The organism is Caulobacter sp. GW821-FHT11E11 (assembly GCF_058808315.1).
In genome coordinates this window covers 390,440-444,029 of record NZ_JBXARO010000002.1, presented here as the reverse complement: position 1 = coordinate 444,029, position 53,590 = coordinate 390,440, and the positions used below count along the sequence as shown (strand labels likewise).

55 protein-coding genes and 1 tRNA gene (2 of these 56 cut by a window edge) are annotated in these 53,590 nt (G+C 68.9%); 30 read left to right on the top strand and 26 right to left on the bottom strand.

The window, feature by feature from the left end; genetic code table 11:
- Positions 1–577, bottom strand: the 5' portion of a protein-coding gene (gene folD / locus AC1RR5_RS06140; RefSeq protein WP_492920245.1) for a bifunctional methylenetetrahydrofolate dehydrogenase/methenyltetrahydrofolate cyclohydrolase FolD. 317 nt of this gene lie to the left of the window's left edge; only the first 577 of its 894 coding nucleotides appear in the window; it begins with the start codon at positions 575–577; the stop codon falls past the left edge of the window.
- A gap of 96 nt (positions 578–673) precedes the next feature.
- Between folD and amaB the strand changes: the two genes are divergently transcribed.
- The 6 genes from amaB to AC1RR5_RS06110 all read left to right on the top strand — a co-directional run bounded on the left by amaB (position 674) and on the right by AC1RR5_RS06110 (position 4,203).
- Positions 674–2,191, top strand: a complete 1,518-nt coding sequence (gene amaB, locus AC1RR5_RS06135; protein ID WP_492920244.1) for an L-piperidine-6-carboxylate dehydrogenase — start codon at positions 674–676, stop codon at positions 2,189–2,191.
- 63 nt (positions 2,192–2,254) lie between these two features.
- Positions 2,255–2,329, top strand: a tRNA-Thr gene (locus AC1RR5_RS06130).
- 41 nt (positions 2,330–2,370) lie between these two features.
- A complete protein-coding gene (locus AC1RR5_RS06125; protein WP_492920243.1) occupies positions 2,371–2,835 on the top strand; it encodes a YaiI/YqxD family protein in 465 nt (154 codons plus the stop codon).
- Complete coding sequence (gene arfB / locus AC1RR5_RS06120; protein WP_454716787.1) at positions 2,832–3,254, top strand: alternative ribosome rescue aminoacyl-tRNA hydrolase ArfB; 423 nt, start codon at positions 2,832–2,834, stop codon at positions 3,252–3,254. The genes AC1RR5_RS06125 and arfB overlap by 4 nt, the downstream gene beginning before the upstream one ends.
- Positions 3,255–3,316: 62 nt before the next feature.
- Positions 3,317–3,622 (top strand): PadR family transcriptional regulator, encoded by a 306-nt coding sequence (locus tag AC1RR5_RS06115; protein ID WP_492920242.1) that lies wholly within the window; start codon positions 3,317–3,319, stop codon positions 3,620–3,622.
- Positions 3,622–4,203 carry a hypothetical protein gene (locus AC1RR5_RS06110; protein ID WP_492920241.1) on the top strand — a complete coding sequence of 194 codons (582 nt, stop codon included), beginning with the start codon at positions 3,622–3,624 and terminating at the stop codon, positions 4,201–4,203. Before AC1RR5_RS06115 ends, AC1RR5_RS06110 begins: the two co-directional genes overlap by 1 nt.
- Here the strand turns inward: AC1RR5_RS06110 and AC1RR5_RS06105 are convergent.
- The 3 genes from AC1RR5_RS06105 to AC1RR5_RS06095 form a co-directional block, all read right to left on the bottom strand.
- Positions 4,175–4,702 carry a MarR family winged helix-turn-helix transcriptional regulator gene (locus AC1RR5_RS06105; protein WP_492920240.1) on the bottom strand — a complete coding sequence of 176 codons (528 nt, stop codon included), beginning with the start codon at positions 4,700–4,702 and terminating at the stop codon, positions 4,175–4,177. The two genes, AC1RR5_RS06110 and AC1RR5_RS06105, sit on opposite strands and share 29 nt — an antisense overlap.
- Positions 4,703–4,874: 172 nt before the next feature.
- Positions 4,875–5,090, bottom strand: coding sequence for a hypothetical protein (locus tag AC1RR5_RS06100; protein WP_492920239.1), 216 nt, complete (start codon positions 5,088–5,090; stop codon positions 4,875–4,877).
- A gap of 66 nt (positions 5,091–5,156) precedes the next feature.
- Positions 5,157–5,657: a GcrA family cell cycle regulator gene (locus tag AC1RR5_RS06095; protein ID WP_492920238.1), complete on the bottom strand. Its 501-nt coding sequence runs from the start codon at positions 5,655–5,657 to the stop codon at positions 5,157–5,159.
- 279 nt (positions 5,658–5,936) lie between these two features.
- Here AC1RR5_RS06095 and AC1RR5_RS06090 point away from each other — a divergent pair, with 279 nt between their 5' ends.
- Genes AC1RR5_RS06090 through AC1RR5_RS06080 form a run of 3 tightly spaced genes read left to right on the top strand, consistent with a single transcriptional unit; the run spans position 5,937 to position 7,165 of the window.
- Positions 5,937–6,422, top strand: a complete 486-nt coding sequence (locus AC1RR5_RS06090; protein ID WP_492920237.1) for a c-type cytochrome — start codon at positions 5,937–5,939, stop codon at positions 6,420–6,422.
- Between the two features lie 3 nt (positions 6,423–6,425).
- The gene (locus tag AC1RR5_RS06085; RefSeq protein WP_492920236.1) at positions 6,426–6,812 is read left to right on the top strand and encodes a nuclear transport factor 2 family protein; all 387 of its coding nucleotides are present in this window, start codon (positions 6,426–6,428) and stop codon (positions 6,810–6,812) included.
- On the top strand, positions 6,809–7,165 hold the full coding sequence (locus tag AC1RR5_RS06080) for a YybH family protein (RefSeq protein WP_492920234.1): 357 nt from the start codon (positions 6,809–6,811) through the stop codon (positions 7,163–7,165). Before AC1RR5_RS06085 ends, AC1RR5_RS06080 begins: the two co-directional genes overlap by 4 nt.
- On the opposite strand, the gene AC1RR5_RS06075 is transcribed toward AC1RR5_RS06080, so the two are convergent.
- The 5 genes from AC1RR5_RS06075 to AC1RR5_RS06055 form a co-directional block, all read right to left on the bottom strand.
- Positions 7,162–9,525, bottom strand: a complete 2,364-nt coding sequence (locus tag AC1RR5_RS06075; RefSeq protein ID WP_492920232.1) for a thiamine pyrophosphate-binding protein — start codon at positions 9,523–9,525, stop codon at positions 7,162–7,164. The genes AC1RR5_RS06080 and AC1RR5_RS06075 overlap by 4 nt on opposite strands.
- 14 nt (positions 9,526–9,539) lie before the next feature.
- The gene (locus tag AC1RR5_RS06070) at positions 9,540–12,683 is read right to left on the bottom strand and encodes an efflux RND transporter permease subunit (RefSeq protein ID WP_492920231.1); all 3,144 of its coding nucleotides are present in this window, start codon (positions 12,681–12,683) and stop codon (positions 9,540–9,542) included.
- Positions 12,683–13,807, bottom strand: a complete 1,125-nt coding sequence (locus AC1RR5_RS06065) for an efflux RND transporter periplasmic adaptor subunit (RefSeq protein ID WP_492920230.1) — start codon at positions 13,805–13,807, stop codon at positions 12,683–12,685. Before AC1RR5_RS06065 ends, AC1RR5_RS06070 begins: the two co-directional genes overlap by 1 nt.
- A 118-nt stretch (positions 13,808–13,925) precedes the next feature.
- A complete protein-coding gene (locus AC1RR5_RS06060; protein WP_492920228.1) occupies positions 13,926–14,615 on the bottom strand; it encodes a hypothetical protein in 690 nt (229 codons plus the stop codon).
- A 95-nt stretch (positions 14,616–14,710) separates the two neighbouring features.
- Positions 14,711–15,484, bottom strand: a complete 774-nt coding sequence (locus AC1RR5_RS06055; protein WP_492920227.1) for a class II aldolase/adducin family protein — start codon at positions 15,482–15,484, stop codon at positions 14,711–14,713.
- Between the two features lie 148 nt (positions 15,485–15,632).
- On the opposite strand from AC1RR5_RS06055, the gene AC1RR5_RS06050 reads away from it, so the two are divergent.
- The 4 genes from AC1RR5_RS06050 to AC1RR5_RS06035 all read left to right on the top strand — a co-directional run bounded on the left by AC1RR5_RS06050 (position 15,633) and on the right by AC1RR5_RS06035 (position 18,551).
- Positions 15,633–16,277, top strand: coding sequence for a DUF969 domain-containing protein (locus tag AC1RR5_RS06050; RefSeq protein ID WP_492920225.1), 645 nt, complete (start codon positions 15,633–15,635; stop codon positions 16,275–16,277).
- Positions 16,274–17,215, top strand: a complete 942-nt coding sequence (locus tag AC1RR5_RS06045) for a DUF979 domain-containing protein (RefSeq protein WP_492920224.1) — start codon at positions 16,274–16,276, stop codon at positions 17,213–17,215. Before AC1RR5_RS06050 ends, AC1RR5_RS06045 begins: the two co-directional genes overlap by 4 nt.
- Positions 17,212–18,207 carry a DUF2891 domain-containing protein gene (locus tag AC1RR5_RS06040; protein WP_492920222.1) on the top strand — a complete coding sequence of 332 codons (996 nt, stop codon included), beginning with the start codon at positions 17,212–17,214 and terminating at the stop codon, positions 18,205–18,207. Before AC1RR5_RS06045 ends, AC1RR5_RS06040 begins: the two co-directional genes overlap by 4 nt.
- Positions 18,208–18,356: 149 nt before the next feature.
- Positions 18,357–18,551 carry a hypothetical protein gene (locus tag AC1RR5_RS06035; protein WP_492920221.1) on the top strand — a complete coding sequence of 65 codons (195 nt, stop codon included), beginning with the start codon at positions 18,357–18,359 and terminating at the stop codon, positions 18,549–18,551.
- Between the two features lie 22 nt (positions 18,552–18,573).
- Here AC1RR5_RS06035 and AC1RR5_RS06030 read toward each other — a convergent pair whose 3' ends face one another.
- Positions 18,574–19,062 (bottom strand): cupin domain-containing protein, encoded by a 489-nt coding sequence (locus AC1RR5_RS06030; RefSeq protein ID WP_492920219.1) that lies wholly within the window; start codon positions 19,060–19,062, stop codon positions 18,574–18,576.
- A 197-nt stretch (positions 19,063–19,259) separates the two neighbouring features.
- Between AC1RR5_RS06030 and AC1RR5_RS06025 the strand changes: the two genes are divergently transcribed.
- Positions 19,260–19,379: a hypothetical protein gene (locus AC1RR5_RS06025; RefSeq protein WP_492920217.1), complete on the top strand. Its 120-nt coding sequence runs from the start codon at positions 19,260–19,262 to the stop codon at positions 19,377–19,379.
- A 13-nt stretch (positions 19,380–19,392) separates the two neighbouring features.
- Here AC1RR5_RS06025 and smpB read toward each other — a convergent pair whose 3' ends face one another.
- Both smpB and dapA read right to left on the bottom strand, forming a co-directional pair.
- The gene (gene smpB, locus AC1RR5_RS06020; protein WP_454716805.1) at positions 19,393–19,854 is read right to left on the bottom strand and encodes an SsrA-binding protein SmpB; all 462 of its coding nucleotides are present in this window, start codon (positions 19,852–19,854) and stop codon (positions 19,393–19,395) included.
- The gene (dapA, locus tag AC1RR5_RS06015; protein ID WP_492920216.1) at positions 19,854–20,738 is read right to left on the bottom strand and encodes a 4-hydroxy-tetrahydrodipicolinate synthase; all 885 of its coding nucleotides are present in this window, start codon (positions 20,736–20,738) and stop codon (positions 19,854–19,856) included. The genes smpB and dapA overlap by 1 nt, the downstream gene beginning before the upstream one ends.
- A gap of 245 nt (positions 20,739–20,983) precedes the next feature.
- Here dapA and AC1RR5_RS06010 point away from each other — a divergent pair, with 245 nt between their 5' ends.
- Positions 20,984–23,089 carry a lytic transglycosylase domain-containing protein gene (locus AC1RR5_RS06010; protein ID WP_492920215.1) on the top strand — a complete coding sequence of 702 codons (2,106 nt, stop codon included), beginning with the start codon at positions 20,984–20,986 and terminating at the stop codon, positions 23,087–23,089.
- On the opposite strand, the gene AC1RR5_RS06005 is transcribed toward AC1RR5_RS06010, so the two are convergent.
- The 4 genes from AC1RR5_RS06005 to AC1RR5_RS05990 are packed head-to-tail and all read right to left on the bottom strand — an operon-like array spanning position 23,086 to position 26,264.
- Positions 23,086–23,838, bottom strand: coding sequence for an ABC transporter ATP-binding protein (locus AC1RR5_RS06005; protein ID WP_492920214.1), 753 nt, complete (start codon positions 23,836–23,838; stop codon positions 23,086–23,088). The genes AC1RR5_RS06010 and AC1RR5_RS06005 overlap by 4 nt on opposite strands.
- Positions 23,835–24,821, bottom strand: coding sequence for a FecCD family ABC transporter permease (locus AC1RR5_RS06000; RefSeq protein WP_492920212.1), 987 nt, complete (start codon positions 24,819–24,821; stop codon positions 23,835–23,837). Before AC1RR5_RS06000 ends, AC1RR5_RS06005 begins: the two co-directional genes overlap by 4 nt.
- Positions 24,818–25,624, bottom strand: a complete 807-nt coding sequence (locus tag AC1RR5_RS05995) for an ABC transporter substrate-binding protein (RefSeq protein WP_492920210.1) — start codon at positions 25,622–25,624, stop codon at positions 24,818–24,820. The genes AC1RR5_RS06000 and AC1RR5_RS05995 overlap by 4 nt, the downstream gene beginning before the upstream one ends.
- A 4-nt stretch (positions 25,625–25,628) precedes the next feature.
- Positions 25,629–26,264, bottom strand: a complete 636-nt coding sequence (locus tag AC1RR5_RS05990) for a TetR/AcrR family transcriptional regulator (protein WP_492920208.1) — start codon at positions 26,262–26,264, stop codon at positions 25,629–25,631.
- Positions 26,265–26,472: 208 nt separating this feature from the next.
- Here AC1RR5_RS05990 and AC1RR5_RS05985 point away from each other — a divergent pair, with 208 nt between their 5' ends.
- The 4 genes from AC1RR5_RS05985 to AC1RR5_RS05970 are packed head-to-tail and all read left to right on the top strand — an operon-like array spanning position 26,473 to position 30,584.
- A complete protein-coding gene (locus AC1RR5_RS05985) occupies positions 26,473–27,891 on the top strand; it encodes a glycosyltransferase (RefSeq protein ID WP_492920207.1) in 1,419 nt (472 codons plus the stop codon).
- A 17-nt stretch (positions 27,892–27,908) separates the two neighbouring features.
- Positions 27,909–28,820 (top strand): RsmD family RNA methyltransferase, encoded by a 912-nt coding sequence (locus AC1RR5_RS05980; RefSeq protein WP_492920205.1) that lies wholly within the window; start codon positions 27,909–27,911, stop codon positions 28,818–28,820.
- Positions 28,821–28,822: 2 nt separating this feature from the next.
- The gene (locus tag AC1RR5_RS05975; protein WP_492920203.1) at positions 28,823–29,626 is read left to right on the top strand and encodes a TrmH family RNA methyltransferase; all 804 of its coding nucleotides are present in this window, start codon (positions 28,823–28,825) and stop codon (positions 29,624–29,626) included.
- A gap of 4 nt (positions 29,627–29,630) precedes the next feature.
- On the top strand, positions 29,631–30,584 hold the full coding sequence (locus tag AC1RR5_RS05970; RefSeq protein ID WP_492920201.1) for a DUF4424 domain-containing protein: 954 nt from the start codon (positions 29,631–29,633) through the stop codon (positions 30,582–30,584).
- Here AC1RR5_RS05970 and hrpB read toward each other — a convergent pair.
- The gene (gene hrpB, locus AC1RR5_RS05965) at positions 30,581–33,022 is read right to left on the bottom strand and encodes an ATP-dependent helicase HrpB (RefSeq protein WP_492920200.1); all 2,442 of its coding nucleotides are present in this window, start codon (positions 33,020–33,022) and stop codon (positions 30,581–30,583) included. The two genes, AC1RR5_RS05970 and hrpB, sit on opposite strands and share 4 nt — an antisense overlap.
- Positions 33,023–33,200: 178 nt before the next feature.
- Between hrpB and AC1RR5_RS05960 the strand changes: the two genes are divergently transcribed.
- The 5 genes from AC1RR5_RS05960 (at position 33,201) to AC1RR5_RS05940 (ending at position 38,864) form a co-directional block, all read left to right on the top strand.
- Positions 33,201–34,784 (top strand): amino acid permease, encoded by a 1,584-nt coding sequence (locus AC1RR5_RS05960; protein ID WP_492920199.1) that lies wholly within the window; start codon positions 33,201–33,203, stop codon positions 34,782–34,784.
- Between the two features lie 95 nt (positions 34,785–34,879).
- Positions 34,880–35,590, top strand: a complete 711-nt coding sequence (locus tag AC1RR5_RS05955) for an MBL fold metallo-hydrolase (RefSeq protein WP_492920198.1) — start codon at positions 34,880–34,882, stop codon at positions 35,588–35,590.
- 179 nt (positions 35,591–35,769) lie between these two features.
- A complete protein-coding gene (locus AC1RR5_RS05950; protein ID WP_492920197.1) occupies positions 35,770–36,549 on the top strand; it encodes a response regulator in 780 nt (259 codons plus the stop codon).
- Positions 36,546–37,934 (top strand): ATP-binding protein, encoded by a 1,389-nt coding sequence (locus tag AC1RR5_RS05945; protein ID WP_492920196.1) that lies wholly within the window; start codon positions 36,546–36,548, stop codon positions 37,932–37,934. Before AC1RR5_RS05950 ends, AC1RR5_RS05945 begins: the two co-directional genes overlap by 4 nt.
- Before the next feature lie 138 nt (positions 37,935–38,072).
- On the top strand, positions 38,073–38,864 hold the full coding sequence (locus AC1RR5_RS05940; protein ID WP_492920195.1) for an EF-hand domain-containing protein: 792 nt from the start codon (positions 38,073–38,075) through the stop codon (positions 38,862–38,864).
- Here the strand turns inward: AC1RR5_RS05940 and AC1RR5_RS05935 are convergent.
- Positions 38,861–39,529: a DUF1345 domain-containing protein gene (locus tag AC1RR5_RS05935; protein ID WP_492920194.1), complete on the bottom strand. Its 669-nt coding sequence runs from the start codon at positions 39,527–39,529 to the stop codon at positions 38,861–38,863. The genes AC1RR5_RS05940 and AC1RR5_RS05935 overlap by 4 nt on opposite strands.
- Before the next feature lie 118 nt (positions 39,530–39,647).
- On the opposite strand from AC1RR5_RS05935, the gene AC1RR5_RS05930 reads away from it, so the two are divergent.
- Together AC1RR5_RS05930 and AC1RR5_RS05925 are read left to right on the top strand one after the other, a co-directional pair.
- Complete coding sequence (locus tag AC1RR5_RS05930) at positions 39,648–39,785, top strand: hypothetical protein (protein WP_492920193.1); 138 nt, start codon at positions 39,648–39,650, stop codon at positions 39,783–39,785.
- A gap of 38 nt (positions 39,786–39,823) precedes the next feature.
- A complete protein-coding gene (locus tag AC1RR5_RS05925; protein ID WP_295105480.1) occupies positions 39,824–40,030 on the top strand; it encodes a con-10 family general stress protein in 207 nt (68 codons plus the stop codon).
- Between the two features lie 81 nt (positions 40,031–40,111).
- Here the strand turns inward: AC1RR5_RS05925 and egtB are convergent, their stop codons facing one another.
- The 3 genes from egtB to AC1RR5_RS05910 all read right to left on the bottom strand — a co-directional run bounded on the left by egtB (position 40,112) and on the right by AC1RR5_RS05910 (position 44,354).
- On the bottom strand, positions 40,112–42,274 hold the full coding sequence (gene egtB / locus AC1RR5_RS05920; RefSeq protein WP_492920192.1) for an ergothioneine biosynthesis protein EgtB: 2,163 nt from the start codon (positions 42,272–42,274) through the stop codon (positions 40,112–40,114).
- A gap of 298 nt (positions 42,275–42,572) precedes the next feature.
- Positions 42,573–43,199 carry a TetR/AcrR family transcriptional regulator gene (locus tag AC1RR5_RS05915; protein ID WP_492920191.1) on the bottom strand — a complete coding sequence of 209 codons (627 nt, stop codon included), beginning with the start codon at positions 43,197–43,199 and terminating at the stop codon, positions 42,573–42,575.
- A gap of 57 nt (positions 43,200–43,256) precedes the next feature.
- Positions 43,257–44,354 carry an MBL fold metallo-hydrolase gene (locus tag AC1RR5_RS05910; RefSeq protein ID WP_492920190.1) on the bottom strand — a complete coding sequence of 366 codons (1,098 nt, stop codon included), beginning with the start codon at positions 44,352–44,354 and terminating at the stop codon, positions 43,257–43,259.
- An 85-nt stretch (positions 44,355–44,439) separates the two neighbouring features.
- Between AC1RR5_RS05910 and AC1RR5_RS05905 the strand changes: the two genes are divergently transcribed.
- Together AC1RR5_RS05905 and AC1RR5_RS05900 are read left to right on the top strand one after the other, a co-directional pair.
- Complete coding sequence (locus AC1RR5_RS05905) at positions 44,440–45,372, top strand: haloalkane dehalogenase (protein WP_492920189.1); 933 nt, start codon at positions 44,440–44,442, stop codon at positions 45,370–45,372.
- Positions 45,373–45,443: 71 nt separating this feature from the next.
- Positions 45,444–45,923, top strand: coding sequence for a DUF1330 domain-containing protein (locus AC1RR5_RS05900; protein ID WP_492920188.1), 480 nt, complete (start codon positions 45,444–45,446; stop codon positions 45,921–45,923).
- Here AC1RR5_RS05900 and AC1RR5_RS05895 read toward each other — a convergent pair.
- Positions 45,920–46,933, bottom strand: a complete 1,014-nt coding sequence (locus tag AC1RR5_RS05895; RefSeq protein WP_492920187.1) for a formylglycine-generating enzyme family protein — start codon at positions 46,931–46,933, stop codon at positions 45,920–45,922. The genes AC1RR5_RS05900 and AC1RR5_RS05895 overlap by 4 nt on opposite strands.
- On the bottom strand, positions 46,921–48,576 hold the full coding sequence (locus AC1RR5_RS05890) for a sulfatase-like hydrolase/transferase (protein ID WP_492920186.1): 1,656 nt from the start codon (positions 48,574–48,576) through the stop codon (positions 46,921–46,923). The genes AC1RR5_RS05895 and AC1RR5_RS05890 overlap by 13 nt, the downstream gene beginning before the upstream one ends.
- Positions 48,577–48,686: 110 nt before the next feature.
- Between AC1RR5_RS05890 and AC1RR5_RS05885 the strand changes: the two genes are divergently transcribed.
- Positions 48,687–50,006, top strand: a complete 1,320-nt coding sequence (locus AC1RR5_RS05885; RefSeq protein WP_492920570.1) for a DsbA family protein — start codon at positions 48,687–48,689, stop codon at positions 50,004–50,006.
- Here AC1RR5_RS05885 and AC1RR5_RS05880 read toward each other — a convergent pair.
- From AC1RR5_RS05880 to AC1RR5_RS05870, 3 genes are read right to left on the bottom strand one after another with little or no spacing between them, the layout of a single operon-like run.
- Positions 49,979–51,313, bottom strand: a complete 1,335-nt coding sequence (locus AC1RR5_RS05880) for a zinc-binding metallopeptidase family protein (RefSeq protein WP_492920185.1) — start codon at positions 51,311–51,313, stop codon at positions 49,979–49,981. The two genes, AC1RR5_RS05885 and AC1RR5_RS05880, sit on opposite strands and share 28 nt — an antisense overlap.
- Positions 51,313–51,936 carry a cysteine hydrolase family protein gene (locus AC1RR5_RS05875; RefSeq protein ID WP_492920184.1) on the bottom strand — a complete coding sequence of 208 codons (624 nt, stop codon included), beginning with the start codon at positions 51,934–51,936 and terminating at the stop codon, positions 51,313–51,315. The genes AC1RR5_RS05880 and AC1RR5_RS05875 overlap by 1 nt, the downstream gene beginning before the upstream one ends.
- Entirely contained in the window at positions 51,933–52,997 is a 1,065-nt protein-coding gene (locus AC1RR5_RS05870; protein WP_492920569.1) for an LLM class flavin-dependent oxidoreductase, read from the bottom strand. The genes AC1RR5_RS05875 and AC1RR5_RS05870 overlap by 4 nt, the downstream gene beginning before the upstream one ends.
- A 165-nt stretch (positions 52,998–53,162) precedes the next feature.
- Between AC1RR5_RS05870 and lptC the strand changes: the two genes are divergently transcribed.
- Positions 53,163–53,590 carry the 5' portion of an LPS export ABC transporter periplasmic protein LptC gene (gene lptC, locus AC1RR5_RS05865; RefSeq protein WP_492920183.1) on the top strand. It continues 205 nt past the right edge of the window, so only the first 428 of its 633 coding nucleotides appear in the window; it begins with the start codon at positions 53,163–53,165; the stop codon falls past the right edge of the window.

Genomic DNA, 53,590 nt, shown 5'->3' with positions numbered 1-53,590 from the left:
GCGAGTGGGCGATGGTCACGGTGCAGTCGGCGGCCAGCAGCATCTGGGCCATCGGCTTGCCCATCAGGTTCGAGCGGCCGATCACGACGGCGTTCTTGCCCTTCAGGTCGCCGATCGTGTCCTTGATCAGCATCATGCAGCCCGTCGGCGTGCAGGGCGCCAGGGCCGGCAGGCCGCTGGCCAGGCGGCCGGCATTGGTCACGGTCAGGCCGTCGACGTCCTTGTCGGGCGACAGGGCCGCCACGACGTCCATCTGGCTGATGTGCGGCGGCACCGGGAACTGCACCAACACGCCGTGGATCTTGGGGTCGGCGTTCAGCTTGGCGACCACGGCCAGCAGTTCGTCCTGGGTGGTCTCGGCCGGCAGGCGGTGGGTCTCGGAGTACATCCCCGCCTCTTCCGTCTGCTGGCCCTTGCTGCGCACATAGACCTGGCTGGCCGGATCCTCGCCGACCAGCACGACGGCTAGGCCGGGCGTCAAGCCATGCTCGGCCTTCAGCGCCGCGACGTCCTCGGCGACCTTGGCCCGCAGATCGGCCGCGAAGGCCTTGCCGTCGATGAGTTTGCCCTGGGCCATGGTCGATCTCCTGCTTGGCCCGTCCCTACCGGCTCGTTGTGTCTCACGCAACTTCGAGGGGTTGACCGTATCCCAGCGGCGGCGTGTGCTCGGGCGATGAGCCAGCCCTCTCCCTCCGTCCACGCCCGCGACCTGCTGAGCAAGCTGGGCGTCCCCGCCCTGCCCGCCGACGGCGGTCATCCCGTCCGCAGTCCGATCGACGGCCAGGTCCTGACACACGTGGCCTTCGACGACGCCCGCGAGATCGGCGCCAAGATCTCGGCGGCCTGCCACGCCTTCGAACCCTGGCGCACCGTCCCTGCTCCGCGTCGCGGCGAACTGGTCCGGCTGTTCGGCGAGGAACTGCGCGCCGCCAAGGCTGACCTCGCCGCCCTCGTCACCCTGGAAGCCGGCAAGATCGCGTCGGAGGCGGCGGGCGAGGTCCAGGAGATGATCGACATCTGCGACTTCGCCGTCGGCCTCTCCCGTCAATTGCACGGCCTGACCATCGCGTCGGAGCGCCCCGGCCACGCCATGCGCGAGACCTGGCATCCGCTGGGTCCGGTGGCGGTGATCAGCGCCTTCAACTTCCCGGTCGCCGTCTGGGCCTGGAACGCCTGCCTGGCTCTGGTCTGCGGCGATCCGGTGATCTGGAAGCCGTCCGAGAAGACGCCCCTGACGGCCCTGGCGACCCACGCCATCCTGCAACGCGCCCTGGACCGCTTCGAGGACGCGCCCGACGGCCTTTGCGCCGTCATCCAGGGCGGCCGCGACGCCGGCGAGCGCCTGGCCCGCGATCCGCGCATCGCCCTGGTCAGCGCCACCGGCTCGACCCGCATGGGCAAGGCCGTCGCGCCCCTGGTCGCCGAGCGCTTTGGCCGCTCGATCCTGGAGCTGGGCGGCAACAACGCCATGATCGTCACGCCCTCGGCCGACCTGTCGCTGGCCCTGCGCGCCATCGTCTTCTCGGCGGCCGGCACGGCGGGCCAGCGCTGCACGTCCCTGCGCCGGCTGATCGTTCACGAGACCCTGGTCGACAAGGTCGCCGACGCGGTCGACACGGCCTTCCAACGCCTGCGGGTCGGCGATCCGCGCGAGGCGAGCACCCTGCTGGGCCCGCTGATCGACAAGGCCGCCTATGACGCCTTCGTCGAGGCCATGAACCAGGTCCGCGCCGAGGGCGGCAGCGTCAGCGGCGGCGAGCGCCTGCTGATCGACGAGCATCCGGACGCCTTCTATGTACGCCCCGCCCTGGCCCGCCACGCCGCGCCGGCGCCCTGCATGCAGCGCGAGACCTTCGCGCCCCTGCTGCACGTCGCGCCCTACAACAGCCTGGACATGGCCGTGGCGATCCAGAACGACGTCCCACAAGGTCTGTCCTCCTGCATCATGACCAACGACGTCCGCGAGGCCGAAGCCTTCCTGTCGGCCGCCGGCAGCGACTGCGGCATCGCCAACGTCAACATCGGCCCCTCGGGCGCCGAGATCGGCGGCGCGTTCGGCGGCGAGAAGGAGACCGGCGGTGGCCGCGAAAGCGGGTCGGACAGCTGGAAGCAGTACATGCGGCGGCAGACGGCGACGGTGAACTATTCGGGGGCGCTGCCGCTGGCCCAGGGGGTGCGATTTGATCTTTAGGTCGCCCTTGCCCCCCGCCGCATCAAGCGGCATAAGCCCTGACCTCGGGTCTTCAGGCCCAATGCCGGCGTAGCACAGCGGTAGTGCAGCGGTTTTGTAAACCGAAGGTCGGGAGTTCGATCCTCTCCGCCGGCACCACTCTCCTCCAGGTTTCTTTTTCAGCGGTAGGTTTGGCTTCGATGACCGCCATCCTCTTCATCGACGCCGACGCCTGCCCCGTGAAGGACGAGGCCTACAAGGTCGCCGCCCGGCATGGCTTCAAGACCTTCGTGGTGTCCAACAGCTGGATCCGTGTGCCGGCGACGCCGGTGATCGAGCAGATCGTGGTCGACGCCGGTCCCGACGTCGCCGACGACTGGATCGCCGAGCGCTGCGGGCCGGGCGACGTGGTGGTGACCAACGACATCCCCCTGGCCGACCGCGTGCTCAAGGCCGGCGGCGCGGCCCTGGCCCCGAACGGACGGGTGTTCAGCCCCGACATGATCGGCTCGGCCCTGGCCTCGCGGTCGATCGGCGAGCACCTGCGGTCGATGGGCGAGGTCACCAAGGGCCCCGCCGCCTTCGCCAACGCCGACCGCTCGCGGTTCCTGCAGGCGTTGGACCAGCTGGTGGTGAAGGCCAAGCGCGCGGCGCCGCCCCGATGATCGAGATCACGTCCTGGCTGCGGATCGACGAGGACGAGCTGGTCTGGAAGGCCACCCGCGCCTCGGGCCCCGGCGGCCAGCACGTCAACAAGACCAGCACCGCGATCGAGCTGCGCTTCGACGTCCGCAACTCCCCGGCCCTGCCCGAAGACGTCAAGGCGCGGCTGGAGACCCTGGCCGGCAGCCGCCTGACCCAGGACGGGGTGCTGATCCTGTTCTCGCAGGGCTCGCGCTCGCAGGAGATGAACCGCCAGGATGCCCAGGAACGCCTGGTCGACCTGATCCGCCGCGCTACCGAGCGCCCCAAGCCCCGCAAGGCGACCAAGCCGACCTATTCCAGCAAGCTGAAACGCCTGGACGGCAAGGCCAAGCGCGGCACGGTGAAGTCTGGCCGCGGGCGGGTGAAGTTCGACGACTGATTGTCCACGCTGGCCCACACAACCAGGCTTGCGAGAAATCTCTACCTATGTAGAGTTATGGCATGACCTCGCGCCAGCGCCGCCCGTCCGCTCAGACCCTCGCCGTCCTGCACGCCTTGCGTGACGGCGACTGGTCCTACGGCCTGGAGATCGCCGGGACGACCGGGCTGAAGTCGGGAAGCCTGTATCCGATCCTGGCGCGGCTGGACGAACGCGGCCTGCTGGAAAGTCGCTGGCTGGAGCCCGACCGGGCCGGCCGGCCGCCGCGTCACGCCTACCGCCTGACCGCCGCTGGCAAGGCCGTGCTGCGCGACAATCCCCTTCCCGCCCCCATCATCCCGGCGCTGACGCCGAAGGGAGCCGTCTGATGTCGATGACCGTCTCGCTGTCCCGCGCCATCCTGAAGCTGGCTGGATGGGTCGCGCCGCCGAACCGACGGACGATGTGCCAGGCGATGCGGGCTGAGCTGGACGTGCTGGACGAAGGCCGCCTGTCCTGGGCGCTGGGCGGCCTGCTCAGCGCCGCCGGCTGGCGCGTGCGGGTGGATGGGCTGTTCTGGGCCGTCGTCCTGGCCAGCACCCTGCCGATCTGGAGCCGACTGACCTTCCGCGCCGAGATTCCGATCTACGACCTGCTGGACGGGCTCGGGTCGCCCGCTATCTACAGCTATTGGCTGCTGCAGAAGGCCTTGCTGTGCGCCCTGCTGGCCGCCTGGCGTCCGCGACTGGGCGCCGCCGCCGCGATCATCCACGTGCTCACGGACCAAGCCGTCGCCATCATCAACTGGATCTATGTCCTGCACTGGCCCTGGGGCGACAAGATCCACGTCATGGACGCTCCACCGGTCGTCGGCGTCAGCGCCGTCCTCTGCTGGTGCCTGATCGGCGCGTGGGCCGGCGCGACGCTGCGCCAGACCTTCGCTAGACCGTCTCCGGCGGCGCCGGCGTAGAGAAGCCGATCACGTCCTGCTTCCAGTCGGGCTCGACGATCAGGCCGGTCAGCATCTTCTGCAGGTAGCCGGTCATGGCCGCCTGCTCTTCCGTGGTCAGATTGGCGCAGACCTCGCGGTTCAGCGGGCGGATCTCGGCGCGGATCTTTTCCAGCAAGTCGCGGCCGGCGTCGGTCAGGCACACCACCACGATGCGACGGTCGCTGGGCGAGGCCTCGCGCGCCACCAGGCCGTCGGCGATCAGGCTGTCGATCGACCGGGTCAGGGTCGTGCGATCGGTGGCGGCCAGCTTGGCCAGCCGGGTCATCGACAGGTCCCCGAACCGGCGCAGGGAGATCATCGCCACCCACTTGGCGAAGGTCAGGCCGTGCTGCGCCAACAGGTCGGCGGCGACCGCGCGGCGGTGCTGCTCGGTCTGATAAAGCAAGTAACTCAGATAGCTCGGCAGCGGCAGGGCATGGTCCTCGACCAAGCCGGCTCGCTCGTCCCCCTTACGCATAGTCGTTTCGCCCCCCAAAACGGCGCTCTGTGTCTCATAAGGTTAACGCTCACGCAATCTGCGGCGCCCATACGCCAAACGAAAAACCCCGCGAAAGGCTTCGCGGGGTCATCTCTTTCAATTTAAGCGGGAAACCTGAGCGCCAAAATGCGCTTTCCAGGTGGTACCGGTCTCAGGCGTGGGCGGTCGCGCGGTTGCGGGTGACGCCGCGGGTCAACCAATCGTCCGGATACGTCTCACGGACGGTGATCGACTTGAACTGGGTGACGGGGATGCTGGCGTGGTCGCCGGGGTTCAGATCACGCGACACCGAGTGGCCGGCGAACTCCTCGATGATGGTGATCACTTGGCTGCTGCCGGCGGCGTTCTCGATCAGGACCATGTTCATGGGGGTTCTACTCGGTGATCTCGAGGGAATGTGGAATTCGGTGCGGAAGGACGGTTTCAGGCAGCCTTAGATCTGGCTGGGCTGGACGCGTTCCTTGAGGCCCTTCAGGGCCCAGGCCTCGACGGCCTTGGCGTTGCCCAGGCGGCGGAAGGCGCCGGCCGTGTGCTGCTCGCAGTAGGAGCCGCGGCTGGTCAGCTTGGGGCGACCGCAGAAGCCGAAGTCGTCGCCTTCCGGATTGCCGATCGGCCAGCGGCACGAGTGCGAGCCCAGCTCCAGGATGCCCGAGGTCGGCAGCAGGTCCTCCTCGGTGCGCTCCAGGCGGGGCGCGACGTGGGGGGCGGCGGTGGTCTCGCGGATCGGCCGGCGGGCCGAAACCCGCGACGGGACGCGGACGCTGGTGACGCGGTTGCGCACCGGGGTTTCGCGGACGGTGATGCCCAGACGGTGCACCTTGCCGATCACGGCGCTGCGGCTGACGCCGCCCAGTTGACGGGCCACCTGGCTCGCGCTGAGGCCTTCCAGCCACAGCTTCTTCAGGGTCGCGGTCCGCTCTTCGCTCCAGTCCATGGTCGTTCTTCCCTGCCCGTCCGGAGCCAGCCCGCTCCGTGAGAAAAGTGGTAGATTTTATGGTTAACGCTCGTCAAACAGTTATGTGCAGACCCACGGTTTGCGATTTCACTTTTCGTGTGAAGAATCACGTAGATACCGGCGATTGTCGCAGGGGCGCGGCAGAGCTCGCCTTAAGGAACATTGTTCCGTGACAAGCTCACGGCCCTGATTTTATAAGGGTTTGGAATGCGTCGCGCCGTCGCAGACCATGCGGCGAAACGTCAGTCGGGGGTCACCATGCGTATGTTGAAACTGGGCGTCCTGGCCGCCCTCAGCCTGACCGTTTCGGCCTGTTCGAAGGATAGTGGCGGCTCCGCGGAGGCTCCGGCGTCGGCGCCCAAGCCGACCGACGCCCAGAAGGCCGCGGCTCTGGCCGCCCTCCCCGCGCCCTACAACACCGGCGACCTGTCGAACGGTCAGAGCAAGTTCGCCTTCTGCCGCTCGTGCCACACCATCACGCAGGGCGGCCCGGACATGACCGGCCCCAACCTCTATGGCGTGTTCGGCCGCAAGGCGGGCTCGAAGGCCGACTACAAGTACTCCGAGGCCGTGAAGAACGCCGGCTTCACCTGGGACGCCGAGCACCTCGACAAGTGGCTCTCCAGTCCGCGTGAGTTCCTGCCCGGCACCAAAATGACCTTCGCGGGCCTGCACGACGCCAAGGACCGCATCGACCTCATCGCCTATCTGAAGGTCGAGACCGGCTACAAACCGGCCCCTTAACTGATGCGCCCGGCCCCGCCCGAGATCGAAGCCCTGGTCCAGCGTCTCTACGACGCCAACCAGCGGCGCGACTTCGCGGCGTTCCGCGCCCTGGTCGCACCGGACCTGGAATGGCCGGACGTGACGCGCGGCGGCCTGCTGACCAGCCCCGAGGCCATCCGCGACTACTGGGCCTATAACGACGCCTCGATCCGCGTGGAGATCACGCCGGTCGAGATCCATCTGGATGACGAGGGCCGTATCGTCGTCGACGCCAACCAGGTGGTCTGGAACCGCACCGGCCAGCTGTGGTCGGACCTGTGCGTGCGGCATTGTTACACGCTCCGTGACGGCCTTTTCTGGCGCATGGATGTCGGTTCCAGGGAGGATGCGGACGGAAACGGACCATGAGCGCGCTGCTGGCCGTGCTGGAAGAAGCCTATGAGGCCTTCAACGCCCAAAACCTGGCGGGCATCCGCGCGGTTCTGCACCCCGACGTGATCTGGCCCGACACCCTGGAGAGCGGCCCGCCCTTCGTTGGCCTGGAAGCCACGATGGCGCAGTTCGCCCACATCTTCGCGACCATCGTGCCCAACATCCAGCTGATCCGCGTGCTGTCCGACACCGCCGACGCCTTGACCGTCGAGGCCCAGTACTCGGTGGAGAGCCCCGACGGCCACGTCTGGACCGACACCCGCGCGACCCTGACCTATCACTTCCGCGACCGCCTGCTGACCGGCATGACGATCGTCGGCGGGTTCTAGGCCAACAGGTCGGCGCAGGCGTCCAGGATGGCCTCGGCGTCCAGGCGGTACTTGCCGAAGAGATCCGGCAGGTCGCCTGACTGGCCAAACACTTCCAGCCCCAGCGCCCGCACCCGTTGACCGCGCACCGAGCCCAGCCACGACAGGGCCAGCGGCGCGCCGTCGGTCAGGGTCACCAAGCCAGCGTCGCGGTCCAGCGGGGCCAGCAGGATCTCGATCGTGGAGGTCCGAGCGCCCTCCCCGGTCCAGCGGGCGCGGCCGGAAGCGGTCCAGTCGCGGTGCAGCACGTCGGCCGAGGTCACGGCCAGCAGGCCGGCCTCGGGCATGTCCTCGGCCAGCGCCTCGAACGCCGCCAGGGCTTCAGGCGCCAGCGCGCCACTGTAGACCAGGGCCAGACGCGCGCCGGGCGCGGGAGCCTTCAGCCAATAGGCCCCATCGATCACGCCTTGCCGCCAGGCGTCGTCCACCCGTTGCGGCTGGTCGATCACCCGCGTGGAGAGCCGTAGATAGGTCGAGCAGCCGTCCGTCGCCTGGATCCGCTCGAACGCATGCGCCATCAACACCGCCGTTTCGTCGGCGAAGGCCGGCTCGTAGGTGTCCAGGCCTGGCTGGGCCATGCCGATGACCGGGGCGTTGATCGACTGATGCGCGCCGCCTTCCGGCGCGAGCGTCAGGCCCGAGGGCGTGGCGACCAGCAGGAAGCGGGCGTCCTGGTAACAGGCGTAGTTCAGGGCATCGAGGCCCCGGGCGATGAAGGGGTCGTACAGGGTCCCGACCGGGAACAGCCGCTCGCCGAACAGCGGCGCGGTCAGGCCCAGCGCCGCCAGGGCGATGAACAGGTTGTTCTCGGCGATGCCCAGCTCGACATGCTGGCCGGTCTCGGCCTTGGACCAGACCTGGGCCGAGGGGATGCGGCGGCGCTTGAAGACATCCTCGTGGGCGCGACGCTGGAACACGCCCCGGCGGTTCACGAAGCCGCCCAGGTTGGTCGACACCGTCACGTCCGGCGAGGTGGTGACGACGCGGCCGGCGAACTCGTCCTTCCGGGCGGCGATCTCGAACATCACCTTGCCGAAGGCGGCCTGGGTCGACTGTTCGTTGTCGTTCTTGCCGCCGACCACGGCGCTGAGCAGCTCGTCGGCGGTCGGCGTCGGTATGGTCGGCGCGACGTGCTGGCGCTCGACCTCGGCGGCGAAGGGCGCGCGGGCGACCAGACCCTTCAGGGCCGTGCGCTCGGCGGCCGAGAGGCCCGACAGCGGATCCCACTCCTCGCCCTCCACGACGCCCAGGCGCTCGCGCAGCTCGGCGATCTGGGACGGGGTCATCAGGCCGGCATGGTTGTCCTTGTGGCCCTGGAACGGCAGGCGCAGGCCCTTGACCGTATAGGCGATGAAGAACCGCGGCCGGTCGTCCTGCCCCGCCTTCTCGAAGGCCTCCAGCAAGGTCTCCAGGCAGTGGCCGCCCAGCTCGGTCATCAGCTCGGCCAGGTCGACGTCCTTGTAGGAGGCGATCAGGGCCAGGGTCTTGGGACTATCGGCCAGGTCGGCGTTCAACCGCTCACGCCAGGCCGCGCCGCCCTGGTAGCTCAGAGCCGCGAACAGGTCGTTGGGCGCCGTCTCGATCCAGTCGTGCAGCGCCACGCCGCCCGGCTTGGCGAAGGCCTCGCGCTGGCGCTTGGACCACTTCAGCGTCTCGACCGTCCAGCCGGCGGCCTCGAAGATCTCGCCATAGCGGGTGAACATCCGGTCCTGGGTGGTCGCGTCCAGGCTCTGGCGGTTGTAGTCGACGATCCACCAGGTGTTGCGGATGTCGTGCTTGCAGGCCTCGATCAGGGCTTCGTAGATGTTGCCCTCGTCCAGCTCGGCGTCGCCCAGCAGCGAGATCATCCGGCCCATCTTCTCAGGCTTCACCGATCCGCGCGCGGCCAGATAGTCCTGGGTCAGCGAGGCGAAGGCGGTCATGGCCACGCCCAGCCCCACCGAACCGGTCGAGAAGTCGACGTCGTCCACGTCCTTGGTGCGCGAGGGATAGGACTGCGCCCCGCCCAAGGCCCGGAAGCGCTTGAGGTTGTCCAGGCTCTGGCGGCCGAACAGGTGCTGAATGGCGTGGAAGACGGGGCTGGCGTGCGGCTTGACCGCCACCCGGTCCTGCGGCCGCAGCGCCTTCATGTAGAGGGCCGTCATCAGCGTGGTCATCGAGGCGCAGGACGCCTGGTGCCCCCCGACCTTCAGACCGTCGCGACTTTCGCGGAGATGGTTGGCGTTGTGGATCGTCCACGCCGCCAACCACAGAATCCGTTCCTCGAGACGGCGCAGCAGAGCGATTTCCTGCCGCTTGGCCGTCAGGTGGCCATCAGCCATGCTTCCTCACCGGTTTATGCCGGTGAAGTTTGCCCCTCACCGTTCTTCTCGGCGGCTTCATACTCTTCGATCTGGCGCGCCGTCCACTCCGGCGACTTCGTGAAGCGCGCGAGCAGGTCATAGAACACCGGAACGATGAACAGCGTCAGCAGGGTCGCGAAGATCGAGCCGGTGAAGATCACCGAACCGATGGTCTTGCGGCTTCCCGCGCCAGCGCCTGCCCACAGCATCAGCGGCAAGGCGCCCATGGCCGCGGCGATCGAGGTCATGATGATCGGACGCAGGCGCAGGGCCGCCGCCTCGATCACCGCCTCGCGCACGGTCAGGCCTTCGTCGCGCAGCTGGTTGGCGAACTCGACGATCAGAATGCCGTTCTTGGTGGCGATGCCGACCAGGATGATCAGGCCGATCTGGCTGTAGGTGTTGATGGTCGAGCCCATGACCAGCAGGCCGAACAGGCCGCCCAGCGCCGCCAGCGGCACGGTCAGCATGATCACGGCTGGGTGGATCCAGCTTTCGAACTGGGCCGCCAGGACCAGGAACACCAGCAGCAGGGCCAGACCGAAGGCGATGGCGATGCCGCCCGAGCCTTCCAGATAGTCCTTGGCCTGGCCGCCCCACTTGATGCTGACGCCTGGCGCCTGGCGCTCATCGGCCAACTGCTGGAAGAAGGTCACGGCGTCGCCGACGGTGTAGCCGGGGTTCAGCTGGGTGGTCAGGGTCACCGAGCGCAGGCGGTCGACGCGCGGACGGTCCGGGGTGTCGCCACGCAGCTGCGTGGTCACCACGGTCGACAGCGGCACGAGCGCGCCGGAGTTGGTGCGCACATTCAGCCGGTTCAGGTCCTCGACGCTGCGGCGCTGCTCCAGGTTGGTCTGCAGCAGGACGTCGTATTCCTGGCCGTTCTTGATGTAGGTCGTGACCTGGCGGGAGCCGAACATGGTCTCCAGCGCGCGGCCCACCGACTGGGCCGAGACACCCAGGGTGGCGGCCTTGTCCAGGTCGATCTGCACCAGCAGGCGCGGCGCGGTCGGCTCATAGTCCAGGCGCGGACGCGACAGGCCGGGATTGTCCTGGGCCTCGGCCAGGATCGGCTTCAGCCACTCGGCCAGCTGGACGTAATCGTTGCCCACGGCGATCAGGTCGACATTGGTGCCGCCGCCACCGCCGCCGCCGCCGCCCCGCTGGAACGGGCCCCGCACGCTGGCCACGGCGCGCACGCCGGTGATCTTCGACAGGTCCTTGTTCAGCTCGGCGGCCACCTCGTCGGCGGTCTTCTTGCGCTCGCCCCAGGGCTTCATGACCACGACGGCGTTGCCGCTGTTGAACTGGTTCTGGCCAAAGCGCGGGATGGTCAGGATGGTGCGCTCGGCCTCGCCGTTCTCTCGGTACTTGGAGATGATCTTCTCGACGCGCGAGCCGATCGAGGCGGTGTAGTCGTAGCCAGCCCCTTCCGGCGCGCTGATCTGGATGTCGACGCGCCCACGGTCTTCCGGCGGCACCAGCTCCTTGGGGATGTGGGTGAACAGGAAGAAGGCGAAGGCCGCCAGGATCACCACCAGGCCGCCGGCCAGGGCCGCCGACCAGCCGCCCAGGATGCTTTCCAGCGAGGCGCGGTAAGAGTTCTTCAGCGCGTCCATGGCCTTGTCGACGCGGCGGGCCAGCCAGCCCTCGCCATGCGCCGGACGCAGCAGCTTGGACGCCATCATCGGCGACAGGCTCAGCGCCAGCAGTGCCGAGAAGCCGACGGCGGCGGCGATGGCCACGGCCAGTTCGACGAACAGGCGGCCGATATAGCCGGGCAGGAACATCAGCGGCGCGAACACCGAGATCAGCACGATGGTGGTGGCGACGACGGCGAAGAACACCTGGCGGGTGCCGCGCTCGGCGGCGACCAGGGCCGGCTCGCCCTCGTCCACCCGGCGCTGGATGTTCTCGACCACGACGATGGCGTCGTCGACGACCAGGCCGACGGCCAGCACCAGGGCCAGCAGGGTCAGCAGGTTCAGCGAGAAGCCCAGCGGAGCCAGGACGATGAAAGTCGACAGGATGCAGATCGGCGCGACGATCGACGGGATCATGGCCGAGCGCCAGCTGCCCAGGAAGATCAGGTTGACCAGCACGACCAGGCCGATCGACATGCCCATGGTGATCCACACCTCGTGGATGGCCTCGGCGGTGAACATCGAGTTGTCCACGGCCACGACCATCTTGGTGCCGGGCGGCAGGCTCTGGTTGATGACGTCCACTTCCTTGCGGACGGCCTCGGAGATGGCGACGTCGTTGGCCTGCGACTGGCGGGTCAGGCCGATGCCGACCTGGTCGATGCCGTTGCCGCGGAACTGGCGGCGGCGCTCGTCCGGGCCTTCCTCGATGCGGGCCACGTCGCCCAGGCGCAGCACGAAGCCGTTGGCGTCGGCCGGGCGCAGCGGCAGGCGGGCGAACTCCTCCGGCTTGGCGTAGGAGCGGGCCACGCGGATGGTGAAGTCCTTGGACGCGCTTTCCAGCGAACCGGCCGGCAGTTCCAAGTTCTGGGCATTCAGCGCGTTCTCGACGTCGTCCACCGAGACGCCGCGGGCGGCCATCTCGTTGGCGTCCAGCCAGATCCGCATGGCGTAGATCTTGGCCCCGAACAGGTTGGCCTGGGCCACGCCGTCGATGGTCGACATCCGCTCGACCAAGTAGCGGTCGGCGTAGTCGGCCAGCTGCAGCGGATCCAGCGTGGTCGAGGTCAGGTTCAGGATGATGATCGGCGAGCTGTCGGCATTGGCCTTGGCGATCTGCGGGGGATCGGCCTGGTCGGGCAGGTTGCTGGTCACCCGGCTGACGGCGTCGCGCACGTCGTTGGCGGCGGCGTCCAGATCGCGGTCCAGGTTGAAGGTGATGGTGATCTGCGAGCGGCCGTCACGGCTGCTGGAGTTCACGCGGTCGATGCCCTGGATGCCGGCCACCTGGCGCTCGATCACCTGGGTGATGCGCTCTTCGATGACTTCGGCCGAGGCGCCGCGATAGGCGGTCGAGACCGACACCACGGGCGGATCGACATTGGGCAGCTCGCGGATCGGCAGCGACGTGAACGCCGCGAAGCCGATGACGCAGAGGATGATCGCCGCGACGGCGGCGAAGACTGGGCGACGGACGGAAAGGTCGGACAGCATCAGCCGGCCTTGCCTTCACGCTTCTTGCCTTCACCACCCTTGCCGCCTTGGCCGCCACCATTCCCACCGCCGATGGCGGCGCCGTCCTGGACGCGGTTCAGGCCGTCAGCGACGATCTTGTCGCCAGCCTTCAGGCCGCCGCGGATCTCGACGAAGCCGTTCTGGGTGATGCCGGTGTCGACGTCGGTGCGACGGGCGACCAGGCCCTTGGGACCCTTGGCGATGCGGTAGACCGAAGCCTGGTTGCCTTCGAACTGCACGGCCGCTTCGGGCACGGCGGGGGCGTTGCGCACGCCCTGGTCGATGGACACCTTGACCAGCATGCCCGGCTTCAGCCGGCCGCCGGCGTTCGGGAACTCGGCGCGGGCCTTGATGGCGCGGGTGGCGGGATCGATGCGGGTGTCGATCTGGGCGATCGTCCCCTGGAAGGTCTCGCCCGGCAGGGCGTCGGGGCGCGCGGCGATCGGCAGGCCCACGCGAAGGGTCGACAGGTAGCGGTCCGGCACCGAGAAATCGACGCGGATCACCGAGGCGTCGTCCAGGCTGACGATCGGCGTGCCGGCGGCGATCAGCATGCCCGGCGCGACGTCCGAGATGCCCACGCGGCCCGAGAACGGCGCGCGCAGCACGCGGTCCAGCTTCTGGGCCTGGGCCGTGCCGACCGAGGCCTTGGCGACCTCGAGAGCCGACAGATACTGCTCGGCCGTGGCGCGCGGGGCGATGCCCTTGTCGGCCAGGGTCTTCCAGCGGGCGTAGTCGCGTTCGGCCTGGGCCAGGCGAGCCTTGGCTTCCGAGATTCCGGCGTCTTCCTGGTCGGCCTTGAGGGTGACCAGCACCTGGCCGCGCGTGACGGCCTGGCCGTCACTGAAGTGCACGGCGGTGATAAGTTCCGGGGTGTTGGAGGTGATCGTCACCGACTGGCGGCCCTTGGCCGCGCCCAGCACTTCGATGCGGTCGGTGAACGGCTTTTCGCCGACCACCGTCTGCGAGACAGCTGTTGCCCGGCCGCCACCGCCAGCGCCCTTGGCGTCCTTGTTCGCAAAGGCCAGCTTGAAGCCGCCCACGACCAGCATGAGGACAACGGCGGACAGCGCCACCACGAGGAAGAAGTGCCTGCGGATCAAGAAAACGCTCCGGGCGCCGATGACTCGGCGAAGCTATAAGTGCGGCGAGATATGCACCGCAGCCTAAAGCGACGTCCAGTGACACGCGGATGACTGACTGTTGCAGATCTGAAACAAGCTAGAGACGCCGCCACAAAGCGAGCACGACGCCACGATCGCGGGCGGTTTCGCGCCCGGAAAGCGTGTCGCGCCACCCGGCCTGGACGCTCCACGATCCCAAAGATCTGACGACGGAGAATTCGCCCTTCAGCCAGCGCGCCCGGATCGTGTCCCGGTCGGCCTGGCCGCCATAGGTCTGGGCCAGCAGCAGCCAGCCCTTGGCGGGTCGCAGGCCCAGGGTCGAGTCGATGCGGGTCTCGTCGGCCAGCCCCTGGCGCTTCAGTCGCGCGGCCTGCAGGTCGACATAGACCTCGCGGCCCTTCCACACGCCCGAGCGGCCGTAGAGGACGCGGGCTTCCAGATCCAGGCTCCCCTGCCCCGGCGCGGCATAGCCGGCGTTGCGTCCCGCCCCCGCCTCGCCCGCGCCGACATAGACGGCCACGGACGAGCGCTCGTCCTGCCACGCCGCCCAACGCAGGCCCGCCTCGATGGGTCCGCGCCCTGAATACTTCACCCAGGGATCGTGGCCCCGCGTGACGCCGGCCTTGGCCTGGAGGGTCAGGCGCGGGGTCAGGCCGTGCTCAACGAACACCGACAGCGCCTCGTCGCGGCGGTGGCCGATGTCGACCAGCATCGCGTCCGGGTCGAAGCCCTGGTCGGCCGTGGAGCGCTCATACTTGGCGATGACCAGGGTGGCGCCTTTCTCCATCGGCCAGGCGCCGGCGAGCGCGACTGAGGCCGGGCACGAAAAAGCCGCCGCGATCGCCAGGATCGCGACGGCTTTTCCAATCTTCGTGACGAAACCTAGTCCGCGTAGCCCGGCAGCTCGCGGTCCAGCTTGCGCAGGCAGCCCGGCCACGCCAGGCCGCCGATCATGCCCATGCCCATGCCGGTCTGCTTGCGCACTTCCTCCTGCGCCGCGTCGGGCGCCAGGAGGACGTTCTTGCGTCCGATCGACAACGCCATGACCTGCTGCGTGCACGCGCGCTCCAAGAAGAACATCCCCAACCAGCACTCGGCCGCCGAGGCTCCCACCGACAGTGTGCCGTGGTTGCGGAGCATCATCAGCTTCTTGGTCCCGAGATCGGCCACCAGCCGCTCCCGCTCGTCCAAGTTGAGCGCAATGCCTTCATAATCGTGATAGGCGACCTGAGGCAAGACAATCAGCGAATGTTGCGTCAGCGGCAGCAGGCCTTCGCTGTGCGCCGACACCGCCGTGCCCTGGTCCGTATGCAGGTGCATGACGAAGTGGGCGTCTTCGCGCGCGGCGTGGATGGCCGAGTGGATCGTGAAGCCCGCCGGATTGATGTAGTAAGGCGTCTTGTCGATGACGTTGCCGTCCAGGTCGACCTTGACCAGGCACGAGGCGGTCATCTCGCCGAAGAACATCCCGTACGGATTGATCAGGAAGTGATGCTCGGGACCCGGGATGCGGGCCGAGATGTGGGTGAAGATCATGTCGTCCCAGCCGTGCAGGGCCACGAGACGATAGAGGGCGGCGAGATCGACCCGCGCCTGCCACTCCGCTTCGCTGACCTTGCCCTTGAGGGACGTAATCGGTTGGGAGCCGTCGGCCATGGTTAGCCTCCCTAGGTTATCATTGTTGACTTAGAGCGTCGCGCCAGGGCGCCGGCCCGTCAAGTGCCCCGATAAATGCGGCTGCCGGCTTGCCAGGCTGATCCTTGCGTCGGACCGTCCCTTCGAACGAGGGGACGAGTCGGAGCCAATGCTGACCCTGCTGGGCGTGGCGGTGATCGTGCTGGGCTTTGCCCTGCGCTTCAATCCGCTGCTGGTCGTGATCGCCGCCGCCCTGACCTCGGGCCTGGCCGCCGGCCTGTCGCCGGTCGAGGTGCTGGCCGCGTTCGGCAAGGCCTTCAACACCAACCGCTATGTCAGCGTCGCCTGGCTGGTGCTGCCGGCCATCGCGGTGCTGGAGCGGGCAGGCCTGAAGGAACAGGCGCGCAAGACGATCCAGGGGTTGCGCGCGGCGACGCCGGGCCGGATCCTGATCGCCTATCTGGCGCTGCGCCAGGTCTCGGCGGCCTTAGGGATGACCCAGGTGGCCGGCCACGCCCAGACCGTCCGCCCCCTGGTCTCACCCATGGCCGAAGCCGCTGCCGAGCCGCTCGAAGACGACCGGCGCGACACGGTCAAGGCGATGACCGCCGCCACCGACAATGTCGGCCTGTTCTTCGGCGAGGACATCTTCCTGGCTATCGGCTCGATCCTGCTGATCGTCGGCTTCCTGGACCAGAGCGGCATCACCGTGGAGCCGCTGCACCTGTCGATGTGGGCGATCCCGAGCGCCATCGCCGCCTTTGTGATCCATGGCGCGCGACTGCTGATGTTCGACCGGAAGATCCGCTCATGATCGGTCTGCCGCTCGTCTACCTACTGGCCGGTCTGATGTTCGGCGCTTTCGCCGTGCTCAGCGCCGTCGACCGCGAGAACAGCAAGCGCTTCGGCAACGCCGCCTTCTGGGGCCTGTTCGCCCTGAGCTTCCTGTTCGGCGACCGTTTCGGCGACTTGGGGAACGGCATCCTCGCGCTGGCCCTGGCCTTGATCGCCGGAACCGGACAGCTGGGCGTCGGCGTCCCGAAGACCACCTCGCCCGCCGAGCGCGAGAGCCTGGCCGCGACCTATGGCGCCCGGCTGTTCATCCCGGCCCTCGTCATCCCGCTCCTGGTGCTGGTCGGCTCCATCACGCTGAAGCGCCTGTCATTCATCGATCCCAAGCAGGCGACGCTGATCTCGCTAGCCTTCGCGGCCCTGGTCGCGGCGATCCTGGCCAAGGTCATGTTCCGCCAGCCGGCTTCCGCGCCCCTGCAGGAAGGCCGGCGGCTGATGGACCTGGTCGGCTGGGCCGCCCTGCTGCCCCAGATGCTGGCCGCCCTGGGCGCGGTGTTCGCCGTCGCAGGCGTGGGCAAGACCATCGGCGAGCTGGCCGTGCAGCTGACGCCCGTCGACAGCCGCTTCGCCGCCGTCGCCGCCTACTGTCTGGGCATGGCCGTGTTCACGGTGATGATGGGCAACGCCTTCGCGGCCTTTCCGGTGATGACCGGCGGCATCGCCCTGCCGCTGGTCATCGGCCGTTTCGGCGGCGATCCGGCCGTGGTCTGCGCCATCGGCATGCTGTCGGGCTTCTGCGGCACGCTGCTGACGCCGCTGGCCGCCAATTTCAACCTTGTGCCGGCGGCGCTGCTACAGTTGAAGGACCGCTACGCCGTGATCCGCGCCCAGGCGCCGACCGCGGTGCTGATGCTGGTCGTCAACGTGGTCCTGATGAACGCCCTCGCTTTTCACGCATGAGCCTCGCCCGCTCCACCGCTTCGCGCTTCGCCAAGATCGCGCTGGGCCACCTGACGCGTGAGTATCCCAACAAGCTGGACCACGTGATGGCGGGGCCGGACGACGTCCGTTCGCCGCGTGACCTGCATCCGATCTTCTTCGGCAGTTTCGACTGGCACTCGTGCGTCCACGGCTACTGGCTGCTGGCCACCCTGCTGCGCCTGCGTCCCGAGATGCCCGAGGCCGAGACGATCATCGCCTTGTTCGACGACGCCTTCACCGAGGAGAAGGTCGCCGGCGAAGTCGCCTATCTGGATCGCCCCGAGAGCCGGGGCTTCGAGCGCCCCTACGGCTGGGCGTGGAGCCTGATGCTGCAGGCCGAACTGCTGCGCCACCCCCGCCCCTGGGCCGCCGCCCACGCCCCACTGGCCCTGGCCTTCAAGGCGCGGTTCGAGGCCTTCCTGCCGATCGCCGACTATCCCGTCCGCACGGGCACGCACTACAACACCGCCTTCGCGCTCGTGCTGGCCTACGAATATGCCGAGATGACCGGCGACCAGGCCTTCTTCGACTTGATGCAGAGCCGGGCCCTGACCTGGTACGGCCAGGACGCGGCCTGCCCAGCCTGGGAGCCGTCCGGCGACGACTTCCTGTCGCCCGCCCTGATCGAGGCCGAGGCCATGCGCCGCCTGCTGTCGCGCGAACGCTTCGAGCTGTGGTTCCCGCGCTTCCTGCCAGACCTGGCCCAGAAGCAGCCCGCCACCCTGTTCGCCCCCGTCCGGGTCAGCGACCGCAGCGACGGCAAGATCGCCCACCTGGACGGCCTGAACCTGTCGCGCGCCTGGTGCTGGCGGACCCTGGCGGCGACCATGTCCGAGCTCGACCCGGCCAAGCCGCTGGCCATCAACGCCGCCCTCAATCACCTGGCGGCGGCCATCCCGCATGTCTCCGGCGACTATATGGGCGAGCACTGGCTGGCCACCTTCGCCCTGCTGGCGCTGGAGAACGGCTAGGGGTGCATGCAACCCCTACGATCACTTTGCCTGTACAAATGTCCGCACACGGTTTACAATCGTTGACAATGCAAGGCAGCGGGTTCGCGTTAAGGATGAACGCGCGCTCGAGCTCAGGGGCGCGATTCTAGTTCGGGGAGTTCGTCGTCATGCCTGACGCCGCCCACTGCCAGCGTATAGAAATCGCTCACGTCACCGAAGGTTGGGTCGTTACCGAAGGCGGCCGATTGGCCGGCCACTTCGACAACGTCGAAACCGCCTACAAACAGGCCCTCGCCATCTGCGGCGACCTGTTCGAACGCGGCGTCCCCTCCAAGGTCTACGAACTGCCAGCCTTGGCCTGAAGCCCGACAACCGTCGGATCGGTCATTTCGCGCCAGGCAACTTGATGCCGAGCAGGACCAGTCGGTCGCCGGTAATCCCGAACCAGTGCGGTGCGCCCGCAGGGATCAGGATGACGTCGCCGGCGCCGAGGGTTCGTGTCACGCCGCCGTCGATCTGGCCGCCCTCGATCAGATTGGCGTTCTTGGCCTTTGGATCGGTCATGGTCCCGCCCGAAACCAGCGTGCCCGCGCCTTCCAGCACGATGGCGTATTCCGCGTCCGTGGGGTGAATGGCGGGACGGCCCGGCTTCTTCCAGATTTCTATCGCCGCCACGGTGGCGCCGTCGCGGACCAGGGGCCGCCACATGAAGCCCTGGTCGGGTTTCATCGCGGCGAGCATCTCACGCAGCTGGGCCTGGACATCCGCGCCGCTCGCGAAACCGGACGGCTCGGCGGCGTTGGCGACGCCTGATGAGAGCGCCAGCAGCAACGCCGTCGCGCAGATCGTGAAGGCCTTGGCCATCGTCTTCATCGCAGCTCTCCCCAGGTCGTGAATCCGCGACAGAGGGGGCCATCGCCGCCGATTTAAAGCTAGCCCCCGAATGGTCTTAGGCGCGCCGCGCCAAGCCTTTACAATCGTTGACAATCATTCGCCCCTGGTAGGGCTAACATATTCATCAGGGACTGATTTGCCGCGCTTGGGATGGCGCGGTTAGCCGGAGCCACGTCATGGCCCAGATCACGCGTAATCAGTTGCGTACCGAAGTCCGAACCTACCTTCTGGTGAGCGCTGGCGCGTTCGCCCTGGGCCTGGCCATCGGCTTCATCAGCCTGGGCGGGCTCTCCTAAGCGAGAGCCCCCTTTAGTCGTCGCGGCCGCCGCTCTTCATCAGGCGGGCCTTGTCACGCTGCCAGTCACGCGCGGCCTCGGTCTCGCGCTTGTCGTGGTTCTTCTTGCCCTTGGCCAGGCCGATCTCCAGCTTGGCCAGGCCCTTCTCGTTCCAATAGAGCTTTAGCGGGATCATCGTCCGGCCGTCGCGCTGGACCGCGCCGATCAGCTTGTCGATCTGCTTGCGATGCAGCAGCAGCTTACGATGCCGGCGCGGCTCGTGATTGAAGCGGTTGGCGTGGCCGTAGGGCGGAATGTCGGCGTTGATCAGCTTGATCTCGCGCCCTTCGACCGACGCATAGGACTCGGCGATGTTGGCCCGGCCGACGCGCAGCGACTTGACCTCGGTGCCGGTCAGCATGATGCCGGCCTCGAAGACCTCTTCGATGAAGTAGTCGTACCGGGCGCGCCGGTTCTCCGCGATCGGCTTGGTCATTACTCGAGACCGGCCTCGCGCATCGCTTCCAGGATCGTCGGACGCACGGCTTCGGCGCAGGTGGTGATCGGCAGGCGCGCCTCGTCCGAGCACAGGCCCAGCTGGGCCATGGCGAACTTGGTCGGGGCCGGCGAGCTGTCCAGGAACAGGGCCTTGTGCAGGCGCACCAGGCGATCCTGCCAGTAGAGCGCGGTTTCCCACTGGCCGGCCATGCAGGCGTTCATGAAGGCCGCGCAGGCGTCCGGGGCGACGTTCGAGGTCACCGAGATCACGCCGTGGCCACCGTGAGCCATGTAGCCCAGGGCCGAGGGGTCATCGCCGGTCAGCAGCACCCAGTCGGGGCCGCACAGCAGACGCTGCATGCTGATGCGGGTCAGGTCGCCGGTGGCGTCCTTGATGCCGATGATGTTGGGCAGCTTGGACAGGCGCGCCAGGGTTTCGTTGGAGATGTCGACGCCCGTGCGACCCGGCACGTTGTAGACGAACACCGGCAGCTCCACGGCGTCGTTGATCGCCTTGTAGTGCTGGTACATGCCCTCTTGGCTGGGGCGGTTGTAGTACGGGGTCACGACCAGGCAGGCGTCTGCGCCGACGGCCTTGGCGTGGGCGGCCAGCTCGACGGCCTCGGCGGTCGAATTGCTGCCCGCGCCGGCGATCACCGGCACGCGGCCGGCGGCGGTCTTCACGCACAGCTCGACGACGCGCTTGTGCTCGTTGTGCGACAGGGTCGAGGTCTCGCCGGTGGTGCCGACCGGCACCAGGCCGTGGACGCCGCCCGAGATCTGGCGTTCGACCAGGGTCACGAACGCTTTTTCATCCACCTCACCGTCCCGGAACGGCGTGACCAGGGCCGGAATGACGCCCTTGAAGTGAGACTGGACCATGACTTGCAAATTGCCGTGAGCAGACGCCGCATCGGTTGCGGCAGGATGATGGGGGCGGACAATATGTCCGTGCCCCGCCGCACCGCAACCGGCGTGTCGGGACAGAGGTGGGGATTTGATGGGCCAAGCGGGTGCGGTCAAGCCCCGCCAACGGCTCTTAAACCTATTAGAGCCTGAATCGTCGCATAGGGGACGGCTCTAGATTCGAGTACAAGGCCTTTCGGGGGCCGGTGATGGAGAGTGCTTTGGCTTCAGTGGCGCGTCGGATTCTGCTCGGGGGAGCCTGCATCGTGGCCTTGGTCGTGGGGGCGGCTGACGCCCAGACGACGGCGGGCTATGCGACGCCGTACCAGAGCCAGCCCGGCCTGATCACCACGCCGCCGACCGCCGCGCCCGGCGCCCTGTCGGACACCGACTCGGCCAACCTGCAGTCCTCGCTGGCCGCGTCGAAGCGCGGCGACGTCTCGGGCGCGCGCATGGCCATGGACAGCCTGCAGGACCCGATCGCCAAGAAGATCGCCCAGTGGCAGCTGGTCGACAACAACGCCGAGGCCTTGAGCTTCTTTGAGCTGGACGCCGCCCGCCGGGATCTGTCGGGCTGGCCGCGCGGCAGCCGCCGCGACGCCGCCGCCGAGAAGACCCTGTCGACCTCGGGCCTGGATCCCGCCCGCATCATCGCCTGGTTCGGCGGCGCCCAGCCCGCCACGGCCGACGGCGCCATGGCCTTGGCTTCGGCCTATCAGGCCACCGGCAGGAACCAGCAGGCCACCGACCTCATCCGCCGCACCTTCCGCGACAAGGTGTTCGAGGCCGACACCCAGCGCAGCATGATCGCCCGCTTCGGCGGCGTGCTGACCGCCGACGACTACGCCCGCCGCGCCGACATCCTGCTGTACGGCCAGCAAGGCCCGGCTGCCCGCGACATGGTCGCCATGCTGTCGGACACGCAGGCCTCTACCGCCCGCGTGCGCATGGCCTATCGCTCCAATTCCAGCAGCGCCAACACGCTGTACAACGGCCTCACCCCCGACCTGCAGGCCTCGCCGGGCGTGGTGTTCGAGCGCGCCGCCTATCTGCGCCGCGCGGGCATGGACACCCTGGCCCTGCCGATGGTGGTCAACTTCCCGGTCCCGCCGACCGAGGAAGCCTCGACCGCGATCTGGAAGGAGCGCAAGCAACTCATCGTCTCGGCCCTGAAGTCGGGCAACAGCGCGGCCGCCTATGCCGCCGCCGACAACACCCAGGCCCTGGCCCCGGCCGACATCGCCGAGAGCGAGTTCTACGCCGGCTGGATCGCCCTGACCCGCCTGAAGAACCCCGACGCGGCCGCCGCCCACTTCGCCCAGATCGCCGCCGTCGGCGCCTCGCCGATCACCCGTGGCCGGGCTCTCTACTGGCAGGGCCGCGCGGCCGAGGCGCAAGGCGACCTGATCGCCGCCCAGGCCTTCTATTCCGAGGGCGCGCGCCACATCACCACCTTCTACGGCCAGCTGGCCGCCGAGAAGGCCGGCATCAAGGAACTGCGCCTGGACCGCGACCCGGTCATCACCCAGGCCGACCGCGCCCGCTTCTACGGCCGCGAGCAGGTGCGCGCCGCGCGGATCCTGGCCGACATCGGCAGCCGCGACCTCTTCCGCAGCCTGGTTCTGTATATCGACGACACCCTGCCCAACGCCGAGGAGTCAGCGCTGCTGGTCGACCTGGCGCGCGGCTATGGCGACCAGGACCTGGCCATGCGGGCCGTCCGCACCGCCGCCCAGCGCGGCATGATCCTGCCCGAGCGCGGCTATCCGCTGCTGGACCATCACTTCACGCCCGGTCCGGGCGCGGCCGAGACGGCCTTCGTCTATTCGATCTCGCGCCAGGAAAGTAACTTCGATCCGGCCGCCCGTTCGGGTGTCGGCGCGCGCGGCATGATGCAGCTGATGCCGGCCACGGCCTCGCTGGTCGCGCGCAAGCTGGGCGAGAACCACTCGGTCGATCGCCTGGGCGAGGCCTCGTACAACATGCGCCTGGGCTCGGTGTATCTGGGCGACATGATCAGCGGCTTCCGCGGCTCGTACATCATGGCCGCCGCCGCCTACAACGCCGGTCCTGGCCGCCCCGCCGCCTGGGCGGGCCTGTGCGGCGACCCGCGCGGCGCCGGCACCGATCCGCTGGACTTCATCGAGTGCATCCCGTTCTCCGAGACCCGCAACTACGTGATGCGCACCCTGGAGACGACCATGGTCTACCGCGCCCGCCTGAACGGCGGCGTCAGCCCGCTGACCCTGTCGGCGGACCTCAAGCGCGGGGGTTACGTCTACATCCCGTCGGTGGCCTCGGCCGACACGGCGACGGCGCAGCCCTAGACGCGTTTCGCCGCCAGCACCGGCCCGACGTCGGTCTGGACCAGCTCGCCATCCAGCCGAAAGACGTGGCTGAGGATGAACCGCGACAGGGCTTCGCGCGGCTTGCCCTCGGCGACGATACGGCCGTGATCGACCACGATGATGCGGTCGCAGGACCGGGCGGCCAGGCCCAGGTCATGCAAGGTCACGACCACCGCCGCGCCCTTGCCGGCCTCGGCGCGCAGCAGGTCCAGCGTCAGCAGCTGGGCGTCGGGATCCAGGCCCGCCACCGGCTCGTCGGCGACCAGCAGCGGGGCACGGGTGGTTAGCAGCCGCGCCAGCAGCACCCGGGCCCGCTCGCCGCCCGACATGTCCAGCACGCCGCGATCGGCCAGCGCCCTGGCGCCCACGCGCTCGAGGCACGCCAGCGCCAGGACATCCGCCGCATCGTCGGCGAGATCGCCTGCCCCCAGCGCCGCGACCATGCGGGCCGGCAGGTTCCAGGCCACGCGGCGGTCTTGCGGCAGGTAGCCGACCAGCTTGGCGCGCTCATCCGGTTTCAGCTCGGCCAGCGCCTTGCCCGACAGCCGCGCCTCGCCGGCCGACAGAGGCAGCAGGCCCAGGCCCGCCCGCAGCAGGCTGGTCTTGCCCGCGCCATTCGGACCGACCACGCCGACCACCTCGCCGGCGGCGACGGTCAGGGACGCTGCCTCCAGCACCGTCTTGCGGCCCTGGCGCGCGGTCAGGTCATTCAGTGTCCAGACACTCATGCCCGCCAGCTCCGCGAGGCCCGCCATGCCAGCAGGGCGAAGGCCGGCGCGCCGAACAGGGCTGTGACCACGCCCAGTTTCAGCTCCTGCTCCGTCGGGATCAGGCGGGCGGCCAGGTCGGCCAGCACCAGCAGCAGAGCGCCGGCCAGGGCCGAGGGCCACAGGATCCGCCGGGGGTCGTCCTTGACCAGCGCCCGCACCAGATGCGGCGCGGCCAGGCCCACGAAGCCGATCACCCCCGCCGCCGCCACGGCCGCGCCGCTTAGCAGGGCCGCGCCGGCGACGGCGAAGACCCGCAGGCGCGACATCGGCAGGCCCGACATCCGCGCGGCCTCCTCGCCCAGGGTCAGCATCCGCAGTCCCTGCCCGGCCCGCACGCAAAGCGCCGTACCGACCGCCATCGGGACCAGCGCCCGCAAGGCGTCCATCCAGTCGCGGTTCTCGACCGAGCCCATCAGCCAGGCCAGGATCTCGGCCGTCGTCACCGGCGAGGGCGACAGGTTGAATACCAGCGCCGTCAAGGCGCCGCCGAACGCCGACAACGCCACGCCGAACAGGATCAGCGCCTCGGGCTCGCGGAACCGCGCCGTCAGGGCGACGACCATCGCCCCGGCGACCAGCGCGCCCACCAGCGCCGAGATCTCGATCGCGCCCGGGACGATGGTGAGGCCGGCGGAGATCGCCAGGGCCGCGCCCAGGCCCGAGACAGCCGAAACGCCCAGCACGCCGGGATCGGCCAGAGGATTACGCAGCAGCCCCTGCATGGTCGCGCCCGCCAGGCCCAGCGCCGCGCCGACCAGGGCCGCAACGGCCACGCGGGGGGCACGAATGGTCCACAGCACCTCGCCTGGCGGCGAGGCCGGATGGCTGAGCGCCTGGGCGTACTGGGCCAGGGCCAGCGGCGTCTCGCCCAGCGACACGGCCAGCACCGCCGCGCCAGCCAGCACCAGCAGCATCAGGAGACAGAGGCGGGTGACGCTCATCGCGCGGCCTTGGCCAGCATTTCGGCGCCGTCGGCGGCGAACCAGCCGGGGCAGCCGACCACCGCGGCGGGCAACGAGGCCACGGTGTGGGTAGCGACCGCCTTCTGCAAGGCGGCATGGCGGCCCGGCCCCCAGCGGTCGGCGCCGGCGCGAATGCGGTCGAACAGGCCCAGCACCACCGCCGCCGGCGGCTGCATGACCATCCGCTCCAGCGACACCGGCGCGAAGTACGGCGTTTTGCTGGCGTTCCTGTAGCCGGCGCTCTTGAACATGGCGTCGATCAGCGTGCCCGAGCCGGCCGTGTAGCCGCCGGGCGTCAGGTACAGCGCTGGCCGCCCCTGCCCCGCCCCTGCTGAACGGGCCAGCTTCGTGTCCATGCGAGCGATGAGCGCCTCACCCTCAGGGCGGCGATCCAGAGCGGCGGCGACCTTGCGGACATTACCGCGCACGCCGTCGAAATCGGCGGCGTCATCCAGGGCGACGGTGGTGATGTTCTTCTTGTCCAAGGCCTTGGAGAGCCGCGCGTCGCCGCCCCACAGGCGCACCACCACGTCGGGCCGCGCCGCCACCAGGCTCTCGAAGGTCGCCCGGCGCAGCGGCAGGCCGCCGGCGCGATCCCGCATGTAGCTGTCGCTGGAGATGGCCCGATACGACAGGCCCACGATGGTCTCGCGTGGCGCCAGGGCCAGCACATACTGGTCGGCGCAGGAATCCAGCGACATCACGCGCGGCGCAGCGAAGGCCGCGCCAGGCGCGAGCGCGAACGCCGCCAAAAGCGCTAGCAAGGCCTTGGCGGCGCTCACGAAATCAGTCCGTGACCAGGCCGTACAACAGGCCGTCCAGCATCACCTTCATCAGGTGATCGGGATCGGACCAGCTCCGCGAGGGCTTGGTGATCAACAGCGACACCAGGCCGTGGCAGCCGCTCCACAGCACCTCGGCCGCCTCGACCGCCGAGCCCGAGCGCAGGCGGCCCTGGGCGGCGATCTGGTGCACCGGCTCGCTGAATTTCTCGAAGCACCGGTCGCCCAGCGCCATGACATCGGCGCTCTTGTCCGACGAGACGTGCTCGCCGGTGCTGCAGAACACCAGCTGGTAGGTGTTGGGGTTGTCGAGGGCGAACTTCATGTACGCCTCCAGCATCACCCGCACCCGCGAGACCGGATCGATCGGCTGGGCCGCGATCTGGGTGTTCAGTTCCAGCAACCGCTCGATGGCGTCGTTGCTGATTTCCAGCAGGATCTGATCCTTGTCGCGGAAGTGCATGTAGAGCGCCGTCGACGAAACCCCCACCGCATCGGCGATCTTGCGGATCGTCGCGCCGGCGTACCCTTCGGCGATGAAGATCTTCTCGGCCGCCGCCAGGATCTCGCCTCGGCGCAAGTGCCCGTCGCCCTTGGGCTTTCGCGCGGACTTGTGAGGCTTCTTCAGAACGACCGTCACGGACTTGGCTTCCCCTGCATTTCCCCGGTCCGACACTAAACGGGAATCACTCAGCCGTCGCAAGAACGTGCGTGGCAGGAGAATTTCGGCGAACCCGGCCTCGCGCGCGCGAGGAACACATCCCAAAACGCGCATTTTTCCATTTGACAGCCTTCGGTTGCGATTCCGTTATGCGCGCCGTTGGGGCGAGCAGCGTTCAGGGATCTCCATGGCGCGCGAGGAAAGACGGCTGGACCTTGCGTCCACGCCGATGGGCGGACCTGCGTCTGTAGGGCAAGCCGGACCAGTCGATGTCGGGGCGCGCGACGGGGCGCACCAGACCCTGTCGCGGGGGCAGGCGGCCTGCGTGGCCCTGGCCGGCCTCTTGGCCGCGTTGGGCGTGGCGCTGGATCCGACCAGCGCCATGACGGCGATCCATCACCTGTTCTTCGGCGTCTTCCTGCTGGGCGGGGCCACGCGTCTGGCGGCGGCCTGCACGCCGCTGCCGCCAGCCTCATCGCCTGCGCTCGCAGACGCGGACCTACCGACCTACACGATCATCGCCCCGCTCTACCGTGAGGCCGAGGTCGTGGCCGAGCTGGTTCAGAACCTCATCGCCATCGACTATCCGCGCGACCGCCTCCAGGCCCTGATCGTGCTGGAGGCCGACGACGAGATCACCAAGGCGGCCGTGCGCGCCATCGCCCTGCCCGCCTTCGTCCAGGTGCTGATCGCGCCGCCGGGCACGCCCAAGACCAAACCCCGCGCCTGCAACCACGCCCTGGACCGCGCGCGCGGCGAGCTGGTCGTGATCTACGACGCCGAGGACATGCCCGAGCCGGGCCAACTGCGCGAAGCCGCCGCGCGGTTCGCGGTCTCGGACACGCGCCTCGCCTGCCTTCAAGCGCCGCTACGGATCGAGGCGCGGGGGTTCTCGCGGTTCCTGCCCTCGCAGTTTCGCCTGGAATACGCCGCTCACTTCGAAGTGCTGCTGCCAGCCCTGGCTCGCTGGGGCCTGGCCTTTCCGCTGGGCGGCACCAGCAATCACTTCAAGACGGACCTGCTGCGCCGGATCGGCGGGTGGGATCCCTACAATGTCACCGAGGACGCGGACGTCGGCTTTCGCCTGGCGGCCGCCGGTTACCGCCTGGGCGTGATCGGCCGGCCCACCTGGGAGACCGCCCCGACCACGGTCGAGCAGTGGTTCCCGCAGCGGGCCCGCTGGATCAAGGGTCACATGCAGACCCTGGCCGTCCATGCGCGCGGTCCCGTGCCGCTGCAGCCGCGCAACGCCGTGGCCCTGGTCCTCACGCTGGCACAATCGGTCGCCTCCTCCCACCTGCATGGCCCGGTGATGGCGGTGGCGATCGTGGCGGCCGTGATCGACTACGCGCCGGACGCGGCCTTCGGCGTCTCGGTGTGGGACCTGATGCTGTACATGCTGGGCTGGGGCTCGGCGGCGATCGCGGGAGCGCGCGGGATCATGCGAGCCGGCGGTCGGCCCAAGTCGCTGCACCTGCTGGGCATGCCGCTTTACTGGCTGTGCCAGAGCGCCGCCGCCGTCAAAGCGCTGCACCAGTTCATCACCGCGCCGCACCGCTGGGACAAGACGCGACACACGCCGCGCTCTGGACCTCCCCACCCGTAAGGCGGTATGGGCGGGCGATGGCTCCGAAGATCGCTCCCGCCCCCATCGTCATGCGCACCACCGGCTGGGCCGACTACGCCCTGCTGGACAGCGGCGCTGGCAAGAAGCTTGAGCGCTATGGCCGCTACACGGTCGTCCGCCCCGAGCCGCAGTGTTTCTGGGCCCCGCGCCTGGACCAGAAGGTCTGGGACAACGCCGACGCCGTCTTCGATCCCAGCGACGAGGACGAGGCCGGCCGCTGGCGCTTCAAGGGCAAGCCGATCGAGAAGTTCGACCTGGCCTGGGGCGGCGCCAAGTTCCACGGCCAGTTCACGCCGTTCCGGCACCTGGCCTTCTTCCCCGAGCAGGCCGCCAACTGGGCCTGGCAGGACGAGCGCGTCCGGGCGCTGTGCAAGACCTCAGCGTCTCAGCCCAAGATCCTGAATCTGTTCGGCTATACGGGCGTGGCCTCGCTAGTTTGCGCCGCCGCCGGCGCGGCCGTCACCCACGTCGACGCCTCCAAGAAGTCGGTCGGCTTCGCGCGTGAGAACGCCGCGTTCGCCGGTCTGGCCGACAAGCCCATCCGCTGGATCGTCGAGGACGCTCGCAAGTTCGTGGCCCGCGAGGTCCGGCGCGGCAACACCTATGACGGCATCATCCTGGACCCGCCCAAGTTCGGTCGCGGCGCCGATGGCGAGGTCTGGCGCCTGTTCGAGGACCTGGCCGCCCTGAGCAAGGACTGCGCCGCCCTGCTCTCAAGCGACGCTTCGTTCCTGCTGATGAACGCCTATGCCGCCCGTGTCTCGGGCGCGGCGATGTCGGGCCTGCTGGCTCAGGAGCTGGAAGGCCGCGGCGGCGTCATCGACTGGGGCGAGCTGTCGCTGGTGGAGGAAAAAGGTGACCGCCAGATCGGCCTGTCCTTCTTCGCCCGCTGGTCGTCGGAGGCCTGATAATGAACGCCCCCAACCAAGCCAAGACCGTCACCTCCCTGACCAACAACACCGTCAAGGCCGTCCGCGCCCTGCACATGCGCAAGGAACGGGAAGAGAGCGGCCTGTTCCTGGCCGAGGGCCTGAAGATCGTCATCGAGGCGATCGACTGCGGTCACGCGCCCAAGATCGTCATGTACGGCCCCGACGCGGCCGACCATCCGATGCTGAAGAAGGCCGTCGCCTCGTGCCTGAAGGCCGGCGGTGAGGTCATCGAGGTCAATCGCGAGATCCTGGAAAAGGTCTCGCGCCGCGACAACCCGCAGGCGGTCGTCGCTGTGTTCCAGCAGGTCTACACGCCCCTGTCGGCCATCGTGCCCGAGAGCGCGCCCTGCTGGGTGGCCATGCAGGCCGTCCGCGATCCTGGCAACCTAGGCACAGTCATCCGCACCGCCGACGCGGCCGGCTGCGGCGGGGTGATCCTGGTCGGCGACTGCGTCGACCCCTATTCCGTCGAGGGCGTGCGGGCGACCATGGGCTCGATCTTCGCCGTGAAGATCGCCAAGGCCAGCATCCAGGAGTTCCTGGCCTGGCGCGAGACCTGGCCCGGCAGCGTGGTCGGCACCCTGCTGACCGCCACGGTCGACCACAAGTCCGCCGACTACGTGAAGCCGTCGCTGATCCTGATGGGCAACGAACAGCAGGGCCTGCCGCCCGAACTGGCCGCTGCCTGCGACGTCAACGTCAAGATCCCGATGCGCGGCCGCGCCGACAGCCTGAACCTGTCGGTGGCCACGGGGATCATGATCTACACGGTCACGGGCTAAAGCGATGCGGATTCTGGCGGGCGTCCTGCTGGCCCTGACGCTTTCGGCTTCCGCTCACGCTAACGACACCTCGGCCGAACTGGCGGCCGGCGGCCTGGTCATCACCAAGAACGATGCCATCGAGATGCGGAGCGAAGACCTCTTCATCTCGCAGGAGGCCGTCCTGGTCACCTACGGCTTCCTCAACACCAGCGGTCGCGACGTCACCATCCGCGTGGCCTTCCCGATGCCCGACCTGGGCGGCCCCGACATGTTCAAGAGCGACGTCTCGGTCCCGGTCGACGCGCCCGCCAACATCCTGGCCTTCGCCACCACCGTCGACGGCAAACCGGTCAAGACCGAGCTGGAGCAGAAGGCCCTGGCCGACGGCGTCGACCGCACCGCTTGGCTGATCGCCAACCACATCCCCCTGGCCGTGCACCAGGACGCGGCCTCGGCGGCGATCGGTAAGCTTTCCAAGGCGAAGCGCGACGAGGCGCTCAAGCTGGGGCTGATCGACGAAGAGGGCGAACCGGTCTGGGTGCTGCGCTCGACCTATCACTGGATGCAGACCTTCCCGGCCGGCAAGCCGGTGACGATCCAGCACCGCTACACGCCCTCGGTCGGCGCCACAGTCGGCACGATGCTGGGACTGGGCAAGGACAGCGACCAGGAGACGGCCAAGACCTACTGCGTCGATCCTTCGATCCAGACGACCCTGGCCCGCACCGTCCACGACGGCCAAGGCCCGCGCTACACCGAGCACTGGATCAAATACGTCCTGGTCACCGGCGGCAACTGGAAAAAGCCGATCGGCGATTTCCGCCTGACCGTCGACAAGGGCGCGGCCAGCACCTTGGTCAGCTTCTGCGGCGACGGCGTCCGCAAGACCGGCCCCACCCGCTTCGAGATGCGCAAGACCAACTGGCGGCCGGAAAAGGACCTGTCGATCCTGTTCCTGATACCCTACGGGGACTAGGTCCCGCGCGGTTTCGCCCGCGTCGTCGGTGCGGTGTTGGCCGGGTCGTCCGGCCAGACGTGGCGGGGGTAGCGGCCTTTCATCTCGACCTTCACTTCGCGCCAGGAGCCCTTCCAAAAGCCCGGCAGGTCGCGGGTGATCTGGATCGGCTTGTGGCCGGGCGACAGCAGCGACAGCACAAGCGGGACCTTGCCGCCGGCGATGCTGGGGTGCTCGGTCAGGCCGAACAGCTCCTGCACGCGGATGTCGATGCGCGGGCCGGCCTCGGCGGCGTAGTCGATGGCGACGGTGGTGCCGGTCGGGGCCTGGAAGCGGGCGGGCAGCATCTGGTCGACCTGTCGCTGCAGGTCCCAGGGCACCAGCGACCGGATCGCGCCGTCCAGGCTGCTCTCATCAACGCTGGCCAATGACGAGCGGCCAAGCAGCAGCGGCTCCAGCCATTCGTCGAGGCGAGCGACCAGGGCGGCGTCCGAGAGGTCGGGCCAGGCCGCATCATCAAGCGCCTTCAGGAAGGCGATCCGGCTGCGGAAGCTCTGCACGCCCTGCCCCAGCCTCAGGCTCGGCAGCCCGTCGACGCGGACCTGGTCCATCAGCGCGCCGGCGATCATGGCCGGGTCGGGGTTGTCGATCAGCTGCTCTTTCAGGACCAGCTTGCCCAGGCGCAGCAGGCGCTTGGCGCGGACCTTGCCGCCGGCGGTCTCCAGGCGGTCCTCGGCGACCAGGCGATCGGCGAAGGCTTCTCGCAGGTCGGCTTCGTCGACGGCGGCGGCCAGCAGGATGCGGTCGCGGCTGTCGCCGCCGCCTAGCTCGCCGACAGCCAGCCAGCTCTCGCGGGCCAGCGGATCGGTTGGCTCCAGATAGACGCCGCGCCCGCCAGCCAGTTGGAACTCGCCGGGCTTGCCGCGCGCCTTGGCCACGCGCTCGGGATAGGCCTCGGCCAGCATCAGGCCGGTCTCCAGCGTCTTGGCGCCGGAGGGGCGGCCGGCTGCGCGGCTCCAGCGTTCGACCAGGGCCATGGCGTCGCGACTTCTCGGCGAGCGGTCGCGGTGCAGATTTTCCAGCCGCCGACGCAGGTCGACATCCTTGCCGCCCAGGCCTTGCTCGGTCAGCAGGGCGGCGATCTCGGCCCCCTCGCGGGCCTGGCCCGAGGCGGCGGCGCGGACGACCATGTGGGCCAGGCGCGGCGGCAACGGCATCTCGGCCAGGGCCTTACCGTGGGTTGTCAGGTCGCCTGCTGCATCCAGCGCCTGGATGCGGGTCAGCAAGGTCCGCGCCTCGGCGAAGGCGGCGGCGGGCGGCGGGTCCAGAAAGGTGAGCCCCGAAGGGTCGCGCGCGCCCCAGCGGGCCAGATCCAGCGCTAGGCGCGACAGGTCGGCCTCCAGGATCTCGGGCCGCGCGAAGGCCGGCAGCGAGCGGGTCTCGGGCTCGTCCCACAGGCGGTAGCAGACGCCGGGCTCGGTGCGGCCGGCGCGGCCTCGGCGCTGGTCGGCGGCGGCGCGGCTGACGCGGACGGTCTCCAGCCGCGTGATGCCCGAGGCAGGATCGTAGCGCGGCACCCGGGCCTGGCCGGCGTCGATCACCACGCGCACGCCCTCGATGGTCAGGCTGGTCTCGGCGATCGAGGTGGCCAGCACCACCTTACGCCGGCCGGCCGGCGCGGCGGCGATGGCGCGGTCCTGCACGGCGGGTTCGAGCGCGCCGTACAGAGGCGCGACATCGACGTCCGGCCGGCGCAGGCGCTCGTTCAGCCAGCTCTCGGCGCGGCGAATCTCGCCCTGGCCCGGCAGAAAGACCAGGATCGAGCCCCCCTCCTCGGCCAGCGCCCGCTCGACGGCGCGGCCGACGCGCTCTTCCAGGCGCTGGCGCTCGTCGCGGCCCAGATAACGAGTGTCGACCGGGAACATCCGGCCCTGGCTCTCGACCACCGGCGCGTCATTCAGCAGGGCCGAGATCCGGGCGCCGTCCAGGGTCGCCGACATGATCAGCAGCCGCAGGTCGTCGCGCAGCACGCTCTGGACGTCGCGCGCGAAGGCCAGGCCGAGGTCGGCGTCCAGGCTGCGCTCATGGAACTCGTCGAACAGCACGGCGGCGACGCCATCCAGGCCCGGATCGTCGAGAATCATCCGGGTAAAGACACCCTCGGTGACCACCTCGATCCGCGTTTTCGCCGAGACCTTGGACTGCAGGCGCACGCGGAAGCCGACCGTTTCGCCGACAGATTCGCCGAGATTGGCGGCCATCCGCGAGGCGGCGGCGCGGGCGGCCAGGCGGCGGGGCTCCAGGACGATGATCTTGCGGCCCTGGACCCACGACTCTTCCAGCAGCGCCAAGGGCACGGCCGTGGTCTTGCCCGCGCCGGGCGGCGCGACGAGAACGGCGGTCTCCCGCTGTGCTAGGGCGCCTTTCAGCGCCGGAAGGGCCTCGAAAATGGGCAACATCGCGCCCGCTTTAGCCGCAGCCGCCCCCGCCGCCAAGCAGCGCTGGACTAGGCACGGGCGCGGAGAACATTTACGCGCATCCGCTGCTCGACCTTGACCCCATGCTCATAAACGGGTCACGGTCCGCAAAATTTTCTAAAGGCGACCCCCGGGGGAGTCTTGCCTATCAGGAGGAACTATGTGGCGCGTTAAATCGCTTGATGCGATCCTAGCGACGGCTGAGAAAAAATCCCTTCACCGCTCGCTTGGTCCCATCCAGCTGACGCTGCTGGGTGTCGGCGCGATCATCGGTACGGGTATCTTCGTTCTGACCGCCGCCGCCGCCCAGAAGGCCGGCCCGGGCATGATGTGGTCCTTCGTGATCGCCGGCGCCGTCTGCGCCTTCGCCGCGCTCTGCTACTCCGAACTGGCCTCGATGGTCCCCGTCTCGGGCTCGGCCTACACCTATTCCTACGCCGTCATGGGCGAACTGCTGGCCTGGATGGTCGGCTGGGCGCTGATCCTGGAATACGCCGTGGCGGCCTCGGCCGTGTCGGTCGGCTGGTCGGGCTACTTCCTCGGTTTGATCGAGAATGCGCTTGGCTTCCACTGGCCTGACGCCCTGCGACACGGTCCCGCCTGGTCGATGAACGGCTTCATGCCGGTCGCCGACTTCAGCGCCGGCATCGTCAACGTCCCGGCCATCATCGTGGCCCTGGCCGTGACCGCCCTGCTGGTCATCGGCACCACCGAAAGCGCCCGCGTCAACGCCGTGCTGGTGGCCATCAAGGTCACCGCCCTGACGGTGTTCGTCATCATGGCCCTGCCGGTCCTGAAGACCGGCAACTTCTCGCCCTTCACCCCCAACGGCTGGACCGGCCCGGCCGGCACCAGCGGCATGGGCGTGATCGGCGCCGCCGCCTCGATCTTCTTCGCTTACGTGGGCTTCGACGCCGTCTCGACGGCCGCCGAAGAGACCAAGAACCCGCAGCGCAACGTCCCGATCGGCCTGATCGGCTCGCTGGCCCTCTGCACAGTCTTCTATCTGCTGGTCGCCGCGGGCGCGATCGGCGCCGTCGGCGCTCAGCCGGTGCACGGCATCGACGGCTCGGTCGTCCAGCCGGGCTCGGCCGCCTTCACCGCCGCCTGTAACCTGGCCGCCAACAAGGACCAGCTGGTCTGCTCGAACGAGGCCCTGGCCCACGTCCTGCGCCAGATCAACTTCCCGGTCCTGGGCAACCTGCTGGGCCTGGCCGCCAACCTGGCCCTGCCCTCGGTCATCCTGATGATGATCTACGGTCAGACCCGAATCTTCTTCGTCATGGCCCGCGACGGCCTGCTGCCGCAGAGCTTCGCCACGATCCACCCGAAGTGGAAGACGCCTTACATCGTCACCATCTTCACCGGCGTCTGCGTCGCCATCGCCGCCGCCTTCTTCCCGGTGGGTCAGCTGGCCGACATCTCGAACTCGGGCACGCTGTTCGCCTTCTTCATGGTGTCGATCGCCGTAATGGTGCTGCGCGTGAAGGATCCGAACCGTCCGCGTCCGTTCCGTACGCCGCTGGTGTGGGTCATCGCCCCGATCGCCATGCTCGGCTGCGCGGTGCTGTACTTCAACCTGCCCTTCGAGGCGATGGCCGTGCTGCCCGTCTGGGGCGCGATCGGCCTCGTGATCTACTTCGCCTACGGCTTCCGCAAGAGCCATGTCGGCAAGGGCCTGCGCGGCGAAGTCCACGAACTGGACGACGACGCTCCGCCCACCGGCCTGCCCGGCGCGGAATGATCTTGATCTGCGGCCACTAGGCTTTAGGTCAGAGAGGGCGGGCGCTTCGGCTCCCGCCCTTTTCTTTTGCCCGCCCTTTTTCTAGAGGTCACTTAATGACCATGCCCATCGGCGCCGTGATCGCCCCGGTCACCCCGCTGCAGCAGAACTGCACGATCGTCTGGTGCGCCAAGACCATGAAGGCCGCCGTGATCGATCCGGGCGGCGAGGTCGACCGCCTGCTCAAGGCCCTGGCCGACAAGGGCCTGACCCTGGAGAAGATCTGGATCACCCACGGCCACATGGACCATGCCGGCGGCGCCGCCGAGCTGAAGGTCCGCACCGGCGTGCCGATCGAGGGCCCGCACCAGGACGACCAGTTCTGGATCGACCAGATCCAGCAGTCCGGCGAGATGTACGGCATGCCCGAGGCGCGGATCTTCGTCACCGACCGCTGGCTGCAGGACGGCGACACCGTCACCCTGGGCGAGACCGAGTGGGAGGTCTTCCATTGCCCCGGCCACACGCCCGGCCACGTGGTGTTCTTCCATCGCGAGACCAAGTTCGCCCAGGTCGGCGACGTGCTGTTCCAGGGCTCGATCGGCCGGACCGACTTTCCCCGCGGCAACCACCAGGACCTGATCGACTCGATCACCCAGAAACTGTGGCCGCTGGGCGACGAAGTGCGCTTCGTGCCGGGCCACGGGCCGATGTCGACCTTCGGGGCCGAGCGCCGCAGCAATCCGTTCGTGGCTGACCGCGTGGTCGCGGCGATGCAGGCGCAAGGGGCCGGCTACCAGGCGCCCAAGAACCACTCGCCCGGCTAGGATGGTCATCAAGACCCGGTCCGCTCAAGGGGGGCTAAAACGGACCAGGTCTCAATGCCGTCGACGCGCCAGGGTGGGGGAAGGCGCGCCGTCGGTGCGACATCAGATCGCACGACCGGGTTGCGTCGCTGTTTCAGGCGTGAAATCTGAGCGTGACGGGGGCGTGACAGGAACGACGCATGGAAAATGTCCAGAACACCGTCCCAGGGGCCATTGGCCAAAGTGACGTCGACGCACCGCGGGGTGCGGCTCCGCGCATCCTGATCGTCGATGACGACCCCGGTATCCGCGACGTCGTCTCCGACTTCCTCACCCGCCACGGCTACGCGGTCGAGACCGCCCAGGACGCCCGGACCATGGAGCAGGTCCTGGCGCGCGGCCCGATCGACCTGATCGTGCTGGACGTCATGCTGCCTGGCGAAGACGGCCTGGCCATCTGCCGCCGCCTGTCGGCCGGCGCCGACGGCCCGGCGATCATTATGCTGTCGGCCATGGGCGAAGAGACCGACCGTATCGTCGGCCTGGAGTTGGGCGCCGACGACTACCTGCCCAAGCCTTGCAATCCGCGCGAACTGCTGGCCCGCGTCCGCGCCGTGCTGCGCCGCCGCCAGGAGCCGCGCGCCGTCGACGACGCCATGGGCGCAGCCTGCGAGTTCGCCGGCTGGCGCCTGGACCTGGTGCGCCGCGAACTGCGCTCGCCGCAGTCGGTGGTCGTGAACCTCTCCAGCGGCGAGTTCTCGCTGCTGCGCGCTTTCGTCGAGCGCCCGCAGCGGGTGCTGACCCGCGACCAGCTGCTGGACCTGGCCCGAGGCCGCGACAGCGACGCCTATGACCGCGCCATCGACGTCCAGATCAGCCGTCTTCGCCGCAAGCTGGACGACGGCGGCGGCAGCGAGTTGATCCGCACGATCCGCAGCGAAGGCTACATGTTCACCGCCAAGGTCGTCCGCACCCCATGACTCTGCTCCGGCGCGGCGCGCCGCTGTTCGTCCAGGCCCTGGGGCTCGTCATCATCACCCTGGTGGCGGCCCAGCTGATCTCGATCGCGGTTATCTTCAACCTGCCCCCGCCTCCGCCGGAGTTCTACCGGACCAGCGAGATCGCGCGCGCCCTCAAGACGGGCCAGTCCGTGCCGACGCGCGACGGCCGCCTCCTGGTGATCCGGCATCACGGCTCGGTCCGCGCCATCGGCCCCGACAACCCTCGCCGCGCCGAGTTCAAGGCCGAGATGAGCCGTTTGCTCGACGTGCCGGTCAATCGCATCGAGATCCAGATCGACAACGGCCCGCGCTTCTTCGTGCGCCGCCAGCCGGTCACCCCGCCCAAGCCCGATGGGCCACCGCGGGGGGCGCGCGAGCCATTCGCCCGCGAGCCTGGCGGCAAGCCGCAGGGCAAGGACGAGCAGCTGATGTTCGGCGACTTCAAGCTTGGTATCCGCCAGAGCGACGGCCATTGGCTGGTCGTCGAGCCCAAGCCGACGTTCTTGCGCTTCGACAGCTGGCAGCAGCGCGTGCTGCTGATCCTGTTGCTGTCGGTGGCCGCCGTCACGCCGCTGGCCTGGCTGTTCGCCCGTCGCCTGGCCCAGCCGATCACCGCCTTCGCCGACGCCGCCGAGCGCCTGGGCAAGGACCCGCGCACGCCGCCGCTGAACATGACCGGTTCCAGCGAGGTGCTGGCCGCCGTCACGGCCTTCAACATGATGCAGGAACGCCTGCGTCGCTACGTCGAGGACCGCACGGCCATGGTCGGGGCCATCGCCCACGACCTGCGCACGCCGCTGACCCGTCTGAAGTTCCGCATCGAGGCCACGCCCGACGACGTGCGGCCCAAGCTGGCTGCCGATATCGACCAGATGGAGGCGATGATCGCCGCCACCCTGGGCTTCGTGCGCGACACCAGCCGCCCGGCCGAGCGCACCAAGCTGGAGCTGTCCTCGCTGCTGGAAAGCGTGATGGACGAAGCGGCCGAAACCGGCGGCGACACCACCGTCGACCGCTCGGAAAAGGTGGTGATCGAGGGTGATCCGGTGGCGCTGAAGCGCCTGGTCGCCAACCTGGTCGACAACGCCCTGAAGTACGGCGGCGTGGCCCGGGGCCGGGTCTATGCCGAGGGCCACATGGCCATCATCGAGATCGAGGACGACGGTCCCGGCATCCCCGCCAACGAGCAGGAACGGGTGTTCGAGCCCTTCTATCGCGGCGAGCCCTCGCGCAACCGCGAGACCGGCGGCATCGGCCTGGGCCTGGCGGTCGTCCGCTCCCTGGCCCGCGCCCACGGCGGCGACGTCACCCTGCACAACCGCACCAGCGGCGGCCTGCGCGCCTGCGTCTTCCTGCCGGCCTGATAGCGGAAGGCAAGGTTCGGCGGCGCTTTGCGGCCGAACCGGGGCGAATGTTGCGCCCGCGCAAGTCCCACGGCCAAGCCTGACATCGCGAGGACATTCTGGCGGGCTTCAAAGCTTGGCTGACTGGAGACCCCGCGCATGACCCTTCGCTCGCTCGCCCTGACCGCCATCCTCGCCGCCTCGCTCGCCGCCTGCGCCTCCGCGCCGCCGGAGGGGCGTGGAGAGGGGCCGCGCGGGCATGGCGGACCTCCCCATGAGGGTCCGGGTCCCATGAGCGGCCCGCAGCTGTTCATAAGCCCGGCCGGCGAGCCTTTCCGCGCGCCGCCGGGCGTCCCCTACCCGGTCAAGGCGTGGTTCGACGGCGCCGACGCCAATCATGACGGCGCGCTGAGCCGCGACGAGTTCGTGGCCGACGCCCTGCGCTTCTTCGCCGTGGTCGACGCCGACAAGAACGGCGTCATCGACGGCTTCGAGGTCTCCAACTACGAAACCCGCATCGCGCCCGAGATCGTGGGCGGCGCGGCGCCCGGCTCGATGCGGCGCGGACCGATGGGCCAGGGCCCGGGCGAGGATGGCGGCAGCGATGACGCCCCGCGCCGACGCCCGCAGGGCACCAACGTCCTGCAGGGCGCGGCGCTGTTTGGCCTGATCGCCGAGCCCGAGCCGGTCATGGCCTCGGACGGCAATTTCGATCGCCGCATCACCAAGGACGAGGCGACCAAGGCCGCTAAGACCCGCTTCGCCCTGCTCGACACCGACAAGGACGGCGTCCTGAAGCTGGAAGAACTGCCCAAGACCCCCGCGCAGACCGGCCTGCGCCCCGGCGCCAAGGGCAACAAGGGCAAGGGCGGCGGGATGGGCCGTGGCGGCGGCGGTCGTGGGGGCCGTGGAAGCCCCGGCGGTGGCGGCGGCATGGGTCGCCCCGGCTAGCCCCCGACCAGGCTGGCGATGATGTTGATGCCCAGGGCCAGGATGGCGGTGTTGTAGAAATAGGCCGCAGCGGCGTGGGCGGTGACCAGGCGGCGCAGCTTGCTGGTCAGGATGCTGTTGTCCGAGACCTGGAAGGTCGCCCCCACGCTGAAGGCCAGGTAGGCGAAGTCCATGTAGCTGGTCGGCGGCTCGCCCGGAAAGCCGATGCCGCCCTTGCCCTTGCCGTCGCCGAAATGGCGGTGGGCGTAGTGCAGGACGAAGGCCGACTGCAGCACCAGCCACGACAGCACCAGGGTCACGCCGGCGCAGGCGCCGATGAAGGCCTTGGTCGCGTCGGCGGCGGGCCTGGCGGCGATCATGGCGTCGACCACAGCCCCCAGGCTGGCGGCGATGGCGGCCAGCACGATCAGCAGCAGGACCGGCACGCCCTCGTCCTCCTGGGCGGCGCGCAGGCGAACCTCTGCCTCGTCGGCCTTGAGAAACAGCAACCACGTGGTGAACAGATAGACCAGCGCGGCGCTGTCCCAGCCCAGCAACAGGTGCGATCCCTTCGGCGCGCCAAAATATTTCGCCGCGCTCCAGGCGATAATTCCGGCCGCGAAACCGGCGGCCAGACGCCAGTGAGACGCCGCGCGATCGACCATCTGCTTGGACTTGCGGGCCATTCTCCGACGACTCCTTAACGGCCGGTCCGTCCCGGTGCGGCGTAATTAGTGTGATAACCCCGTGAACCGAAAGCGCGTTCGCTGGTTACTTCACCGGAACGCGCAGGAAACGACACCAGTGACCGACCCAGACACCCCGCCCCCGCCCGAGCCTAAACCGCCCGAGTATGAGCCCGGTGTCGTCCCCGTCGAGGAGCCCCCCACCTCGCCGCCGGTCGATCCAGGGGACGACCGTCCCTATGGCGCCGCGTCTTAGCTCGTCCGCCTTGAGACCAGTCCGACTAGGAGCCCCACATGGACATCGATAGCGAACGTCCCCGCGGTCGTCGCGGTTTCGCCGCCATGGACCCGGAACGCCGCCGCGAAATCGCTAGGAAGGGCGGAGCTAGCGTGCCCAGCGAAAAGCGCAGCTTCGCCAAGGATCGAGACTTGGCGGCCAACGCCGGACGCAAGGGCGGTTCGTCCTCGCGTGGCGGTCGTCCCGGCGAACGCGCTCTCTAACCAGAGCGGCGGAAACGAACTTCACGCGCCGGTCCCGATCTTCGGAGCCGGCGCGTTTTCGCGCGTATATGGCAGCCTGCCTCAAGCCGTGAGGGCGTAGACCGCGAAGGTCGGGTCCTCGCTGACCCAACGCTGAGCCACGGTCCAGCCGGCGCGCATGACGATCTGCTCGAAGGCCTCGGCCGGGTACTTGTACGAGTTCTCGGTGTGGATGGTCTCGCCGGCGGCGAACCGGAAGCCATAGTCGCCGACCATGACGATCTGGTCGCGCTTGCTCTCCAGATGCATCTCGATCCGGCTCTCGCTCGCGTTCCACACAGCCTTGTGGGCGAAGGCCTCGGGATCGAACGTCCCGCCCAGCTCGCGGTTGATGTGGACCAGGACATTGCGGTTGAACGCCGCCGTAACGCCTTGGGCGTCGTCATAGGCCGGGATCAGCACCGCCGGATCCTTGGCGACGTCGGCCCCCACGATGAACAGCGAACCCTCGCCCAGCAGTGTCCGCGCCTGGCGCAGCAGCGCCTCGGCCTCGTCCGGCGCGAAGTTGCCGATGGTCGAGCCGGGGAAGAAGCCGACGGGCGTGTGGCCCTTGGCGCCTTCGGGCAGGGTCATGGCCTTGGTGAAGTCGTCGACCAGCGGGGCGACCTTCAGCTTCGGATAGGCCTGGCGCAGGCTGGCGGCGGCTTCGTCCAGCGCGCTTGGGCTGATGTCGATCGGCGCGTAGACGGCGATCTGCGGCGCGGCGTCCAGCACGATGCGGGTCTTGGTGCTGGCGCCGCTGCCGAACTCGACCAGGGCCGCGCCGTCCGGGATGCGCACGGCGATCTCGGGCGCGATCTTGCGCAGCAGCGCCGTCTCGGTGCGGGTCAGGTAGTATTCCGGCAGTTCGCAGATCGCCTCGAACAGGCGCGAGCCTTCGGCGTCGTAGAAGTACTTGGCCGGCAGGGTCTTGGGCGTGGCCGACAGGCCCGCGATCGCCTCGTCCAGGAAGCTGTCGCCCGGTTTGACCTCGACCAGACGGTCGTCGTCGGCCAGGCGCAGGCCGGCGAACATCCAGCGGCTGCCGGGATGGAAGAAGTTGCGATAGGTCGCCCGCGTGTGACCGGGCGGCGTGGCTTCACAGCCCCCGCGAAGGGTCATCTGGCTGACCATGAACTTGCCATTGTACTCGCCCAGCGCGCCAGGACCGGGCTTGAAGCCGGGATAGGGGCTGTAGGCGCTGGCGGTCCACTGCCAGGTCGCACCGTAGAGCTGCCGCATCGCGGTCATGCCCGAGGCGGTGGCGGCGGCCTCCCACTCGGCCTCGGTCGGCAGGCGACGGCCCGACCAGGCGGCGTAGGCGGCGGCCTCATAGTAGCTGACATGGACGACGGGCGCGTTCGGATCGACCGGATGGCGGCCGCGCAGGGTCATGGTGGTCCAGGCGCCGGTCTCGTCGCGACGCCAGTAGCCCGGCGCGTCCCAGCCCTCTTCATTGACCTTGGCCCAGCCTTCCGACAGCCACAGGTCGGCGCGGCCGTAGCCGCCGGCCTCGATGAAGGCCAGCCACTCGCCGTTGGTCACCAGGCGATCGGCCAGGCGGAACGGCGCGACATAGGTCTTGTGGCGCGGGCGCTCGTTGTCGAAGGCGAAACCCGCCTCGCAGGCCCCGATCTCGACCAGACCGCCGGCGAAGCGGTGGAAACGCTGCGGACCGGCGTCCGGACGGACCGGCGCGACGCCGGACTGATAGGCAGGGCTCAGCGGCGACTGGGCGAACAGGTGCAGGATGTCCATCAGGATCAGCTCCTGGTGCTGCTCCTCGTGGTTCAAGCCCAGCTCGACCCGCTCACGGATCTCCGGCGTCAGCGGGCCTTCCAACAGGCGGACCATGGCCGCATCGACATGGGCGCGATAGGCGCCGACGGCCTGGGCCGACGGACGGGTTAGGAGGCCCCGCTGCGGGCGCGGCTGACGCGGGCCGACGGCCTCGTAGTAGGAATTGAACAGATAGCCGAACGTCGGGTCATAGACCGCGTAACCCGGCAGAAACGGGATCAGCAGGAAGGTCTCGAAGAACCAGGTCGTATGGCCCCGGTGCCACTTGGTCGGGCTGGCGTCCGGCATCGACTGGGCTGCTTGGTCCTCGGGCGACAGCGGCGCGGCCAGGGCCTCGGTGCGCTGGCGCACCAGGCGGTAGCGGTCAACCAGCCCTTCAACCGAGGTCTCCGCGAAAGTCATCGCGGGCATGTCGTCCGGGGTCATGAGCACTCCTGCGGGAAGCCGCGGGCCAAGCTTGAGCCCTGGCGACGACAACGTTCCCAGAACTTCGGTGTTCCACCCGGCCCTGACAAGGACGGTACGTGCGCGCTGCTGCCAGGATGTGACAGGAGCCGCCCCGCAAGGCTTGAACGGAAAAACCCAAATTGAGTGAAAATCGCCTGGAGGGCGAACGTTTGCAGAGACGTCTACGGAGTGGAGGACGTCGGCAGCCCCTTACCGTCGACGAACTTGCCGGTCGGGGAATTGAGCAGCTCCGACCGGCGTCCCACCCCCGGAAATCCTAGTCTTCCAGCGGCGCGTCCAGCAGGGCGTCGATCACCGACTGCAGCACCTCGGTCGCGCGCTTGGGCGACAGCTCCTGATCGCGGCGCAGCCGGTTCCAGGCGTCGAAGCTGAGCATCAGGTCGATGGCCTCGAAGCGGACGCGGTCCTTGGCCAGTTCGGGCGGCAGTTGGCGGCGCAGGATCTCGCGCGAGATCTCAACCATCTTGGCGTTGTCCAGGGCCAGGGCCGGCGAATGATGGCGGTGGGCTTCCGAGGCGCGCTTGAACGGCCCGACCTTCTCGTAGGCCCCGCCGCGACGCTCGACCAGTTCCAGCACCCGCTCGCGCCAGGTCTCGCCCTTGAACGGCGTGTGGACCAGGGCCATCAGCTCGGCCTCGATCGCAGCCGACATCTCGCGATACAGGCTCTCGAGGTCCTTAAAGTGACGGAAGACCGTGCGCAAACCCACGTCGGCGCGGGTGGCGACCAGCTCGGCCGAAGGCGACGGATCGCCCTCGCGCACCAGCTCCAGCATGGCGACGACGATGCGGGCCCGGCTGTCTTGCGAGCGCCTGTGACGACCGTCCGTGGCGGGAGCCTCGGGCTCGGCTCCTGGACGACCTTGGCGCGCGGCGGAGCTCACTGAGCTGCTTCTCCCTGCTTTTCGTTTTGATTAGACCGCCCGCGCGCGGTCGGCCACTCAAAACGGCAGGAGGTTCAGGCGGTTGGACCACTTGATGTCGGTGCCCCCAACCGGCAGCGAGACGAAGTCGCCGTCATGTCCGACCTTCAGCGGTCCGTCGAAGATCGCTTGCGAGCGGCCCAGGAACGGCCCCTCCAGCGCGCGCACCGGAACGGGCGGGATGATATGGTAGAACAGCAGCGCCTTGACCCCGGCCTCCTTGGCCTCGCGCGCGGCCACCTCCGGCGGGGTGTGGTAGCTGAGGATGTCGTGGAAGATGCGGGCGTAGTTGTCGCGTCCCGCCGCCAGGGCGACCTTGCGCTGGTCGGCCACCAGGTTCGGGGCCAGGCCTTCGTGCACCAGCAGGTCGACGCCCTTCGACGCCTGGACAAGGTGTTCGGACGGCCCGGTGTCGCCGCTGATGACGACGCTGCGGTCCTTGTATTCGAAGCGATAGCCGACCGCGCCTTCCACCGGATGGTGCGCCACCGGGAAGGCCCAGACCTTCAGGCCCGGCTTCTCCAGCACCAGCACGTCGGGCGCTTTCGGATCGGCCGTGAAAGCGTGCGGCGTTCCGCCGAAGCCCGACAGCGGCGCGACGGTCTCGCCGTGATGGGCGATGCGATAGCCGCGATCCAGCGTGTAGGCGTCCTGGAAGCCCTTCACCACCTGCTCCAGGCCCGGCGGGCCATGGATCGGCAGCGGCTGATGCGCCGCCCCGGCGGCCCAGCGTTGCAGCATCAGCTCGCCCAGGTCGCCGATGTGGTCGGAGTGATAGTGGGTGATGAAGACGTCGCTGACGCGCGGCGGCGGCAGGTTCATCAGCAGCAGGTTGCGGGTCGAGCCCGGCCCGGAGTCGACGACGAACAGGTCCTTGCCCGCCACCACCGCCACGCAGGGCCCGGTCCGCGTCGGGTCGGCCATCGGCGAGCCCGAGCCGCACAGGCCGACATGCAGCCCGTCCGGCAACGCCGCGATGGGGTCGCCCACCAGGACCTGCTCATAGACCTTGCTCATCGCCGTCTCGGCCAGGCGACCGCGCAACAGCCAGCCGCCGCCCGCGAGCAGCACCGCGACGCCGCCCAGAACGCCCAGCCCGATCCAGACCTTGCGCATATCCGCCTCCCGTATTGACCTGATCACCACATAATGACACTCGTAGTGTCAATATGAATCCGTCGAGCGGATGGGAGGAACGTGCATGGACGTGTTGCGGACGCCGGATGATCGGTTCGAGGGGCTGGCCGACTGGTCCTATGCGCCGCGCTACACCCCGGTGTTCGACGCCGACGGCACGACACTGCGCATCCACCATGTCGACGAGGGCCCCAAGGATCAGCGCCCGATCCTGCTGATGCATGGCGAGCCGTCGTGGGCCTATCTGTACCGCCACGTGATCGCGGGCCTGACGGAGCGTGGCCGCCGGGCCATCGCGCCGGACCTGGTGGGCTTTGGCCGCTCCGACAAGCCGGCTTCGCGCTACGACTACACCTATGAGCGCCACGTGGCGTGGATGAGCGACTGGCTGGTCCGCAACGAGCTGACCGACATCGTGCTGTTCTGCCAGGACTGGGGCGGGCTGATCGGCCTGCGGCTGGTCGCGGCCTTCCCCGAGCGGTTCTCGGCCGTGGTCGTGTCCAACACCGGCCTGCCGGTCGGTTCGGGCAAGAGCGAGGGCTTCGAGGCCTGGCTGAACTTCAGCCAGAACACGCCCGAGCTACCGATCGGCTTCATCCTGAACGGCGGCACGGCGCGCGACCTCTCCGACGCCGAGCGCGCCGCCTACGACGCCCCCTTCCCCAACGAGGCCTACAAGGAAGGCGCGCGGATCTTCCCAGCTCTGGTGCCGATCACGCCCGAGCACGCCTCGGTGGCCGAGAACAAGGCGGCATGGGCCGTGCTGGAGCGCTACGAGAAGCCCTTCGTCACCGCCTTCAGCGACGCTGACCCGATTACCCGCGGCGGCGAGACCGTATTCCAGAGCCGCGTGCCCGGCGCCAAGAAAGTCGCCCACACCACGCTGAAGGGCGGCCACTTCGTGCAGGAGGACAGCCCGGGCGAGATCGCCGCCCTGCTGGACGCCCTGGCCGGGTCCCTACCCGTTTCCAGTTCGGACGCCCTGGAAACCGTGTGATTTCACCGTTACCCCGCTTTGAGGACCAGACCGCTCACAGTCTGGCCCAAAGCGTTCGCGGAGCCCGCTGAATGAAGGTCACCAACGCCGTCTTCCCCTCTTCCGACCAGTTCGAGGACTTCTTCGGCGCGCCCGACGACGGTCCGTTCGTGATGGTCAACCTGTTGAAGTTCAAGGAGAAGGCGGAGTATGCCGACGGCTCGGACGCCGAGCTGTCGGGCCGCGAGGCCTATGGCCGCTACGGCGCGGTCGTCACGGGTCTGATCGAGGCCCTGGGCGGGCGAATCCGTTACAGCGGCGCGGTCACCGGCCTGCTCCTGGGCGAGGTCGACGACCTCTGGGACGCCGTGGCCCTGGCCGAGTACCCGTCCCTGGCCGCCTTCCAGGCCATGGCCGTCTCGCCCGAAATGCACGCCATCGAGCACCACCGGAAAGCGGGCCTGGCCGGCCAGCTGAACATCCGCACCCGTCCGGCCCACGGCTACGAGCCGCGCGAGCTGCACAATGACGATCGGATGTGGAAGCCCGAACTGGCCGGAGCGCTGAACTAGTCCCTCAGCACCGTGCGGAAGCCGACGTGTGAAGCCCCGCTGTCGGGCGGCCCCGGCGTGCGCGCCGCCGGCCGGTAGCGGAAGCAGAAGTCGTCCGTACACAGGAACGAGCCGCCCTTGACTACATGCTTGGGTGTCGTCGGCTCGTCGGGGTCCAGCGCCCGGATTTGCGGCGGACCGCCGGTCTCGACCACCTCGGCGGACTCCAGGCCCGGCCGGAACCAGTCCTTGGTCCACTCCCAGACATTGCCGGCCATGTCGACCAGGCCATAGCCGTTGGGCGGATAGCAGCCGACCGGCGCGGGACTGGCCTTGTAGCCGTCGGTCCCCAGATCCTGCGCCGGGAACGGCCCCTGCCAGGTGTTGGCCTTCGGATGGGCCGCGTCCTGGGGCTGGTCACCCCAGCCGTAGCGCTTGCCCGCCAGGCCGCCGCGCGCGGCGTACTCCCATTCCGCCTCGGTCGGCAGGTCGCGGCCTAGCCACCTGGCGTAGGCCATGGCGTCTTCCCAGGCGATGTGGACGACGGGCCAGGCGTCCTTGCCCTTGATGCTCGAACGCGGCCCCGTCGGATGCCGCCAGTCAGCGCCGGGCACCACCTGCCACCATTGTGAGGGATCGTCCGACCTCGCCGCCTTCGTCCCCCCGGCGAAGACAAGCGAGGCCGGACGCCGCTGCGCCGCCGACAAATGGGCGTAGCGCGCGGGGTCGAGCGGTCGTTCGGCCACGGTGCGATAGCCCGTGGTCTCCACGAACCGCGCGAAGGCGGCATTGGTGACTTCTGTCCGATCGATCCAGAACGGCGCGACCTTGACGGACTGCGGCGGCCCTTCCTCGGCCCGCAGCGGCGCCGCGCCCATCAGGAAGTCGCCGCCGGCCAGCCGGACCATGCCTGCCGTGCGGTGGGCGGGATCAGCGACCGGCAGGTTGGCCAGGCAAGCCTTGGGCGTCGGCTGGCTACAGCCCGCCAGCGTCAGGACCGCCAGAACCGAGACCGCCCTCAGTTGTCCCAATAGACGTACTCGTCACTGGGCTTGGGCTTCTGGCCGCCGGGATGGTCGATATAGAAGGCCCCCGAGACCAGCGATGGCCAGGCAGGCTTGACCATCTGGCCGTCCAGCTGGGCCAGGGTCGCCTGCAACTCGCGCAGCTTCTCGGGCTGGGCCTTGCTCAGGTCGTGGCGCTCGGTCGGGTCGGTGTTCAGGTCGAACAGCCAGACCCGGTTGGGCTCCTGCGCCACCTGCAGCTTCCAGCCGCCGGCCAGCACGGTCTTGTAGCGGCCAGAGCGCCAGTAGATGGCCTTGTGCGGATCACCGCCAGCCTGGCCCTTCACGAACGGGACGAGGTCGACGCCGTCCATCACCCGGTCCTTGGGCGCGGTGGCGCCGGCCGCCCCGGCAGCGGTGGCGAAGATGTCCACATGGCCCACGGGGCTGCGATACACCGCGCCCGCCGGCAGCTGGTTGGGCCAGCGCAGCAGGAACGGCACGTGGATGCCGCCCTCGAAGAAGGTCGCCTTCCAGCCGCGATACGGCCGGTTGATGTCGGGCAGGCCGATATAGTTCGCGCCGCCGTTGTCGGAGGTGAAAATCACCAGGGTGTTGTCGTCCAGGCCCTTGTCCTTCAGCGCCTGCAGCACCCGGCCGATGTTGCGATCCAGGTTGCGGACCATGGCGGCATAGACCCGCATCCGGTGGTCCTTGATCTGGGTCAGGGCGTCGTAGTCGGCCTTGGGGGCCTGCAGCGGCGTGTGGACGGCGTTGTAGGCCAGGTACAGGAAGAACGGGCGGGCCCTGTTGGCGTCGATCGCCTTGACCGCCTCGTCCGTCAGGTAGTCGGTCATGTAGCTGGCGGGCTTGAACGGCTTGCTGCCATTGAACTGCACCGCATAGGGCTTCACGCCCCACAGGAACTTGTCGATCGGGTCCCAGTCCTGGCGCGACTCCTCGACGGACGGGTCGCCTGCCGGCGCGAACATCGAGGCGCCGGCCATGAAGCCCAGGCTCTCGTCGAAGCCCTGGTCCTCGGGCCGCGAGCCCTTCACCCCGCCCAGGTGCCACTTGCCCAGGTGGATGGTGTGATAGCCACGCGTCTTCAGCGCCTCGGCGATGGTGATCTCGGTCGAGGGCACCGCCTCGGTGTTGTCGTCCTTGGGCGCGTTCTTGACCTGGTCCTTGTTGAAGTGGGCCGGGTGCAGCGTGTCGCCGCCATGGCCGCCGACCACGCGCGAGAAGGCTGTCGGCGTGGGCGTGAACTCGAAGCCGAAGCGGGTGGCGTAGCGTCCGGTCATGATCGCCGCCCGCGACGGGGCGCAGGTGGCGTTGCCGCTGTAGCCGTTGGCGAAGGTCACGCCCTGGTGGGCGATCGAGTCGATGCTGAGCGTCGGCACGGTCCCGCCCGCGACGCCGCCGCCGTTCAGGGTGATGTCGTTGTAGCCCAGGTCGTCGGCCAGGATGAACACCACGTTCGGCGGACGTTGCCCCTCCGCCGGCGCTACGTCAGGCCCCTTGGCCCAGGTCACTGAATGGTTGGCTTCCGTCTTGGGCTGCTTGGCCCTGGCGATCTGGATGATCAGGTCGGTGCGAAAATGCCACGCGACGGCGCTGGCGACGACCAGCCCTCCGCCCACGGCCAGGAGCCCTTTCCAGGCCTTCATCACGCGCCTCCCCTATCGAGCTTCGAAGCATATATTGACATTCATCGTGCCGCTAGATGTCATCCTCCCGACACTAGGAGGCCACCGCCTTGTCCCTGCGCACCATCCTCATGCGTGGCGTGACCGCCGCCCTGACCAGCCCGACTCGCCGGCGGTTGGCGCGCGACGCCGCCGCCTTCGGCGCGAAGCTGCGCGGAGAACGGCCGACCGTCCGCTATTTCCACCAGGCCGACGATCCCTATTCGCACCTGGCGGCCCAGATGCTGCCGCGCCTGCGAGCCCGCTACGACGTCGAGGTCGTCACCTGGCTGGTCCCGCCACCCGAGGATTCGGCCGCGCCTGACCGCGAGCGCCTGCGGATCTACGGCCTGCGCGACGCCGCCCGTCTGGCCCGCGCCCGAGGCCTGGGCTTCCCCGCCAAGGCCGCTCTACCCAATCCCGAGGCCGTCCGGCGGCTGGAGATCGTGCTGGCCGACGCCCTGGAGCGTGGCAGGTTCGAGGAGGTCGCCTCGGCGGCCGGAGCGGCGCTGTGGTCCGGCGACACCCGCACCTTGGAGGGCATGGCGGCCTGGGCCAGCGGCCAGGACCCGCGCCTGGTCGACGACATCCTGATCGCCGGCGAGCGCCAACGCGCCGACCTCGGCCATTATCTGGGCGGCATGTTCCATTTCGAAGGCGAGTGGTTCTGGGGCGTCGATCGCCTGGGCTGGCTGGAGCGCCGCCTGGCCGACCGGGGTCTGGACCGCGAGGCAGGGACGCCGCCGCTGGCTCCGGCCCTGGAGCCGACCTTAAGCCCGCCCCTGGGCCAGGCGGCGCCGACCATCGAGCTGTGGTTCTCGTTCCGCAGCCCCTATTCCTGGCTGGTCCTGCCGCGAATTCGCCAGCTGGCCCAGGCCTACAGCGCGACGCTGGCGCTGCGCCCCATCCTGCCGATGGTCATGCGGGGCCTGGCCGTGCCGCGGGTGAAGACCCTCTACATCGCCCTGGACTGCAAGCGTGAGGCCGAGCGCCTGGGCCTGCCGTTCGGCAAGATCGTCGATCCTGTCGGAGCCGGCGCCGAGCGCGCGTTGGCGGTGCTGCATCACGCCCTCGAGCTTGGCCTGGGCGAACAGTTCGCCGAGCTGGGCCTGAAGGCCGCCTTCGCCGACGGGATCGCTCTGGCGGAAGACAAAGGCCTCTACGCCGTCTCCCGCAGCGCGGGCCTCTCCGACGCCCAAACCGCCGCCGCCCTGGCCGATGAGACCTGGCGCGATCGGGTCGAGACCAATCGTGCCGCCCTGCTGGACGCGGACCTGTGGGGCGCGCCCAGCTTCCGGGTCAGCGGCCAGCCCGCGCACTGGGGCCAGGACCGCCTGTGGATGCTGGAGGACGATATCCGCGCGGCGATGGAGCCGATGCGGGGTTACGCGCCGAATGGATTGTCCGGATAGACCGACGAGCCCTTCGCCGCCTCGCGCAACTCGGCTCGCCCGCAGATCTCCAGCGCTGTCAGCGCGTAGACCAGGGCGCTGTCGGCCAGGTCCTTGGGCTTGGGCCGCCAGCGGCGCGGACCGGTGGTGATCGCCGGCACGCGGTGCATGTTGAAGACATTGTGGTCGCGCCACATGCTGGAATAGACCGGGTTGGCGCGCTCGACGGCGTGGCCCAGGCCCAGCCGCGTGGCGACATCGACCGCCCCAACCAGCGGCGCGACCTCGGCGGCGTCGGCCTCGAAGCCATGGCGCACGACCATCGCCTCGACCTCCACCCGCCCGACACCGGCCGCGCGGGCCATGGCCTCCAGGGCGTGCTGAACGTCGGCGGCCTTCTGGCACGGGTTGAGACCTACTTCCAGATAGAGGCTGACCACCTCGGTTCCATCGCCGAACTGGAACGGCACGCCGCCCCGGATGGCGCACAGCTGCGCCTTGGGCTCGGCGATCCCGCCGGCGCTTTCGTAGCGGCTGGCCGCCTCCCAATCGCGGGTCCAGGCGTGGATGGCGTCGGTCAGCTTGCCAACGCGGTAGATCGGGTTCGGATGGTCGCCGGCGGCTTCCGGATGGCGCAGCAGCGGGGTGAAGGTCCCCTCACCCCAGAGCCTTAGGCGGAACACCGCATAGCCGCAGCCGACGCTTGTCCAGCCGAAGTCGCAGCCCTCGGCGGCGATGGCGTAGTCGGGCGCGACGCCGCCGTGGTGGAACAGGTAGTGGGCGCCGATGTCCTTGCCGAGATAGGCGATGCCGCGATGTTGCTCGATCGGCTCGGGCCCGATCTCACCCGGGCAGGCGGTCAGGTACATCTTCCCGGCCAGGCCGTAGCCGGCGGCCTTCAGCGCCTTGGCTGCGATCAGGAAACAGCTCATCGGCCCGCGATCATTGGCGATCGGATAGCCGCGCAGCTCGCCGTCCTCGAGCCAGCACGTCTCCCACTCCGGATCGGCCAGGGTGGCCGGGCTGTACTTGTGGACGTCGAGGTCGGGGTCGCGGGTCGGGCTTTCGGTGTCGAGGTGGGCGGTGAACAGCAGGTTCTTTCCCACTCCCAGGCCGCCATACGTCCCGATGACGTTAAACCGATCCTCCGTCGCCCCGACCTTGCGCGGCGAGAAGCCCTCGCGAGCCATCCAGTCGTGGACGAAGTCGCCAGCCTCGCGCTCCTGGCCCGAACGGCTGGGAATGTTGCCCAGGGTCAGGGCCAGTTCGGTCAGCTCATTCTCATCGATGGCGGCGGCGATCGCGTCCCGATCCGCTTGGCTGACCATCATGCGTCCCACGCGGCGGCGACGCTGGCTGTGTCGGTCAGGATCGCGGTGTTCAGGTCCATCATCTTCAGCGCCACGGCGTGCAGGTCCGGCTCATAGGCCGCGCAGGCGTCGACGGCGACGAACACGTGGTAGTCGTTGTTGAAGGCGTCCTTGGCGGTGTCGGCCACGCAGCACTCGGTCGTCAGGCCGGCGATCACCAGGGTGTCGACCTCCATCGCCTTCAACCATGCATCGATGTCGGTGTCCCAGAACGGGCTGTAGCGGGTCTTGCGGAAGACCGGTTCGCCCGCCTCGGGCCGGGGCCCGACGAAGTCGCTACCCGGCGAGCCCACGCGGCAGAGCGTCGGACCCGCCTCGGGGTCGGCGCCGCGCCGGCGCATCCGCTCGTCCCAAGCGTCGGAGTCGGTCTCCGGCGTCGTGAACAGGCCCGTGAACGCCACCGGGACGCCCGATGCCCTGGCCGCGGCCGCCAGACGCTCGGCCGCCGCCAGGGCCGCCGGCACAGTCGAGAGGTCCAGGCCCCACTGACCGGTCAGCCCCTCGGGCAAGGCGAAATCGACCTGCATGTCGACGATCAGCAGCGCCGTGCGGTCGGGCGCGATCCAGTTTTCAAGGTTCACGAGAACACCGACCGCAGGTGAGGCAGAATTTCGGATCCGAACATCGACAGCCCCTCCACATAGTCCGGGAAGATCAGCATCAGCCCGTCCAGCTCGCACTCGGTCATGAAGGCCTCGACCTGCTCGCGGCAGGTGGCCGGTGAGCCGACCATGGTCTGGGTCATGAACGCGCCCTGCTTCTGCGCCACGGCGTCCAGGCGATCGGCCGGCACGCCCCAGCTGGCCAGCATCGACAGGATCGCGCCCATGTCCGCGCCCTCGGCATAGCGGCGCACCAGGGCCTCGGCCCCGGCGTCGCTCTCGGCGTGGATGATCGTGCACATGGCGTAGGTGCGGACGCTCTTGCCAAGGGCCGCGGCCAGGGCCTTGGCGCGGCGCGAAGCCTCGCGGTGTTCTTCGCGCGACCGGCCGCCGATGAAGCAGGCGTCGGCCTCGCGCACCGAGAACTGGAAGCCGCGATCCGACATCCCCGCGCAGATCAGTTCGGGACGCGGCTTGGACAACGGCTTGGGCCGCGACTGGCAGTCCTTCATCGTGAAATACTTGCCGGCGAAGTCGACGCTGTCCTCGGTCCAGAGGCGCTTGACGATGGTCGTCCACTCCTCGGCCACGCCGTAGCGGTCGTCGTGCGTCAGCGAATCGTCCCAGGCGCTCATCTGGTCGAACTCGGCCTTGTAGGCCCCGGCGACGATGTTCAGTCCCGCCCGGCCGCCGCTGATATGGTCCAAGGTGGCGACCATCTTGGCGGCCACGGCCGGGTTCTGCAGCAGCGGATGCACCGTGGCCCAGATGCGCACGCGCTTGGTCGCCTCGGCGATGGCGGCCATCAGCGTCACCGACTCGAGCGAGGTCCCCCAGTGGTCGGTCTCGCCGCCAAAACCGCGGAACTTGCCCATCGACATCACGAAATCCATGCCGACCTGGTCGGCCGTGATCGCCGCGGCCCGGTTCTGGGCGTACAGCCCGTCCAGCGTGGGCGTGGTCTTGGAGACGATCCAGCCGCCGTTCGCCACCGGCAGGAAGACGCCGAAATCCTTGTGCTGCGTGGGTCGATCGAACATGGCGCGGATCATCACGCGCTTCGGTGACGTAAACAACACACGTGGCGCCCGCACTTGACGAGGCCTCAGCCGACGCCATCTGCGAGCCAAATACATGCGCCAGGACCGCGCACCGGAAAACAAAGGTCTTGGGCGAATGGCGGCGTAGGATTATCCATTCCCCAAATGCTCACCCAGACCGATGGCGCTTCCGCCGTCCCCCCAACTGAAAGCGCCGCAGAACGGGCCCGCAATCGCCGCCGGGCGCCGGTCCGTCGCCTGCGCTTCGCCCTGGCCGTCTTCGCGGTCGGCGTCGGCGTGGCCGTGGTCGGCCAAGCGTCGCTGCGGACCTTCGCCTCCAACAAGCTTCAGACCCAGGCGGCCGACACGCCCCTGGTGCTGAACAAGCCGCGCTTCACGGGCGTGCTGAAGGACGGCCGCGCCTTCCTGATCACCGCCCAGCACGCCGAGCGCGACGCCAAGGACCAGAACCTGGTGCGGCTGACCGCCCCGCTGCTGGTGCGCGGCTACGGCGCGCCCGATCCCACCCAGGCCACGGCCAAGACCGGCGTCTATCGCGAGACCGAGCACACCCTGCTGCTGTCGGACGAGGT

Coding starts and splice junctions, on each gene's coding strand:
- AC1RR5_RS05985 (WP_492920207.1), top strand. CDS start 26,473: ATGGCGCGCGAGGAAAGACGGCTGGACCTTGCGTCCACGCCGATGGGC.
- AC1RR5_RS05945 (WP_492920196.1), top strand. CDS start 36,546: ATGACTCTGCTCCGGCGCGGCGCGCCGCTGTTCGTCCAGGCCCTGGGG.
- AC1RR5_RS06100 (WP_492920239.1), bottom strand. CDS start 5,090: ATGAACATGGTCCTGATCGAGAACGCCGCCGGCAGCAGCCAAGTGATC.
- AC1RR5_RS05880 (WP_492920185.1), bottom strand. CDS start 51,313: ATGGTCAGCCAAGCGGATCGGGACGCGATCGCCGCCGCCATCGATGAG.
- AC1RR5_RS06005 (WP_492920214.1), bottom strand. CDS start 23,838: ATGAGTGTCTGGACACTGAATGACCTGACCGCGCGCCAGGGCCGCAAG.
- AC1RR5_RS06070 (WP_492920231.1), bottom strand. CDS start 12,683: ATGCTGTCCGACCTTTCCGTCCGTCGCCCAGTCTTCGCCGCCGTCGCG.
- AC1RR5_RS05890 (WP_492920186.1), bottom strand. CDS start 48,576: ATGAAGGCCTGGAAAGGGCTCCTGGCCGTGGGCGGAGGGCTGGTCGTC.
- AC1RR5_RS05970 (WP_492920201.1), top strand. CDS start 29,631: ATGCGGATTCTGGCGGGCGTCCTGCTGGCCCTGACGCTTTCGGCTTCC.
- AC1RR5_RS06045 (WP_492920224.1), top strand. CDS start 16,274: ATGATCGGTCTGCCGCTCGTCTACCTACTGGCCGGTCTGATGTTCGGC.
- AC1RR5_RS06025 (WP_492920217.1), top strand. CDS start 19,260: ATGGCCCAGATCACGCGTAATCAGTTGCGTACCGAAGTCCGAACCTAC.
- AC1RR5_RS05980 (WP_492920205.1), top strand. CDS start 27,909: ATGGCTCCGAAGATCGCTCCCGCCCCCATCGTCATGCGCACCACCGGC.
- AC1RR5_RS06110 (WP_492920241.1), top strand. CDS start 3,622: ATGTCGATGACCGTCTCGCTGTCCCGCGCCATCCTGAAGCTGGCTGGA.
- AC1RR5_RS05960 (WP_492920199.1), top strand. CDS start 33,201: ATGTGGCGCGTTAAATCGCTTGATGCGATCCTAGCGACGGCTGAGAAA.
- amaB (WP_492920244.1), top strand. CDS start 674: ATGAGCCAGCCCTCTCCCTCCGTCCACGCCCGCGACCTGCTGAGCAAG.
- AC1RR5_RS05940 (WP_492920195.1), top strand. CDS start 38,073: ATGACCCTTCGCTCGCTCGCCCTGACCGCCATCCTCGCCGCCTCGCTC.
- AC1RR5_RS06050 (WP_492920225.1), top strand. CDS start 15,633: ATGCTGACCCTGCTGGGCGTGGCGGTGATCGTGCTGGGCTTTGCCCTG.
- AC1RR5_RS05950 (WP_492920197.1), top strand. CDS start 35,770: ATGGAAAATGTCCAGAACACCGTCCCAGGGGCCATTGGCCAAAGTGAC.
- AC1RR5_RS05905 (WP_492920189.1), top strand. CDS start 44,440: ATGGACGTGTTGCGGACGCCGGATGATCGGTTCGAGGGGCTGGCCGAC.
- AC1RR5_RS06035 (WP_492920221.1), top strand. CDS start 18,357: ATGCCTGACGCCGCCCACTGCCAGCGTATAGAAATCGCTCACGTCACC.
- AC1RR5_RS06090 (WP_492920237.1), top strand. CDS start 5,937: ATGCGTATGTTGAAACTGGGCGTCCTGGCCGCCCTCAGCCTGACCGTT.
- AC1RR5_RS05935 (WP_492920194.1), bottom strand. CDS start 39,529: ATGGCCCGCAAGTCCAAGCAGATGGTCGATCGCGCGGCGTCTCACTGG.
- AC1RR5_RS06125 (WP_492920243.1), top strand. CDS start 2,371: ATGACCGCCATCCTCTTCATCGACGCCGACGCCTGCCCCGTGAAGGAC.
- egtB (WP_492920192.1), bottom strand. CDS start 42,274: ATGACCCCGGACGACATGCCCGCGATGACTTTCGCGGAGACCTCGGTT.
- AC1RR5_RS06115 (WP_492920242.1), top strand. CDS start 3,317: ATGACCTCGCGCCAGCGCCGCCCGTCCGCTCAGACCCTCGCCGTCCTG.
- AC1RR5_RS05885 (WP_492920570.1), top strand. CDS start 48,687: ATGCGTGGCGTGACCGCCGCCCTGACCAGCCCGACTCGCCGGCGGTTG.
- AC1RR5_RS06040 (WP_492920222.1), top strand. CDS start 17,212: ATGAGCCTCGCCCGCTCCACCGCTTCGCGCTTCGCCAAGATCGCGCTG.
- AC1RR5_RS06080 (WP_492920234.1), top strand. CDS start 6,809: ATGAGCGCGCTGCTGGCCGTGCTGGAAGAAGCCTATGAGGCCTTCAAC.
- dapA (WP_492920216.1), bottom strand. CDS start 20,738: ATGGTCCAGTCTCACTTCAAGGGCGTCATTCCGGCCCTGGTCACGCCG.
- hrpB (WP_492920200.1), bottom strand. CDS start 33,022: ATGTTGCCCATTTTCGAGGCCCTTCCGGCGCTGAAAGGCGCCCTAGCA.
- AC1RR5_RS05900 (WP_492920188.1), top strand. CDS start 45,444: ATGAAGGTCACCAACGCCGTCTTCCCCTCTTCCGACCAGTTCGAGGAC.
- AC1RR5_RS05870 (WP_492920569.1), bottom strand. CDS start 52,997: ATGTTCGATCGACCCACGCAGCACAAGGATTTCGGCGTCTTCCTGCCG.
- AC1RR5_RS06055 (WP_492920227.1), bottom strand. CDS start 15,484: ATGGCCGACGGCTCCCAACCGATTACGTCCCTCAAGGGCAAGGTCAGC.
- AC1RR5_RS06095 (WP_492920238.1), bottom strand. CDS start 5,657: ATGGACTGGAGCGAAGAGCGGACCGCGACCCTGAAGAAGCTGTGGCTG.
- AC1RR5_RS06105 (WP_492920240.1), bottom strand. CDS start 4,702: ATGCGTAAGGGGGACGAGCGAGCCGGCTTGGTCGAGGACCATGCCCTG.
- AC1RR5_RS06060 (WP_492920228.1), bottom strand. CDS start 14,615: ATGGAGAAAGGCGCCACCCTGGTCATCGCCAAGTATGAGCGCTCCACG.
- AC1RR5_RS05975 (WP_492920203.1), top strand. CDS start 28,823: ATGAACGCCCCCAACCAAGCCAAGACCGTCACCTCCCTGACCAACAAC.
- arfB (WP_454716787.1), top strand. CDS start 2,832: ATGATCGAGATCACGTCCTGGCTGCGGATCGACGAGGACGAGCTGGTC.
- AC1RR5_RS05925 (WP_295105480.1), top strand. CDS start 39,824: ATGGACATCGATAGCGAACGTCCCCGCGGTCGTCGCGGTTTCGCCGCC.
- AC1RR5_RS05955 (WP_492920198.1), top strand. CDS start 34,880: ATGACCATGCCCATCGGCGCCGTGATCGCCCCGGTCACCCCGCTGCAG.
- AC1RR5_RS06030 (WP_492920219.1), bottom strand. CDS start 19,062: ATGAAGACGATGGCCAAGGCCTTCACGATCTGCGCGACGGCGTTGCTG.
- AC1RR5_RS06000 (WP_492920212.1), bottom strand. CDS start 24,821: ATGAGCGTCACCCGCCTCTGTCTCCTGATGCTGCTGGTGCTGGCTGGC.
- AC1RR5_RS06085 (WP_492920236.1), top strand. CDS start 6,426: ATGCGCCCGGCCCCGCCCGAGATCGAAGCCCTGGTCCAGCGTCTCTAC.
- smpB (WP_454716805.1), bottom strand. CDS start 19,854: ATGACCAAGCCGATCGCGGAGAACCGGCGCGCCCGGTACGACTACTTC.
- AC1RR5_RS05910 (WP_492920190.1), bottom strand. CDS start 44,354: ATGCGCAAGGTCTGGATCGGGCTGGGCGTTCTGGGCGGCGTCGCGGTG.
- AC1RR5_RS06075 (WP_492920232.1), bottom strand. CDS start 9,525: ATGGCTGATGGCCACCTGACGGCCAAGCGGCAGGAAATCGCTCTGCTG.